The sequence below is a fragment of the Klebsiella sp. LY genome (genome assembly GCF_004010915.1).
Taxonomy (GTDB): Bacteria; Pseudomonadota; Gammaproteobacteria; order Enterobacterales; family Enterobacteriaceae; genus Klebsiella; species Klebsiella quasipneumoniae.
This window is the reverse complement of record NZ_CP022444.1, coordinates 1641046-1698716: the sequence shown is the minus strand read 5'-3', so window position 1 is coordinate 1698716 and position 57671 is coordinate 1641046. Positions and strand designations below refer to the sequence as shown.

Here is a 57671-nt window from a genome sequence, read left to right as displayed (position 1 = left end):
ATCGCGATCTGACCTTTGCCGAGCTGCATCGGCTGGTGGATATGCCGAAAGCGACCGCCTATCGCGTGGTGCAGACGCTGGAATATATGGGCTTTCTCGAGCGTAACGCCCGCACCAATACCTTTTCGCTGGGTATGAACGTACTGCGTCTGGGCTTTGAATATATCGCCTCACTGGATGTCGCTCAGGTGGGTCAGCCGGTCATCGAGCAACTGCGCGATATCAGCCAGTGCAGCAGCCATCTGGCGATCCGCGACGGCCGCGACATTATCTACATCGCCCGCGTCAGCGCTGCCGGTTCGCGCATCAACCAGGTCAGCGTCGGAACGCGGCTACCGGTGCACTGCACCTCGCTTGGTCGCATGCTGCTGACCGATGTTTCCCGCAGCGAGTTTGAACAATTGTTCCCGGATGAACGGCTGCCGGGCAATACGCCGGGCCAGTTGCATGACCGCGAAGCGCTGTGGCAGATGGTGCAGCAGGATAAAGCTCGCGGCTACGTGATTGGCGAATCGTTCTACCGCCACGGCATCTCATCGATTGTCTATCCGGTCTTTGACCGCAGCGGCCGGGTGGCGGCGGTCGTCAGCATTCTGGTGCCGTCGGACGAGATCCCGCAAAGCGATCGCGAGCGGTTGCAGAACGACGTCAGTATGGCGGCGGACAAAATTTCCGGCTTCCTCGGATATTTGTCACAGGCAAGTTAAATCAACAACTTAACAGCAGGCGCTTGATTGCGTCGGGCATGTTTTACGCCCAAATTCGGGCGACTGAACGGTAAAGAGGCGACGAATAATGAGTATTACCGGAATTGAAAAGCTGGAATTTGGCGTAGACGACCTGAACCACAGCGCTAAATTCATGCGCGATTTTGGCCTGACCGGCGACGCCAGCGGCCGCGCGTTTACCACCCTCAGCGGCGCGCGGGTCGAACTTAACCCAACCGATGCCGCTGACTTACCGCCAGCTTTTGAGGCGGGCAACACCCTGCGTCGCATGACCTGGGGCGTGGCGGATCGGGCGGCGCTGGATGCGCTGCGCCCGAAGCTGGAACGTCAGCCCGGTTTCCGTGAAATCGATGGCGCGCTGGAGTGTCGTGACCCTAACGGTATGACGCTGCGGGTGCAGGTTAGCCAGCAAACAGCGGTGGAACTGAACGTCGAGCCGATTAACCAGTGGGGCGATGTGCGTCGCATCGACACTCCGAGCCCGGTATACGACCGCGCGCAGCCCATTAATGTCGGCCACGTCGTATTCTTTGTTGAAGAGCTGGCGGCGGTGGAAAGTTTCTATCGCGAAGTGCTGGGCTTCCAGGTGTCAGACCGTTACATCAATCGCGCGGTGTTCCTGCGCTGCGGCGTGCGCGGTGGCCACCATAACCTCTTCTTATTGCAATTGCCGAACCGAAAACGGGGGCTTAACCACGTCGCGTTTACCGTGCGGGATATACATGAAGTGATCGGCGGCGGCATTGCGATGAATAAAAACGCCTGGAGCACTTTTATCGGTCCAGGTCGCCATCCGGTCTCCTCAGCCTACTTCTGGTATGTCAACAGCCCGACCGGCGGCGCTTTTGAATACTACACCAACGATGACTATCTGACGGAAAACTGGCAGCCGCGCGAGCTGGAGCATTCACTCGTGTCCTTTACCGAATGGGCGGTGGAAGGCGGTATCGATCACGATACCCGTCGCCAGCAGAAAAAACCGGAGGCGGTATGACGGCGCGGATTGTCATTATCGGCGGCGGCCAGGCTGGCGGCTGGGCGGCGAAAACGCTGCGTGATGAAGGGTTTAGCGGCGAGATTTGCGTGGTTGCCGAAGAGCAATGGGATTTTTACGAGCGCCCGCCGTTGTCGAAGGCGGCGTTGCTGGAGGCCGAACCGGCGCTGCCGCGGTTATTTAGCGCCGAGGCGCAGCAGGCGCTGAACCTACGCTGGTATCGCCCGCTGCGTGCGGATTCGATCGATCGGCAAAATAAAACCCTGGCGCTGAGCAACGGTGAAACGCTGGCATATGACCAACTGTTGATCGCCACCGGCGGCCGGGCGCGACTGCCGTCCGAGGGCTGGGCGCAGCATCCGCAGGTTTATACCCTGCGCCACTGGCAGGACGCGCAGCGTCTGAAGCAGCGGCTGGCATCGGCAACGCGGCTGGCGATCGTTGGCGGCGGCTGGATTGGCCTCGAAATCGCCGCCTCGGCGCGCAAAAGCGACGTGGCCGTAACCCTTTACGAGCAGCAGCCGGCGCTGTGCATGCGCTCGGTCAGTATGGAGGTCTCGCAGGCGCTGGCGCAACTACATCGCCAGCAGGGCGTTGAGATTCGCGGCGGCTGCGGCGCGCTGGAGCTGGAAGATGATAACGGCCTGCCGACTCTGCACTGCGACGGCCAGCGGGAAACCTTCGATGCGGTAGTGGTGGGGATCGGCGTCGATCTGAATCTCGAACTGGCGCGCGATGCCGGGCTCACTGTCGATCGCGGGATTGTCGTTAATGCCCAGGGGCGCAGTAACGATCCGGCGATTTTCGCCGCTGGCGATGTCGCTCAGCACCATCAGTACGGCCTGTGCATTCAGTCGTGGGCCTTTGCGCAAAATCAGGCCATCGCAACGGCGAAAGCGATGCTCGATCCGCAGGCCAGCGGCTACGACGAGGCGCCCTGGCTGTGGTCGGATCAATACGATCGCAATATCCAGATCCTCGGGATCCCGCAGACGGGCAGCCGCACCATTGTGCGTGACGAGCCGCAGGGCGCGATCTACTTCTCCCTGAATGCCGATGGACGCTTAACTCAGCTGGTGGCCTTCAATAATGCACGTATCGTGAAGCTGGCGAAGCGCTGGATGGCGGCGGGAAGGGATCTCTCTAACGTCCCGCTCGCTGACCCGACTTTCTCGCTGATGTCATTGCGATAAGTAACGCGAACCCTTAAGGGGGAGAAATGACCACATTAGAGACCAACGCCGCGCCTGCAGAGGCGAGCGGCGAGGGCGTCCGCACGCCTGAAAAAGCAGTTCGTTGGGCCATTCCGCTGTCCCTGCTGGCCTGCGTGCTGCTGGCTTTTTTCGACAAAATCAGTATCGCCGCGCTGTTTTCCGATAGTCACTTCCAGCAGGCGATGGGCATCGATTTCGACACCACCCGGCTGGGCATTCTGATGAGCGCCTTTTTGCTGAGTTACGGCTTCTCGTCAGTGTTATTAAGCGGCCTTGGCGACCGGATTGCGCCGCTGCGTCTGCTGACTGGAATGATGGTGGTGTGGTGCATCCTGATGGTGATCATGGGTTTCACCCACAACTACGCGCTGATGGTGATGCTACGCGTCCTGTTGGGCATCGCCGAAGGGCCGCTGTTCCCGCTGGCGTTTGCCGTGGTGCGCCACACCTTCCCGCAGCGGCTACAGGCCCGCGCCACCATGCTGTGGCTGCTCGGCACGCCGGTTGGCGCAGCGTTGGGATTCCCGCTGTCAATTTGGCTACTTAATACTTTCGGCTGGCAGAGCACATTTTTCGTGATGGCGATGCTGACGGTACCGGTGCTGATTTTTGTGCGCATCGGGCTGCGCGGCGTGCAACTGGAGGCGAGAGCGAGCAGCGATAAAACCTCGCAGGAAGCGCGCCGCAGCGCGCGTCGCGAGCTCTATGTGAGTCCGCATTTTTGGATGATCTGCATCTTCAACATCGCCTTTCTCGCCTATCTGTGGGGGATCAACGGCTGGCTGCCGGGCTACCTGATTAAAGGTAAAGGCATTCATCTGGAACACGCCGGCTGGCTGTCGTCGATGCCGTTTATCGCCATGTTGCTAGGCGAAATTATCGGCGCCTGGCTGTCCGACCGCGTCGATAGGCGCGCCGCCGCCTGCTTTATTTCCCTGGCAGGCGCGGGTATTGGCCTGGCGGCAGTGATGCATTTCACCACGCCGCTGCCGGTAATCGCGGCGATGAGCTTTAGCACCTTTATGTGGGGCACTGGCGCGCCGAACATTTTCGCCCTACTGGCTAAAGCGACCCATCCACGGGTCAGCGCCACGGCGGGGGGGATTTTCAACGGGCTGGGAAACTTTGCCGGGGCGCTATCGCCGGCGGTGATGGGCGCGCTTATCGCCTTCACCCATAGCATGGATTCCGGGCTGATTTTTCTGGCAGTGATGGCGGCGGTGGGCTGCGCCCTGTTACTGCCGCTGCTGAGACGTTACTGAGGATAAAACGATGACTGATTCAACCGTAACTGCAAAACAGAGTTTGAAACCTGACCATTTGACGATGGAAGAGTGGGTGGAGTCGCGTATCGCGCGCTTCGAAGGCCGTAAATACGACTGGAATGCGCTGAAATTCCAGGCCGATTTCGACCCCAAATATCGCCGCGCGCAGATGCGCTACATCGGTACCGGCGCCACCGGCGTCGCCAGCGATACCAACACCGTTCCGGCGGAGCACTTCACCTTTTCCACCATGGTGTTGCCGTCCAAATGTGAAGGCCCGCTGCATCTGCATGATGACGTAGAAGAGGTGTTCTTCATGCTCAAAGGGCAGATCACCCTGATGATTCAGGATGGCGACAACTATACCGAAACGGTACTGCGCGAACGCGATCTGATCTCGGTGCCGCCCGGAATCTATCGCGGTTTGTTTAACCACGGCGAAGAGGAGGCGCTGATGTGCGTGATGCTGGGCACGCCGAAACCGCATGTTCCGACTTATCCGGAAGATCATCCGTTGTCAAAAGTGAAGCGTAACTAAGGAGCGATGATGACGGGTTTTCGTGAACAAGGATGCGGGGTACCGCTGACGCTGCTGCACGGCATCAGTTCCGGCGCAGCCTCCTGGCATAAACAGATGGCGCTGCCCGGCTACCGCGTCCTGGCCTGGGATATGCCCGGTTATGGCGAAAGCCCGATGCTTGCGGCGGCGCCGGCGGATGCTGGCGATTACGCTGACGCGCTGGCGCTGATGCTGGACCGTGCCGGGGTAGAACAAACCGTACTGGTCGGCCATTCGCTGGGCGCGTTGGTGGCGGCTGCCTTCGCCGCGAAATATCCGCAGCGGGTGCTTTATCTGGTGCTGGCCGACGTCGCGCAGGGCTACGGTCAGGCGGAGGTCGCACAGCGGGAAAACGTCTGGCTAGGGCGTCAGCAGCAGATAGCGCAAGGCGGCGAGGCGATGGCCCAGGGGCGAGCGGCAAAACTTCTGCGCCCTGGCGCGCGCGAAGCTGATGTGGCGACGGTGGCGGCGGGGATGCGCAGGCTACGCCGCGACGGTTATCTCGCCGCGGCCTGGATGCTGGCTCATGACGACATTCACCGTTGGCTCGCCGACTATCGCGGTCGTCTCTCCGTGTGGTGTGGCGAGCAGGATGCCATTACCCAACCGGAGTTAGTGCAGGGAGTGGCGCTGCGTTACGGCGCTCCTTACATCGCTATCCCGCAGGCTGGGCATGCCAGCTATCTCGATAACGAAATCTTTTTTAATCAACAGCTTTTACGCATAGGGGAAGAGGTGCGCGATGAATGCACAAATTGAAGGACGCGTCGCGGTCGTCACCGGCGGTTCGTCAGGAATCGGCTTTGAAACGCTGCGCCTGTTGCTGGGCGAAGGGGCGAAGGTCGCCTTTTGCGGCCGCAACCCGGATCGTCTGGCCAGCGCCTATGCAGCACTGCAAAACGAATATCCAGAAGGCGAGGTGTTCTCCTGGCGCTGTGACGTACTGAACGAAGCGGAAGTTGAGGCGTTCGCCGCCGCGGTCGCCGCGCGTTTCGGCGGCGTCGATATGCTGATTAATAACGCCGGCCAGGGCTATGTCGCCCACTTCGCCGATACGCCACGCGAGGCCTGGCTGCACGAAGCCGAACTGAAACTGTTCGGCGTGATTAACCCGGTAAAGGCCTTTCAGTCGCTGCTTGAGGCGTCGGATATCGCCTCGATTACCTGTGTGAACTCGCTGCTGGCGTTACAGCCGGAAGAGCACATGATCGCCACCTCTGCCGCCCGCGCCGCGCTGCTCAATATGACGCTGACTCTTTCGAAAGAGCTGGTGGATAAAGGCATTCGAGTGAATTCCATTCTGCTGGGGATGGTGGAGTCCGGGCAGTGGCAGCGCCGTTTTGAGAGCCGAAGCGATAAGAGCCAGAGTTGGCAGCAGTGGACCGCCGATATCGCCCGTAAGCGGGGGATCCCGATGGCGCGTCTCGGTAAGCCGCAGGAGCCAGCGCAAGCGCTGCTATTCCTCGCTTCGCCGCTGGCCTCCTTTACCACCGGCGCGGCGCTGGACGTTTCCGGCGGTTTCTGTCGCCATCTGTAAGGAAAGATGATGAAAAAGGTCATGTTAATTGGCTATGGCGCGATGGCCCAGGCGGTGATTGAACGCCTGCCGCCGCAGGTGAGGGTGGAGTGGATCGTGGCGCGCGAATCGCATCACGCAGCGATCTGCCTGCAGTTTGGTCAAACGGTGACGCCGCTTACCGATCCGCTGCAATGCGGTGGGACGCCGGATCTGGTGCTGGAATGCGCCAGTCAGCAGGCGGTCGCGCAGTACGGCGAAGCGGTGCTGGCGCGCGGCTGGCATCTGGCGGTGATCTCGACCGGTGCGTTGGCGGACAGCGAACTGGAACAGCGTTTACGCCAGGCGGGTGGCAAGCTGACGCTGCTGGCTGGCGCGGTGGCCGGAATAGATGGCCTGGCGGCGGCGAAAGAGGGGGGGCTTGAACGAGTGACCTATCGGTCGCGTAAAAGCCCGGCCAGTTGGCGCGGTAGCTATGCTGAACAGCTTATCGACCTCAGCGCGGTCAATGAAGCGCAGATTTTCTTTGAGGGCAGCGCCCGCGAGGCGGCCCGGTTATTCCCTGCGAATGCCAACGTGGCGGCAACCATCGCGCTGGGCGGTATCGGCCTTGACGCGACCCGGGTACAGCTGATGGTCGATCCGGCTACGCAACGCAACACCCATACGCTACACGCCGAAGGATTGTTCGGCGAGTTTCACCTGGAGCTGAGCGGCCTGCCGCTCGCCAGCAATCCGAAAACATCGACCCTCGCGGCACTGAGCGCGGTACGCGCCTGCCGTGAACTGGCATAACGCAGAGAGGCTGAGATGGACGAATTAGACATTTTTATCGGCGGCCAGTGGCGTCGCGGCGGCGGCAATTTGATGCACAGCCAGTTTCCGGCGGATGGCGCTATTAACGCGGCGCTGCATGCGGCAAGCCTCGATGATCTGCAGGAGGCGATCGACTGTGCCGACCGCGCCTGGCGGGAGCCAACGTGGCGGGCGATGCTGCCGCATCAGCGGGCGAAGATCCTGCATAAGGTCGCGGAACTGATAGAGGTGCAACTTGATGAGTTAAGCCAAAAGCAGAGCCGCGATAACGGTAAGCCGCTGGCGGAGGCGCGGGGACTGGTGATGAGCGCGGCGGGGACGGCGCGCTATTTTGCCGCCGCCTGTGAACTGCTGGAGGGCGAGCTGCCGACGCCGCGGCAGGCGGATCTATTGACCCTGAGCCGCTATGAGCCGCTGGGCGTGGTGGCGGCGATCACCCCGTGGAACTCGCCGATCGCCAGCGAAATGCAGAAGGTGGCCCCGGCGATCGCCGCCGGAAATGCGGTGATCCTCAAACCGGCGGAAGCCACGCCGCTGATGGCGCTGGAGCTGGCGAAGATCTTTGAGCAGGCCGGTTTACCCGCCGGACTGCTGAGCGTGCTGCCGGGTAAAGGATCGATTATCGGCGATGCGCTGGCCCGCCATCCTAAGGTGCGCAAAATTTCCTTTACCGGCGGCACCACCACCGGACGTCACCTGGCGCATGTGGCGGCGGAAAAACTGATCCCGGCGTCGCTGGAGCTGGGCGGCAAATCACCGACCATCGTGCTGGAAGATGCCGATATCGAACAGGCGGCGCGGGGCATCTGCTACGGCATTTTCAGCTCCGGCGGCCAGGCCTGTATTGCCGGCTCGCGGCTGTTTGTTCATGACAAAGTGTACCCGCAATTAATGGCCCGCCTGCTGGAGTTAACCCAAGGGCTGCGGGTTGGTCACCCGTTCAACGCTGGCACCCACGTCGGGCCGCTGATCAACGATAAACACCGCCAGAGCGTGCAGGAGTACGTCGAGCTGGCGAAACGCGAAGGCGGCAGGGTGCTATGCGGCGGCGAGATCCCGGCGGATCCGGCACTGGCGGCAGGCAGCTATTTCCTGCCGACCATCATTGAAGGGCTGAACAATCAGGCCCGCGTTTGCCAGGAAGAGATCTTCGGGCCGGTACTGGTGGCGATGCGTTTTCGCGATGAAGCGGCGTTAATCCGTGAGGCCAATGATTCGGTCTTTGGGCTGGCGGCGGGGATCTGGACGCGCGATACCGGCCGCGCGCTGCGTCTGAGCGAGCAGCTGGAAGCCGGTACGGTGTGGATCAACACCTACAAAGTTTTCTCCATTTCGACCCCGTTTGGGGGCTTTAAAGAGAGCGGTCTGGGCCGCGAAAAAGGGATCCAGGGGCTGAAGGCCTGGATGCAGCAAAAGAGCATTTATCTGGCGACGGGTAATAGCGTCAACCACTGGTGCGACTGAGAAAGGGTGAGCAATGAGCGAAATGATAACCGTCGGCGATGCCATCGCCAGAACGCTGGAGCAGTATCACGTTGAAGCCATTTATGGCGTCATTTCTATCCATAACCTGCCGATCGCCGATGCCGTCGGCCAGCGGGAAAAAATCCGCTTTGTTCCGGCGCGAGGTGAAGCGGGCTCGGTGACCATGGCTGACGCCCACGGCCGTTTTTCAGGGCTCGGCGTGGCGCTGACCAGTACCGGCGCGGGGGCGGGTAATGCGGTCGGCGCGCTGGTTGAGGCGATGAACGCCGGTACGCCGCTGCTGCACCTGACCGGACAGGTCGAAAAAGCCTGGCTGGACGCCGACACCGGTTTTATTCACGAAACCCGCGATCAGTTGACCTTTCTGAAAGCCAGTTCGAAGCGCGCTTACCGCATTAGCAACGCCAACCAGGCGGTGGCTATCCTGCATAAGGCGATTCAGGAGGCGCAGACGCCGCCGTGCGGCCCGGTCTCGGTGGAGATCCCAATCGACATTCAGAGCGCCAAAATACCGCTTTCACTGCTGACCGCGCCGCTGAAACGCGCTCCGGCGGTTGAGCCGGAACCGGCGATGGTCGATGCGCTGTGGGCGCAGCTTAAGCAGGCGAAGCGGCCCTTGCTGTGGCTTGGCGGCGGCGCGTTAGAGAGCGGCGAGGCGGCGAAGACGCTGGCGGATGCCGGGGTGACGGTGATCTCCAGCACCCACGGCCGCGGCATTCTGGCAGACAGCCATCGCGCCAGCCTGCGCGCGTTTCATAATTCTCCCTCGGTTGAAGCGCTGATTTCACAATGTGATTTCACACTTGTGGCCGGTTCCCGGCTGCGCAGCAACGAAACGCGCTCATGGACGCTGGCGCTGCCCACGCCGAGGGTGCAGATTGATATCGACCCGGCGGCGGCCAGCCGTAACTACCTGATGGACAACACGCTGGTGGCGGACTGCCGCGCTTTATTAGACGCGCTGGCGAAGCGGGTACAGGGCCGGATGTGGGGCGATGCGCATTGGGATAGCCAACTTAAAGAGGCGGTAGAGGCGGCGGAGCAGGGGCTGCGCGACCAGTGCGGCGCTTACGCTAAATTGAATGACGCGATTGCGCAGGCGCTGCCCGATGACGGCATTCTGGTGCGCGATATTACCGTTTCCGGCAGCCTGTGGGGCAGCCGTCTGTTCCGCGCTCACGGTCCGCTGATGAATATCCATTCTCTGGCCGGAGCCATCGGTATGGGGCTGCCGATGGCGGTGGGCACCGCGATTGCCAATCCGCAACGGAAAGTGGTCGGCCTGGTCGGCGACGGCGGCCTGAGCCTCAACCTTGGCGAAGTGGCGACCCTGGCGCAGGAGAAGGCCAACGTGACGCTGTTGATTATGAACGATGGCGGCTACGGCGTGATGCGCGGTATTCAGGATAAGTACTTTGGCGGTCGCCAGTATTACAACGAGCTGCACACGCCAGACTTTACCCTGCTGGCGCAGGCGATGGGTCTGCAGGCGTGGAGCGTGGATCGGGCTGAGGATTTTCAGGCGGTGATGACCGAGGCGCTGGCGATGCCGGGGCCATCGGTGGTGGAAGTGAAGATGGGCCAGATTGGCGCGCTGCGCTTTGCCGGCCCGCCGCAGAAGACGCTGTATTAATGATAACCCAGTGACCCCAACCCTCTCCCTTCCGGGGAGAGGGTACCGTACGGCACAGGGGGTTAATCAAGGCGCCGGACGGTTGCTCCTGCGCGCCGGGAGAGGGCCGACCCGCAGGAGAGGGTTCATGACGTGCCTAAAACACGTTAAACGGATATTCGACGTAGAACCGCACTTCATTGCCGCTGACGTTATAGTCGCTGGCGTTGCTGGAAACCCGCAGTACCGAATACCGGAGTCTGAATTTCAAATCTTTCGCCGCCCCGTTTTGCACCTGGTATTGAACCTGATTGAACCATTCGTGTTCTTTGCCGTTGCTGGTCTCTGACGTTTTAATGTTATCCCCGCGCACGTAGGCGGTGGTCCAGGTCAGCCCCGGTAGCCCCAGCCCGGCAAAATCCAGTCCGTACGATGCCTGCCAGGAACGTTCATCTTCCCCGTTAAAATCAGACCAGTAGGAGTTGGCCAGCCAGATGGTGTTCCCGCCATCGCCGACGCCGCCCTGGTTCTGGTAGCCGCCATAGTGGTAGCCGGTGCTGCCGCTGCTTTGCTGGTAAGCGACTTTAAAGGTGTGAATATCCCAGATATAGCTGGCGGCCAGACTCCAGATGTTGTTACTGCGTCCGGTGTCATTGGCATCGGCATATTCTTGATCCAGACGTGAGTGATAGCCGTTGAAATCGAGAATCAGCTGCTGGCTGGCGGCGAACGGCTGCTTAAAGTTGAGGCCAAGATACTGTTTGTTCAGCACATCTTCGACATGCGACGCGTACAGCGCGCCGCTGAGCTGGTCGTTGAACCGGTAGCTTGCCCCGCCGAAGGTGAGGCTTTTCAGACCGCTGTTGTGGCTGTCGTCACTTTTACGCTGCTGATCGGTCAGGTAGCCGGCGTTAATGTCCAGACCGTCGATTTCGCGTGAGGTCAGCATGGTGCCGGTATAGCTCTCGTAGAGCAGGCGCGAGTCGTCGGCGTAGACGATGGGCAGCATTGGGCGCTGGCTGCCGTAGCTGAGCACGGTATTCGAAAAGCGCATTTTGCCGGTGGCGCCGAATTTCGCGAGGTCGGATTTTGCCCGGCCGTCGTCATCCTGGGCGAAAAAGTCGATGCCGCCCGCGCCGCTACGGCCGCGGCCGCCGTCGAGACGCACGGCGTACTGGGCGATGCCGTCCACGCCGAAGCCGACCGGCCCCTGGGTAAAGCCGGATGCGAAGGTGGCGATAATTCCCTGGCCCCATTCGGCTTTATCCGGCAGCCCATCGCGATAATCGCGTTTGATATAAGCGTTACGTAAAAAGAGATCCAGATGACTGTCGTCAATAAAGCCCTGGCTGGTCGATTGTTGGCTGGCGAAAGCCGGTGCGGCGGCAATAATGCCAAGTGCGATGAATGGTAATTCTTTTTTCACTGAGGGCACTTCTCTGTCTGTCGATATATTCAAGGGAATCACTGCAATCGCGATATTCTCCTGAAATAATGTCGAAAGCAATCATTGTGTGAGCAATGGTATCGGCAGGAAACAAGCGGTGTGGCGCGCGCTGGCTGCGTTTGGCGAAGAGGGGTGGACTATTTAATATTTGGTCGAACCCGGTTCTGAAAGGCGGATTGCGTACGCCGTTTTTCATTTGCCAAATAATATATTGCTGAGTAACAGCATATAAAATAATTGGCTGCGACGAGGTGCAATCATAATTAACGGTTTGTGCGCTTAAATTATCAATTGATGCGGCTAAATATTTTTACTGGTAGATAAAAAAGGGAGGCAGACATGCCTCCCGCTGGCGGTTATTTAATCCCGTCGGCCTTCATGCGATCGCGAATATGCTGCGCGCGGGCTTCCGATGCCGGGTGATCGTCAAACATGGAGCTCTGACGGCCGGCTTCCAGCTTGGCCAGTTTTTCGAAGCTGGTGGCCAGTCCCGACGGATTGATGCCGCGCTTACGCAGCAGATCGTAAGAGTAGTCGTCCGCTTCCGATTCCTGGCGCTGGGAGAACTGCGAGTTCACCAGTTTTTCACCCAGATCGCCGAGCTGCGACTGGGACAGGCTGCCGACGATGCCGCCGGCGGAGGCCGCCGCCGCGCGCACGGCGTTGGTGCCCAGGGCAACCTGCATCCCTTTCTTCACGTGGCCCAGCGCGACGTGGCCCATTTCGTGGCCGATCACCGCCTCGACTTCATTATCGTTCATCAGATCCATCAGCCCGCTGTAGACGCGGATGCAGCCGTTGGCCATGGCGAAGGCGTTGACATCCTTGGTCTCATAGACCTTGTAGTTCACGGGCTGACCATTGATGTTATCGCCCAGCGCAGCCGCGATTTTGTTCAGCCGCTGGCTGTATTCACTGCTGGCCGGGGCGATTTTCGCTTTGGCGTCCATCTCTTTACAGGCCTGGTCGCTTAAGGTTTTCACCTGCGCGTCGCTGAGGGAGTATGCCTGGAAGGCTTCGGCCCCTGAGCTGAGCAGACCGTTGGAGTCCATGTTCTGACATCCGGTGAGGGTTGCTGCGATCCCAAGAGCAAGTACGGTTGAGCGAATTTTCATTTTTTTATCTTCCACAATCTTATGGTTGTTTATCCGACAATACGGCGACGGCAGGGAACCGTATTCTGCGTAAATTATAAAGAGTATCGCAGGATACGGGCGAGCGGATTCCGGCGTAGCACAACCTGTTCCAGAGATTTCTTAAAGGGCAAAAGGATGCTCCATGTACATGACTTGTCGCTTGGGTTACATTGTTCACACTTTTTTCCGGCGTAGCCCAAAACGCGCTCTCGTCAAGTCGTTAAGGGCATGGCCTTCAACAGTCCGAACTGGAGTCAAAATGTCCTCACGTAAAGAGCTTGCTAACGCTATTCGTGCGCTGAGCATGGACGCTGTACAGAAAGCCAAATCCGGCCACCCGGGTGCCCCGATGGGTATGGCTGACATTGCCGAAGTGCTGTGGCGTGATTTCCTGAACCATAACCCGAACAATCCGGCCTGGGCTGACCGTGACCGTTTTGTACTGTCCAATGGCCATGGTTCGATGCTGATTTACAGCCTGCTGCACCTCACTGGCTACGATCTGCCGATTGAAGAGCTGAAAAACTTCCGCCAGCTGCACTCTAAAACGCCGGGCCACCCGGAAGTCGGCTACACCGCGGGCGTGGAAACCACTACCGGTCCGCTGGGCCAGGGTATCGCTAACGCGGTCGGGATGGCTATCGCCGAGAAAACTCTGGCGGCGCAGTTCAACCGTCCGGGGCACGACATCGTCGACCACTACACCTACGCTTTCATGGGCGATGGCTGCATGATGGAAGGCATTTCTCACGAAGTGTGCTCCCTGGCTGGTACCCTGAAGCTGGGCAAACTGGTGGCCTTCTATGATGACAACGGCATCTCCATCGACGGCCACGTTGAAGGCTGGTTCACCGACGATACCGCCAAACGCTTTGAAGCCTACGGCTGGCACGTGGTGCGCGGCGTTGACGGTCACGACGCTGACGCCATCAAACGCGCGGTAGAAGAAGCACGCGCGGTTACCGACAAACCGTCCCTGCTGATGTGCAAAACCATCATCGGTTTCGGTTCGCCGAACAAAGCCGGTACCCACGACTCCCACGGCGCGCCGCTGGGCGACGCCGAAATCGCCCTGACCCGCGAAGCGCTGGGCTGGAAACACGCGCCGTTTGACATCCCGTCTGACATCTATGCGCAGTGGGATGCCAAAGAAGCTGGCCAGGCGAAAGAAGCGGCCTGGAATGAGAAGTTCGCTGCCTACGCCAAAGCTTTCCCGCAGGAAGCCGCCGAATTCACCCGTCGTATGAAAGGCGAGATGCCGTCTGACTTCGACGCGAAAGCCAACGAGTTCATCGCGAAGCTGCAGGCCAACCCGGCGAAAATCGCCAGCCGTAAAGCCTCTCAGAACGCCATCGAAGCGTTCGGTCCGCTGCTGCCGGAATTCCTCGGCGGCTCCGCTGACCTGGCGCCGTCCAACCTGACCCTGTGGTCTGGTTCTAAGCCGATCAACGAAGATACTGCCGGTAACTACATTCACTACGGCGTGCGTGAGTTCGGTATGACCGCTATCGCCAACGGTATCGCGCTGCACGGCGGTTTCCTGCCGTACACCTCCACCTTCCTGATGTTCGTGGAATATGCGCGTAACGCGGTACGTATGGCGGCGCTGATGAAGCAGCGTCAGGTGATGGTCTACACCCATGACTCCATCGGTCTGGGCGAAGATGGCCCGACTCACCAGCCGGTAGAGCAGGTGGCTTCCCTGCGTGTGACCCCGAACATGTCCACCTGGCGTCCGTGTGACCAGGTGGAATCCGCGATTGCGTGGAAATATGGCGTTGAGCGTCAGGACGGCCCGACCGCGCTGATCCTGTCCCGTCAGAACCTGGCGCAGCAGGAGCGTACCGCAGAGCAGCTGGCGAACGTGGCCCGCGGCGGTTACGTGCTGAAAGATTGCGCCGGCCAGCCGGAGCTGATCTTCATCGCCACCGGTTCTGAAGTTGAGCTGGCGGTTGCCGCGTGGGACAAACTGACCGCCGAAGGCGTGAAGGCGCGCGTGGTCTCCATGCCGTCCACCGACGCGTTCGACAAGCAGGATGCGGCTTATCGTGAATCCGTACTGCCGAAAGCCGTGACCGCGCGCGTTGCCGTGGAAGCGGGTATCGCTGACTACTGGTTCAAATATGTTGGCCTGAACGGCGCTATCGTTGGCATGACCACCTTCGGTGAGTCTGCGCCGGCTGAGCAGCTGTTCGAAGAGTTCGGCTTCACCGTCGACAATGTGGTCGCTAAAGCGAAAGCGCTGCTGTAATCGCTGGTACGGTGCGGGCTAATGCCTTCACCCCAACCCTCTCCCACAGGAGAGGGGGCAAGCACCAAAAACGGTAACCCCTGGGTTACCGTTTTTGCTTTTACCTCGTCACCCGGCTTTTTTGTATCTGCTATTCCTGAACCATGTAATACGGTTGTAAATTATTCCAGCAAAAATGTGATGTGAGTCATATAGCTGGTTTATTGCGCTGGACAAACATTCCTTTTATTCCTCGTTTGGCTTATTCTAGCTGAAGCGTTTCAGTCGTTTAAATGTTCGACAATTAATCAATCAGTCGCAGTTTGCAGCTGGTAAGGTTTCCCTCAGAGCGTAGCTGGATTACTCTGTCAGCCACCTCATCACAGGGACAGCCTTGCAGGAGATCTATGACCATTCGCATCGCGATTAATGGCTTCGGTCGTATTGGACGCAATGTGGTACGTGCTCTATATGAATCCGGGCGCCGTGCGGAAATCACCGTGGTGGCAATCAATGAGCTGGCGGATGCTGCGGGCATCGCGCATTTGTTGAAATATGACACCAGCCATGGCCGTTTCGCCTGGGATGTTCGTCAGGAGCGCGAGCAGCTGTTTGTTGGCGATGATGCCATCCGTCTGCTGCACGAGCCGACCATTGCGGCGCTGCCCTGGCGCGAGCTGGCGGTAGACGTGGTGCTCGACTGCACCGGCGTTTACGGAAGCCGTGAGCACGGTGAGGCGCACCTGCAGGCTGGGGCGAAGAAAGTGCTCTTCTCCCATCCCGGCGGCAACGACCTCGACGTGACGGTGGTGTACGGCGTCAATCAGGATGAACTCCGCGCCGAGCACCGTATTGTCTCCAACGCCTCCTGCACCACCAACTGCATTATTCCGATCATTAAACTGTTAGATGATGCCTATGGCATCGAGTCCGGCACCGTCACCACCATTCACTCGGCGATGCATGACCAGCAGGTGATTGACGCCTATCATCCGGATCTCCGGCGTACCCGCGCGGCCAGCCAGTCGATCATTCCGGTGGATACCAAACTGGCGGCAGGGATAACCCGTATTTTCCCGCAGTTTAACGACCGTTTTGAAGCGATTGCCGTGCGGGTGCCGACGATAAACGTGACGGCAATTGACCTGAGCGTGACGGTTAAAAAACCGGTAAAAGCATGTGAAGTCAACCAGTTGCTGCAAAAAGCAGCACAAGGTGCATTTCATGGTATAGTTGACTATACGGAATTACCGTTGGTCTCGACAGATTTTAACCACGATCCGCACAGTGCTATTGTTGATGGCACGCAAACCCGGGTCAGTGGCGCGCATCTGATCAAAACGCTGGTCTGGTGCGATAACGAATGGGGCTTTGCTAACCGAATGCTCGACACGACGTTAGCGATGGCGGCTATTGGTTTCAGGTTCGACGCGTAAACGTCGACAAAACTTTATGAATCAACGAGAGGATTCACCATGTCTGTAATTAAGATGACCGATCTGGATCTGGCTGGTAAACGCGTTTTTATCCGTGCGGATCTGAACGTACCAGTTAAAGACGGGAAAGTAACCAGCGACGCGCGTATCCGTGCATCTCTGCCGACCATCGAACTGGCGCTGAAGCAGGGCGCGAAAGTGATGGTAACCTCCCACCTGGGTCGTCCGACCGAAGGCGAGTACAACGAAGAATTCTCTCTGCTGCCGGTTGTTAATTACCTGAAAGACAAACTGTCCAGCCCGGTACGTCTGGTTAAAGACTACCTGGACGGCGTTGAAGTGGCTGCCGGCGAGCTGGTGGTGCTGGAAAACGTTCGCTTTAACAAAGGCGAGAAAAAAGACGACGAAGCGCTGTCTAAAAAATACGCCGCGCTGTGCGACGTGTTCGTGATGGACGCCTTCGGTACCGCGCACCGCGCGCAGGCTTCCACCCACGGTATCGGCAAATTTGCTGACGTGGCGTGCGCAGGCCCGCTGCTGGCTGCTGAACTGGACGCGCTGGGTAAAGCGCTGAAAGAGCCGGCTCGTCCGATGGTCGCTATCGTCGGTGGTTCTAAAGTATCCACTAAGCTGACCGTGCTGGATTCCCTGTCTAAAATCGCTGACCAGCTGATCGTCGGCGGCGGTATCGCTAACACCTTCGTTGCCGCCCAGGGCCACAACGTCGGCAAATCCCTGTACGAAGCGGACCTGGTTGATGAAGCCAAGCGCCTGCTGAGCACCTGCGATATCCCGGTTCCGACTGACGTTCGCGTCGCGACCGAGTTCTCCGAAACCGCAACGGCGACTCTGAAATCTGTTAACGACATCAAAGATGATGAGCAGATTCTGGACCTTGGCGACGTTTCCGCACAGAAACTGGCTGAAATTCTGAAGAACGCCAAAACCATTCTGTGGAACGGCCCGGTTGGCGTATTCGAATTCCCGAACTTCCGTAAAGGGACTGAAATCGTGGCTAACGCTATCGCGGACAGCGAAGGTTTCTCCATCGCCGGCGGCGGTGACACTCTGGCAGCGATCGACCTGTTCGGCATCGCTGACAAAATTTCCTACATCTCCACTGGCGGCGGCGCGTTCCTTGAATTCGTCGAAGGCAAAGTCCTGCCGGCAGTAGCGATGCTCGAAGAGCGCGCTAAGCAGTAATTCAGTTCAGGCGGGGAAACCCGCCTGTTTTTCAGCGCGCTTAAGGGCTCGCGAACCTTCTTCAACGGTCGAAGATACAGATACAGGACTAAGTAACATGTCTAAAATTTTTGATTTCGTAAAACCGGGCGTCATCACTGGCGACGACGTTCAGAAAGTGTTCCAGGTAGCGAAAGAAAACAACTTTGCACTGCCGGCGGTAAACTGCGTAGGGACTGACTCCATCAACGCCGTTCTGGAAGCTGCTGCGAAAGTACGCTCTCCGGTTATCGTTCAGTTCTCTAACGGCGGCGCAGCGTTCATCGCAGGTAAAGGCGTGAAAACTGACGTTCCTCAGGGTGCTGCTATCCTCGGCGCTATCTCTGGCGCGCACCACGTGCACCAGATGGCTGAGCACTACGGCGTGCCGGTTATCCTGCACACTGACCACTGCGCGAAGAAACTGCTGCCGTGGATCGACGGCCTGCTGGACGCGGGTGAAAAACACTTCGCCGCTACCGGCAAACCGCTGTTCTCTTCTCACATGATCGACCTGTCTGAAGAGTCCCTGCACGAAAACATCGAAATCTGCTCTAAATACCTGGCGCGCATGGCCAAAATGGACATGACCCTGGAAATCGAACTGGGTTGCACCGGTGGCGAAGAAGACGGCGTGGACAACAGCCACATGGACGCTTCCGCCCTGTACACCCAGCCGGAAGACGTGGATTACGCTTACACCGAGCTGAGCAAAATCAGCCCGCGCTTCACCATCGCCGCTTCCTTCGGTAACGTACACGGCGTGTACAAACCGGGTAACGTCGTTCTGACCCCGACTATCCTGCGCGATTCTCAGGAATATGTTTCCAAGAAACACAACCTGCCGCACAACAGCCTGAACTTCGTCTTCCACGGCGGTTCCGGTTCTTCCGCTCAGGAAATCAAAGACTCCGTCAGCTACGGCGTAGTGAAAATGAACATCGATACCGACACCCAGTGGGCAACCTGGGACGGTATCCTGCAGTACTACAAAGCGAACGAAGCTTACCTGCAGGGCCAGCTGGGCAACCCGAAAGGCGAAGACCAGCCGAACAAGAAATACTACGACCCGCGCGTATGGCTGCGTGCTGCACAGACTTCCATGGTGACTCGTCTGGAGCAGGCATTTAAAGAGCTGAACGCGATCGACGTTCTGTAAGAAAAATCTGTTTCTTACCCCGAAGCCCGCAGCAATGCGGGCTTTTTTATTATCTTAACAACAGGATAGCTCAGCAGAAAACTGTGATCCATTTGGCAAAACGTGCACTTATTGTTTACCCTATAACCTGACTGCCCTGTCGCAGGCTGAGTTATTTACTTCCCCCTGGGGGATTCATAAGGAATGTTAAATGGAAGATTTGAACGTTGTCGATAGCATCAACCACGCCGGGACGTGGCTGGCACGCAACCAGGAGCTGCTGCTGAGCTATGCCGTCAACATCGTCGCGGCTATCGCTATCCTGATCGTCGGGATGATCGTGGCGCGCGTCGTCTCTAATACCGTCAACCGCCTGATGCTGGCGCGTAAAATTGACGCCACCGTTGCCGATTTCCTCTCCGCGCTGGTGCGCTATGCGGTTATCGCCTTTACGCTGATTGCCGCCCTGGGACGCGTGGGCGTGCAGACCGCCTCGGTCATTGCGGTGCTGGGCGCCGCGGGTTTAGCCGTCGGTCTGGCGCTGCAGGGATCACTGTCTAACCTCGCGGCTGGCGTACTGCTGGTGATGTTCCGCCCTTTCCGCGCCGGCGAGTATGTCGACCTTGGTGGTGTAGCGGGTACGGTGCTTAACGTACAGATTTTCTCCACTACCCTGCGTACCGCCGACGGTAAAGTGGTGGTGGTGCCGAACGGCAAAATCATCGCCGGCAACATCATTAACTTCTCCCGTGAACCGGCGCGCCGCAATGAGTTTATTATCGGCGTCTCTTACGATGCCGATATCGACAAGGTGAAGCAGCTCCTGACCTCGATTATCGAATCTGACGATCGTATTCTGCGCGATCGGGAAATGACGGTTCGCCTGAACGAACTCGGCGCCTCGTCGGTGAACTTCGTGGTGCGCGTCTGGAGCAAAAGCAGCGATCTGCAAAACGTCTACTGGGATATCCTCGAGCGCATCAAGCGTGAATTTGACGCCAACGGCATCAGCTTCCCTTATCCGCAGATGGATGTTCATGTGGTGCGTCTGCCGGAAAAAGCCGAGTAAACCGCCACTCAGTGACTCAGGCCGGCGATGCCGGCCTTTTTTAATGGCTCATTATTAGCTTTGCTTATTAATGATTAATACTTTCAATTTCCGCTAATAATTTATTCGCGTTATAGTCAGCGCCACTCTCGAACACAGCGGAAAAATCCTCATGTTTACCTATTACTTTCAGGGTCTTGCCCTGGGAGCGGCAATGATTTTGCCGCTTGGCCCCCAAAATGCTTTCGTGATGAACCAGGGGATCCGTCGTCAGTATCACCTGATGATTGCCTTGCTGTGCGCCGTCAGCGACTTGCTGCTGATCTGCGCCGGCATTTTTGGCGGCAGCGCGCTGCTGATGCAGTCCCCCTGGCTACTGGCGCTCGTGACCTGGGGCGGCGTGGCCTTTTTACTGTGGTACGGCTTTGGCGCATTGAAAACAGCGTTCAGCCAGAATCTTGAGCTCGCCAGCGCCGAGGTGATGCAGCAGGGGCGCTGGAAAATCATTATCACTATGCTGGCGGTCACCTGGCTGAATCCGCACGTTTATCTGGATACCTTTGTGGTGTTGGGCAGCCTGGGAGGCCAGCTGGCGATGGAGCCGAAGCGCTGGTTTGCGCTGGGAACCATTAGCGCCTCTTTCCTGTGGTTCTTTGGTCTGGCACTGTTGGCCGCCTGGCTGGCGCCGCGGCTGCGTACCGCCAGAGCCCAGCGGATCATCAACATTGTGGTCGGCGCCGTCATGTGGTTTATTGCGTTTCAGCTGGCAAAAGAGGGCGTCGGCCATATCCAGGCGTTGCTCAACTAAGCGTTGTCCGATGGACTTTCCCGCTGTACGCGCTAAGCTTGCTGGCATGCGTCCCGTAAGGGCGATTTAAGTAACATGGAGAAACGACAGTGAAGTTAAAAGTCTTAGCCCTGGCGGCAACACTCGGATTTAGCACGATGGCGGCACAGGCCAGCGAATTGCCGGACGGTCCGCATATTGTGACTTCAGGCACAGCAAGCGTTGCTGCGGTTCCGGATATCGCCACCCTGGCGATCGAAGTGAACGTGGCGGCAAAAGATGCCGCATCGGCAAAAAAACAGGCTGACGATCGCGTTGCGCAATACCTCTCTTTCCTCGAAAAGAGCGGCATTGCGAAAAAAGACATCAACTCGGCGAATCTGCGCACCCAACCTGATTACGACTATCAGAACGGGAAAAGCATTCTCAAAGGCTATCGCGCGGTGCGCACTGTCGAAGTGACCTTGCGCCAGCTGGATAAACTCAACGGTCTGCTGGACGGCGCCCTGAAAGCCGGTCTGAACGAAATTCGCTCCGTCTCGCTGGGCGTTGCGCAACCGGACGCCTACAAAGATAAAGCGCGTAAAGCGGCGATCGACGACGCCGTGCATCAGGCGCAGGAGCTGGCCGCAGGTTTCCACAGCAAGCTGGGTCCGGTGTACAGCGTGCGCTACCACGTCTCTAATTATCAGCCGAGCCCGATGGTTCGCATGATGAAGGCCGCTGACGCTGCGCCGGTTTCCGCCCAGGAAACCTACGAGCAGGCCACCATCCAGTTTGACGACCAGGTCGACGTCGTGTTTGAACTGCAGCCGGCGCAGGCCGCGGCCCCGGCCACGCCGGCGAAACCGGCTGAAGCGCCGAAACCGGCCCAGTAAGCGATAGAAACAAAAAAGCCACTTCAGCGAAGTGGCTTTTTTTATGCCCGCGGCTTAATCCTGACGCAGCACCTTGTGGCCGTAGTCGATGAGCGCATCGGTCACCCGGCGCATCATGCGGCTTTCCGGGGCAAAGCGGTGCCAGTAAAGCATACGGCGCTGAAACAGGCCGGGAGTGAGGTCGATAAGCTCGCCGCTGTTGAGCTCTTTTTCGATCTGCAGATGGGGGATCATGCAGCAGGTGGTGCCCTGGCGCGCCAGCTGGACGAAGGCTTCCGACGAGTTGACGATATGGCAGGGGACGCTACCCGGCGGCAGGTCGAAGTTTTGCTGCAGAAATGCCTGATGCATATCATCCAGATGATCGAAAGCGACGACCGGCGCTTTCAGCAGCGCCGAGCGCGTTACGCCGTTGGGGAAATAGCGTTGCGCAAACTCTTTTGAGGCGACAAACAGGTAATCGAGCGCGCCGAGCTGATCCACCAGGCAGCTTGGCAGCGCCTGCGGCTGGATACTTACCGCGCCGACCACTTCGCCACGGCGCAGGCGTTCCTGGGTGCGGGTTTCATCTTCCACCTGCAGGTTGAGACGAATAGGGGAGTCCGACAGCACATTAGCCAGCGCCGGCAGCAGCCAGGTCGCCAGACTGTCGGCGTTCACCGCCAGCGACAGCAGCAGCGGCGTGGAGCCAGTCTGCTCGTCCCCCAGCCACTCTTCCTCCAGCAGTTCAACCTGGCGCAACAGTGCCAGCAATTTTTGCCCTTGCTCGGTTGGGCGCGGCGGCACGGTACGTACCAGCAGCGGCTGGCCGAACATATTTTCCAGTTGCTTAATACGCTGTGAGACGGCGGACTGGGTAATACATAGCTTCTGCGCGGCGCGCTCAAATCCTCGTTCTCTAATCACCGCGTCCAGCGCTTGTAGTGTCCTGTAGTCCGGTCGTTTCATTATTCTGGCGTGCCCCCATAACTAATCGTTATCTCGCACTATGACATAAATTTTTATTTGATACAGACGAAATTGGTCTGCTCTGTTGTGTGATCTGCATCGCAGGGACATTTCCACTGTCGATGTTCTATAATGCGCCACAGGCATTCACATCTCGGACCATAATTATGACGCAGGATGAACTGAAAAAAGCGGTAGGTTGGGCGGCGCTGCAATACGTACAGCCAGGGACCATTGTGGGCGTAGGCACCGGCTCGACGGCGGCCCATTTTATTGACGCGCTGGGCACCATGAAGGGGCAAATCGAAGGGGCGGTTTCCAGCTCCGATGCCTCCACCGAGAAGCTGAAAAGCCTCGGGATCACCGTCTTCGATCTCAACAGCGTCGATCGCCTGGGGATCTACGTTGACGGCGCGGATGAGATCAACGGCCACATGCAGATGATCAAAGGCGGCGGCGCGGCGCTGACCCGTGAGAAGATCATCGCCTCGGTAGCGGATAAATTTATCTGCATCGCCGATGCCTCCAAGCAGGTCGATATTCTGGGTAAATTCCCGCTGCCGGTTGAGGTCATTCCGATGGCGCGCAGCGCCGTGGCGCGCCAGCTGGTCAAGTTGGGCGGCCGTCCGGAATACCGTCAGGGCGTGGTGACCGATAACGGCAACGTGATCCTTGACGTGCACGGCCTGGAAATTCTCGATGCTATCGCGCTGGAAAACGCGATTAACGGCATTCCTGGCGTCGTGACCGTGGGGCTGTTCGCCAACCGCGGCGCCGACGTGGCGCTGATCGGCACCGCTGACGGTGTGAAAACCATCGTAAAATAGTCTGTCCGCAGGGAGCCAACCGGCTCCCTCGCAAATATTTTTTCACCTGGCGCAATTTAGTGACTTCTGTCACATTTGTGCAACCATTCTGATTAACGCGCTACCGTTCATTATCTTTCTGGTGTTTTGTCCTGCCATTTCCTTCTGAATGACATTTCTTCAGGACAGCGACGCAAACGTTCATATTGCCGCGATAGTTTTTTTTGATATGTTGCTGAGACGAACTTTCGTTCAGCACGACATCAGTTAAGACAAAACAGGACGGGGAAATGGCTAAGGTATCACTGGAAAAAGACAAGATTAAATTTCTGCTGGTTGAAGGTGTGCATCAAAAGGCAATCGATAGCCTTCGCGCGGCAGGTTACACCAACATTGAATTTCATAAAGGCGCGCTGGATTCCGAACAGCTGAAAGCGTCGATCCGTGATGCCCATTTCATCGGCCTGCGTTCCCGTACCCACCTGACTGAAGAGATTTTCGCCGCGGCGGAAAAACTGGTTGCCGTCGGCTGCTTCTGCATCGGTACCAACCAGGTCGATCTGGACGCCGCCGCGAAACGCGGTATTCCGGTGTTTAACGCGCCATTCTCCAATACCCGTTCGGTGGCCGAGCTGGTGATCGGTGAGCTGCTGCTGCTGCTGCGCGGCGTGCCGGAAGCCAACGCCAAGGCGCATCGCGGCGTATGGAATAAGCTGGCGGTGGGGAGCTTTGAAGCGCGCGGCAAGAAACTGGGGATTATCGGTTACGGCCACATCGGCACCCAGCTCGGCATTCTGGCGGAATCGCTGGGGATGCATGTCTTCTTCTATGATATTGAAAACAAACTGCCGCTGGGCAACGCCACTCAGGTACAGCATCTCTCCGACCTGCTGAACATGAGTGATGTGGTCAGCCTGCACGTGCCGGAAAACGCCTCCACCAAAAATATGATGGGCGCGGAAGAGCTGGCGCTGATGAAGCCGGGCGCGCTGCTGATCAACGCTTCCCGCGGTACCGTGGTGGATATTCCGGCGCTATGCGATGCGCTGGCGAGTAAGCATCTGGCCGGGGCGGCGATCGACGTCTTCCCGACCGAACCCGCGACCAACAGCGACCCCTTCACTTCGCCGCTGTGCGAGTTTGATAACGTGATCCTGACGCCGCATATCGGTGGCTCCACTCAGGAAGCGCAGGAGAACATCGGTCTGGAAGTGGCCGGCAAGCTGGCGAAGTACTCTGACAATGGGTCTACCCTGTCGGCGGTCAACTTCCCGGAAGTTTCTCTGCCGCTGCACGGTGGACGCCGTCTGCTGCACATCCATGAGAACCGGCCGGGCATCCTGACCGCCATCAACCAGATCTTCGCCGCGCAGAGCATCAATATTGCCGCCCAGTATCTGCAAACGTCGCCGCAGATGGGTTACGTGGTTATTGATATCGAAGCGGAAGAAGATGTTGCCCAGCAGGCGCTGCAGGCGATGAAAGCGATCCCGGGGACTATCCGCGCCCGTCTGCTGTTCTAACCATTTTTGCCTCTCGGGCAGGTCGCGTGCCTGCCCGTTTTTTTGTTAACACCTTCCAGGCTGAAATTCTTCTCCTCACGTACCTACCAACACCAGGTTTTGCCCGGGGTGATCACCGCCGGCAGCGGGATATCCCACTCTTCGCTCGGCAGGGCGTCCACCTGCTGGCAGTCGTGCGCGTAGCCCACCGGCTGCAGGCGATACTGTTGCCAGTTTTGCAGCGTCCGGTCGTAAAAACCGCCACCCATCCCCAGCCGTTGTCCGCCGGCATCGAAGGCCACCAGCGGGGTGACCAGCACATCGAGATCAGCGAGCGGCAGCACGTCGCGCACGTCGAGCTTCGGTTCGCGGATCTTCAGGCGATTCACTATCAGTTCGCTCTGCGGATGGTAATGTAAAAACAACAGGTTACCGGGGCTAAACGGATGCAGCACCGGGAGATACACCCGCTTGCCGGCCCGCCAGAGCTGGTCAATCAGCGGTTGGGTGTCCAGCTCGCCGTCAAAGGAGAGAAACAGCGCCACGGTGTGGGCGAGAACCACCGGCGGCCAGGCCATCATTCGCTCTGCGGCCTGCAGGGCAAACTGCCGCTGTTGCTCAGGGCTGAGCGCGCGTCGACGCTCGCGGATCTGCTGGCGAATATGCTGGCGGGAAAGCAGGGTATCGGGCTGTAGGGTCATGCAGGTCTCATGGCGAGCAGGCGAAACAATAGAAAGCAGTGTAATACAGTGCGGCGTCAGCCGAAAACAGGTGTGGGGGAATAATGCGAAGTGAGGAAGGGAATCTCCGAGATGCCGCCGCAGGCTGTAACCCTTGAACCCTTGGTTCAAGGTGAATGTGTCGTCACGGTTTTAAGGCTTCTCGGACGGGCCGAGCATGCTCACCAACCGTGGAGCGCCACATTCTTGTGGTATGAAATATCGGCTCAGGGGACTGGCCCGCTTGCAAACATCTCAGAGAAATTTTGTTCCTGGAGTTACTCTAACACAGTTAACTGCAAAGTGTTATTCAAACTTCGACCCTGGTCTTTCGCTTATGCGACCTTGCTCAAGCAATGCTTGCTCGATGGTCTGCTGAAGCATGCGAATGCGCTGCTCCATGCTGGAAGCGTAGTCGCGGGTCTTCGCTTTTTCCTGAGTCAACTCATAGCTGATGTTCAACGCGGCGATGAAGACCAGCTGCTCAGTATTTGTGACTCTAGTGCGTTCTTTTAAATCTTGCAACCGCTGATTAAGGTCTTCAGCTGCCTGATTCAGGGCATCCCTTTGTTCAGGCGGGCAATTCACTCGCAGTGAACGGCCGAAAATTTGGAGATCTACGGGTTGTGCAGACATGCCACCTTCCTGCTGATTGACTGCGCTGCCTTCACACCCTGACCCGGGTCTGCGAAGGGGCGACACTATAGCTACCCTGGTGCGAAGATACAAGCCCTATTCTGGTTCACCAGGGTCCAAAGTGGTAGCATACCATGAATATTCCTCCCAACGATGACGAATGCGCATGTCTATACAGAACGAAATGCCTGGTTACAACGATGTAGACCAGTTACTGAACCAACAAGGGGTAGGGCTTACCCCGGCCGAGATGCACGGTTTGATCAGCGGATTGCTGTGCGGCGGCAACACGGACAGCAGCTGGCAGCCGCTGGTGCACGACCTGACCAACGAAGGTCTCGCCTTCGGCCATGAGCTGGCCCAGGCGCTGCGTAACATGCATTCCGCCATCAGCGACTCACTGGATGACGACGGCTTCCTCTTTCAACTGTATCTGCCGGAAGGCGATGCGCTGAGCGTCTTTGATCGCGCCGACGCTCTCGCCGGCTGGGTCAACCACTTCCTTCTTGGCCTTGGCGTGAGCCAGCCGAAGCTGGATAAAGTGAAAGACGAAACCGGGGAAGCGATTGACGATCTGCGTAATATTGCCCAGCTGGGCTACGATGAAGACGAAGATCAGGAAGAGCTGGAGATGTCTCTGGAGGAGATTATCGAGTATGTCCGCGTTGCCGCACTGCTGTGCCACGACACCTTTGCGCGTCAGCAGCCAACCGCACCGGAAGTCCGCAAACCGACATTACACTAACTAAAATTCGTTCAGGGGGCGTCATGACTCAGCAGGAATTTCTCTCGCGTCGCCAGGCGCTGTTGGCGCAGATGCAGCCAGGCAGCGCGGCGCTGATTTTCGCCGCACCGGAAGCGGTACGCAGTGCAGATTCGGAATATCCCTACCGGCAGAACAGCGATTTTTGGTACTTCACCGGCTTCAACGAACCGGAAGCGCTGCTGGTGTTGATTAAAAGCGATGAAACCCACAACCATAGCGTGCTGTTCAACCGGGTTCGCGATCTGACCGCTGAGATCTGGTTCGGTCGCCGTCTGGGCCAGGAGGCCGCGCCGGCGAAGCTTGGCGTTGACCGGGCGCTGGCGTTCAGCGAAATCAACCAGCAGCTGTATCAGCTGCTCAACGGTCTGGACGCTATCTATTTCGCCCAGGGCGAATATGCCTATGCCGATGAGATTGTGTTCAACGCCCTCGAAAAACTACGCAAAGGCTCGCGCCAGAACCTGCAGGCGCCGAACTCGGTCATCGACTGGCGGCCCATTGTGCATGAGATGCGCCTGTTCAAATCGGCGGAAGAGCTGGCCGTGATGCGCCGCGCCGGTGAAATTAGCGCTCTGGCCCATACCCGGGCGATGGAAAAATGCCGCCCAGGCATGTTCGAGTATCAGCTGGAAGGCGAAATTCTTCATGAATTCAATCGCCACGGCGCGCGTTTCCCTTCCTATAACACCATCGTTGGCGGCGGCGAAAACGGCTGCATTCTGCACTACACCGAAAATGAATCTGAACTGCGCGACGGCGATCTGGTGTTGATTGACGCCGGCTGCGAGTATCGCGGCTACGCCGGCGACATTACCCGCACCTTCCCGGTGAACGGCAAATTCAGCCAGCCGCAGCGCGAAATCTACGATATCGTGCTGGAATCGCTGGAGACCGCGCTGGAACTCTACCGCCCGGGCACCTCAATCTGCCAGGTGAATCAGGAAGTGGTGCGCATCATGATCACCGGCCTGGTGCGGCTCGGGATCCTCAAAGGCGAGGTTGACGAGCTGATCGCCAACAACGCCCACCGCCCGTACTTTATGCACGGTCTGAGCCACTGGCTGGGGCTGGATGTGCACGATGTCGGTAATTACGACACCGACCGTTCGCGCGTCCTGGAACCGGGAATGGTGCTGACCGTCGAGCCGGGGCTGTATATCGCCGCCGACGCCGACGTACCGGCGCAGTATCGCGGCATCGGCATTCGTATTGAAGATGACATCGTGATTACTGAAGACGGCAACGAAAATCTCACCGCCGGCGTGGTGAAGAAGGCGGATGAGATCGAGGCGCTGATGGCGGCGGCGCGCCAGTCATGAGCGTGCTGATTGTCGGCGGCGGGATGACCGGCGCGACGCTCGCCCTGGCCATCTCCCGTATGACCGGCGGCGCGCTGCCGGTCCATCTGATTGAGGCGCAGGATCCCCAGTCGGCTCGCCATCCCGGCTTCGACGACCGGGCGATCGCCCTGGCCGCCGGCACCTGCCAGCAACTGGCGCGCATCGGCGTCTGGCAACGTCTCGCCGAGCGGGCGACGCCTATCCAGCGGGTACACGTCAGCGACCGCGGCCATGCTGGTTTTGTGAATCTGGCGGCGGCGGATTATAGCCTGTCGGCGCTGGGTCAGGTGGTTGAACTCCACGATGTCGGCCAGCGACTGTTTAGCCTGCTGCGCGAGGCACCGGGCGTGACGCTACATTGCCCGGCGAAAGTGGAAGCGGTCAGTCGCAGCCAGGAGAGCGTCAGCCTTACCCTTGAGGGGGGCGAAACGATCAGCGGTAAGCTGCTGGTGGCGGCGGACGGTTCGCGTTCGTCGCTGGGCGCCCGCTGCGGCATCAGCTGGCAACAGCAGCCCTATGAGCAACTGGCGATTATCGCCAACGTGAGCACCGCGCTGCCCCACGAAGGCCGCGCGTTCGAACGTTTTACCGAGCATGGCCCGCTGGCGATGCTGCCGATGTCGCAAGGGCGCTGCTCGCTGGTGTGGTGTCATCCGCAGTCGCGCCGCGATGAGGTGCTGAGCTGGTCTGACGAACGTTTTTGTCAGGAGCTGCAGCAGGCGTTCGGCTGGCGGCTGGGGCGCATTACTCACGCCGGGAAGCGCAGCGTCTATCCGCTGGCTCTCACCACCGCCAGCCGCGCGGTGTCGCACCGCCTGGCGCTGGTCGGCAACGCGGCGCAGACGCTGCACCCGATTGCCGGGCAGGGCTTTAATCTCGGCCTGCGCGATGTGATGAGCCTGGCGGAGCTGCTCGCTGACGCCCATCTCAGCGGCGAAGATGTCGGCCATTATCCGCTGCTGTGTCGCTATCAGGCGCGCAGGGCAGGGGATAAAGCCGCCACCATCGGCGTGACCGATGGGCTGGTGCATCTGTTTGCCAACCGTTGGACGCCGCTGGTGGCGGGGCGCAATGTCGGTCTGATGGCCATGGAATTATTTACCCCGGCGCGCGATGCGCTGGCGCAGCGTACCCTCGGTTGGGTTCCCCGTTAAGGAGTAGAACGTGCAAAGTGTTGATGTTGCCATTGTTGGCGGTGGAATGGTGGGGCTGGCGGTAGCCTGCGGTTTACAGGGCAGCGGCCTGCGCGTCGCGGTGCTGGAGAAAGCGGAGCCGCAGCCGCTGGCCGCCGATGCGCCGCCGGCGCTGCGCGTGTCGGCAATTAACGCCGCCAGCGAAAAGCTACTGACCCGCATCGGCGTCTGGTCAGAGATCGTCGCCCAGCGCGCCAGCTGCTATCACGGAATGGAAGTGTGGGACAAAGACAGCTTCGGCCGCATTAGCTTTGATGACCAGAGCATGGGCTTCAGCCATCTGGGCCACATTATTGAAAACGCTGTGGTGCATTATGCGCTGTGGCAGAAGGCGCAGCGCTGCGCCGACGTCACCCTGCTGGCGCCTGCGCAACTGCAGCAGGTGGCGTGGGGCGAGAATGAAGCCTTTCTCAGCCTGCAGGACGGCAGCATGCTCACCGCGCGGCTGGTGATCGGCGCCGATGGTGCCAATTCATGGCTGCGCAATAAAGCCGATATTCCGCTGACTTTCTGGGATTACCATCATCATGCGCTGGTGGCGACCATCCGTACCGCTGAGCCGCATCAGGCGGTGGCCCGCCAGGCGTTCCATGGCGACGGGATCCTCGCCTTCCTGCCGCTCTGCGATCCGCATCTGTGCTCGATCGTCTGGTCGCTGTCGCCGGCGGAGGCGCAGCGGATGCAGGAGGCTGATGAAGCCACCTTTAATCAGGCGTTGAATATCGCCTTCGATAATGGCCTTGGCCTCTGCCAGCTGGAAAGCGCACGTGAAGTCTTCCCGCTGACCGGCCGCTATGCCCGCCAGTTCGCCGCCCACCGCCTGGCGCTGGTCGGCGATGCCGCGCATACCATCCACCCGCTGGCCGGGCAGGGCGTCAATCTCGGCTTTATGGATGCCGCCGAGCTTATTGACGAACTGAAGCGCCTGCACGCCCAGGGCAAGGATATCGGCCAGCATCTTTATCTGCGCCGCTACGAGCGTAGCCGCAAGCACAGCGCCGCGCTGATGCTGGCGGGCATGCAGGGCTTCCGCGACATGTTTTCCGGTAGCCATCCGGCGAAGAAATTCATCCGCGACATGGGGCTGAAACTGGCCGATACGCTGCCGGGCGTGAAACCGCAGCTGATTCGCCAGGCGATGGGCCTCAACGATCTGCCTGCCTGGTTACGTTAACCGCGTCACACTTCTTTCACCCGGCCTGCGCGCCGGGTTTTCCCCCTCATTTGAAATATTCTAATTTCACCTCTTTTTTCGCATTAGATTTATTAATGCGTCCTTTTTTTTGTTAAAGAAATTAGGACGATAAAATCGCACAAAACACCATCATTCCCTAATCAGTGCCGCCTTAATGTTAATTTTATGTGGCATAAATCGCTTTTTTCCAGTCAATAACTCTGTAGGCTTTTCGGCGGATTTTAGTCATAAGCTAATGTGATGCTCTGAATGAGCTTATGGTTTAGTGCCGGGTTCGGTGGTAAGTTCAGGCAAAAGAGAACGTTTGCGTCGGCGTTCGTCAGCGATGCCGACACCCGATTTCGTGGCGAAAAATCGCCGACAATCTTGTGGCTGGTTCCGTTTTTATTCGATGAGGAAAAGATGGCTCAACAGACTCCGTTGTATGAACAACACACGCTGTGCGGCGCGCGCATGGTGGATTTCCATGGCTGGATGATGCCGCTGCATTACGGATCCCAGATTGATGAGCACCATGCGGTGCGCGGCGACGCAGGCATGTTCGATGTGTCGCATATGACCATCGTTGATTTCCATGGCAGCCGGACCAGAGAGTTCTTGCGCTATTTGCTGGCCAACGACGTGGCGAAGCTCACCACCCCAGGCAAAGCGCTCTACACCGGCATGCTGACCGCCTCCGCCGGCGTCATCGACGACCTGATTGTCTATTTCCTCTCTGAAGATTATTTCCGCCTCGTTGTTAACTCCGCCACCCGCGAAAAAGACCTCGCCTGGATTTCCGAACAAGCTGAACCCTACGGCCTCGAAATCATCGTCCGCGACGATCTGTCGCTGATCGCGGTCCAGGGTCCGCAGGCGAAAGCGAAGGCGGCGACGCTTTTTACCGACGCGCAGCGTCAGGCCGTGGAAGGTATGAAGCCGTTCTTCGGCGTGCAGGCCGGCGAGCTGTTTATCGCCACCACAGGCTATACCGGCGAAGCGGGCTATGAAATCGCCATGCCGAACGAGCAGGCGGCGGATTTCTGGCGCGGTCTGCTGGACGCTGGCGTTAAGCCATGCGGTCTCGGCGCGCGCGATACCCTGCGCCTGGAGGCCGGAATGAACCTGTATGGCCAGGAGATGGACGAAGGCGTCTCTCCGCTGGCGGCGAATATGGGCTGGACTATCGCCTGGGAACCGGCGGATCGTAACTTTATCGGTCGCGAAGCGCTGGAGATGCAGCGTGAAAAGGGCACCGAACAGCTGGTTGGCCTGGTGATGACTGAGAAAGGCGTCCTGCGCGGCGGCCTGCCGGTGCGCTTTACCGATAGCGACGGTAACCAAAAAGAAGGCATTATCACCAGCGGCACCTTCTCGCCGACGCTGGGCTACAGCATCGCGCTGGCTCGCGTGCCGGCCGGGATTGGCGACACCGCGGTGGTGCAAATTCGTAACCGTGAAATGCCGGTAAAAGTGACTAAACCTGGTTTTGTACGCAATGGCAAAGCCATTGTGTGATTTCCCTTTTTTGGAGATGAATTGATGAGCAACGTACCAGCAGAACTGAAATACAGCAAAGAACACGAATGGCTGCGTAAAGAAGCGGACGGCACCTATACCGTCGGGATCACCGAGCATGCGCAGGAGCTGCTGGGCGATATGGTATTCGTTGATCTGCCGGAAGTGGGCGCCACCGTCGAAGCGGGCGCCGATTGCGCGGTTGCCGAATCCGTGAAAGCGGCTTCCGATATTTATGCCCCGATTAGCGGTGAAATCGTTGCCGTTAACGAAGAGCTGAACGACTCGCCGGAACTGGTCAACAGCGACCCGTACACCGACGGCTGGATCTTCAAGATCAAAGCCAGCGACGAAGCGCAGGTTGCCGCGCTGCTGGATGCCGCCGCGTATGAAGCTCTGTTAGAAGACGAATAAATACGCGTCATCCTTCACGCTGCAGGGGCGTTGGCTTCCTGCCGCGCGAATGATTTTGCGTATTCCGGCCCGGTAAGCATCAGCGCTTGCCGGGCAAACCAGTCAGACAATCACGATTCACCGCACGTTTCAGGAACCATCGCTCATGACTCAGACTTTAAGTCAGCTTGAAAACCGCGACGCCTTTATTGAACGTCACATTGGCCCGGACGCTCAGCAGCAGCAAGAGATGCTGAAGACCGTCGGCGCGGATTCGCTTAACGCCCTGATCGGCCAGATTGTGCCGCAGGATATCCAGCTGGCGACCCCACCGCAGGTGGGCGACGCGACAACCGAATTCGCCGCGCTGGCAGAGCTGAAGGCGATCGCCGGTCGCAACAAGCGCTTCAAGTCTTACATCGGCATGGGCTACACCGCCGTGCAGCTGCCGCCGGTTATTCAGCGCAACATGCTGGAAAATCCGGGCTGGTATACCGCCTATACCCCTTACCAGCCGGAAGTCTCCCAGGGCCGCCTGGAATCGCTGCTCAACTTCCAGCAGGTCACTCTCGATCTCACCGGGCTGGATATCGCTTCCGCTTCGCTGCTCGATGAAGCGACCGCCGCCGCCGAAGCGATGGCGATGGCCAAACGCGTCAGCAAACTGAAAAACGCCAACCGCTTCTTCGTTGCCGCCGATGTCCATCCGCAAACCCTGGACGTGGTGCGCACCCGTGCGGAAACCTTCGGCTTCGACGTGATCGTCGATGACGCCGACAAAGTGCTCGATCACCAGGATGTCTTCGGTGTGCTGCTGCAGCAGGTGGGCACCACCGGCGAAATCCACGATTACAGCAAACTAATCGCCGAGCTGAAAGCGCGCAAAGTGATAGTCAGCGTCGCCGCCGACTTTATGGCGCTGGTGCTGCTGACGGCGCCGGGCAAGCAGGGCGCGGATATCGTCTTCGGCTCCGCCCAACGCTTCGGCGTGCCGATGGGCTACGGCGGCCCACACGCGGCCTTCTTCGCAGCGAAAGATGAATTCAAACGCTCCATGCCGGGCCGGATTATCGGCGTATCGAAAGATGCGGCGGGTAACACCGCGCTGCGCATGGCGATGCAGACTCGCGAACAGCACATCCGCCGCGAGAAAGCGAACTCCAACATTTGTACCTCGCAGGTGCTGCTGGCCAACATCGCCAGCTTGTACGCGGTTTTCCACGGCCCGGCGGGTCTGAAACGTATCGCAGGCCGCATTCATCGCCTGACCGACATTCTGGCCGACGGCCTGCAGAAGAAAGGGCTGAAGCTGCGCCATGCGCACTACTTCGACACCCTGTGCGTGGAAGTGGCGGATAAAGCCGCGGTGCTGGCGCGTGCCGAAGCCCTGCAGATTAACCTGCGCAGCGATATTCACGGCGCGGTGGGCATTACGCTCGACGAAGCAACCACCCGCGAAGACGTGCTCAACCTGTTCCGCGCCATCGTCGGCGACGATCATGGTCTGGACATTGATACCCTGGATAAAGACGTGGCGCTGGACAGCCGTTCCATCCCGGCGGCGATGCTGCGCGACGATGCGATCCTCACCCATCCGGTGTTCAACCGCTACCACAGCGAGACCGAGATGATGCGCTACATGCACGCCCTGGAGCGTAAAGATCTGGCGCTGAACCAGGCGATGATCCCGCTGGGTTCCTGCACCATGAAGCTGAACGCCGCGGCGGAGATGATCCCGATCACCTGGCCGGAATTCGCTGAGCTGCACCCGTTCTGCCCGGTCGAGCAGGCGGAAGGGTATCACCAGATGATCGCCCAGCTCTCCGACTGGCTGGTGAAACTGACCGGCTATGACGCCGTCTGCATGCAGCCGAACTCCGGCGCGCAGGGCGAATATGCTGGCCTGCTGGCGATTCGCCACTATCACGAGAGCCGCAACGAAGGCCATCGCGATATCTGCCTGATCCCAAGCTCCGCGCACGGCACCAACCCGGCTTCCGCGCAGATGGCGGGTATGCAGGTGGTGGTGGTTGCGTGCGACAAAAACGGCAATATCGATCTCGCTGACCTGCGTGAAAAAGCAGAGCAGGCGGGGGCGAATCTCTCCTGCATCATGGTCACCTATCCGTCGACCCACGGCGTATATGAAGAGACCATTCGCGAAGTGTGCGAGATCGTGCACCAGTTCGGCGGCCAGGTTTACCTTGACGGCGCTAACATGAACGCCCAGGTCGGGATCACCTCTCCGGGCTATATCGGCGCCGACGTTTCGCACCTCAACCTGCATAAAACGTTCTGCATTCCGCACGGCGGCGGCGGCCCGGGTATGGGCCCAATCGGCGTGAAAGCGCACCTGGCGCCGTTCGTGCCGGGTCACAGCGTGGTGCAGATTGAAGGGATGTTGACCCATCAGGGCGCGGTTTCCGCCGCGCCGTTCGGCAGCGCGTCCATCCTGCCGATCAGCTGGATGTATATTCGCATGATGGGCGCGGAAGGGCTGAAGCAGGCGAGCCAGAACGCGATCCTTAACGCCAACTACATCGCTACCCGTCTGAAAGACGCCTACCCGGTGCTCTACACCGGTCGCGATGGTCGCGTGGCGCACGAATGTATTCTCGATATTCGTCCGCTGAAAGAAGAGACCGGCATTAGCGAACTGGATATCGCCAAGCGTCTGATCGACTTTGGCTTCCATGCGCCAACCATGTCCTTCCCGGTAGCGGGTACGCTGATGGTTGAGCCGACGGAATCGGAAAGCAAAGTGGAGCTGGACCGCTTTATCGACGCGATGCTGGCGATCCGCGCTGAAATCGACCGCGTCAAAGCCGGTGAATGGCCGCTGGAAGACAACCCGCTGGTGAACGCACCGCACACCCAGGGCGAGCTGGTGGGCGAGTGGAACCATCCGTACAGCCGCGAGCTGGCGGTATTCCCGGCTGGGTTGCACAACAAGTACTGGCCGACGGTGAAACGTCTGGATGATGTCTACGGCGACCGCAACCTGTTCTGCTCCTGCGTACCGATGAGCGAATACCAGTAAGTTTGCGTTTTAGCTAAACTTTTAAAGGCGCTGCGGCGCCTTTATTTTTTTGGAGGGAAGGTATGGGAATAGCTCTTATTAGCGGCTCGAGCCGCGGCATAGGCCGGGCGACGGCGCTGCTGCTGGCGCAGGAAGGGTATACCGTGGCGGTCAATTACCATCACAACATTAACGCCGCCACCGAGGTGGTGAATACCATTGTGTCGTCTGGCGGCAAAGCCACGGCGCTGCGGGCGGACATCAGCGATGAAGCGCAGGTGATGGCGATGTTTGAGGCGATTGACCGCATGGGCGAGCCGCTGACGGCGCTGGTCAACAACGCCGGGATCCTCTTTACCCAGTGTACGGTGGAGAGCCTGAGCGCCGAGCGCATTAACCGCGTGCTGGCGACCAACGTCACCGGCTATTTCCTCTGCTGCCGCGAGGCGGTCAAGCGCATGGCGCATCGGCATGGCGGTAAGGGCGGGGCGATAGTTAACGTGTCGTCGGCGGCGTCGCGCCTTGGCGCGCCGGGGGAGTACATTGACTATGCCGCGTCGAAAGGGGCGGTAGATACCCTGACCACCGGGCTGGCGCTGGAGGTGGCGGCGCAGGGGATCCGGGTCAACGGCGTCCGTCCGGGGCTGATTTATACCGAAATGCACGCCTCCGGCGGTGAACCGGGGCGCGTGGATCGAGTGAAAGGTTCGCTACCGATGCGGCGCGGCGGCCAGCCGGAAGAGGTCGCTCAGGCCATTGCCTGGCTGCTGAGCGACAAAGCGTCGTATGTAACGGGTAGCTTCCTTGAACTGGCGGGCGGGAAATAACCCGTAGATGTCTATTGCCCGGCGGCGCTGCGCTTGCCGGCCCTACGGGGTCAAAGCCGAATGGTAGGCCGGGTGGCGGATACGCCTTACCCGGCATAAAAACCGCTAAAGCCCGACGGTCTACCAGGGGGCCGGCCACAGCCTCAGTACCCGTAGCCCGGCTAAGCGCAGCGCGAGCCGGGTAACCCGGCGGCCTACCAGGAGGCCAGCCACAGCCGCAGGCGCATTCCCCAACTGCTGGTCCAGCCGGTGGTAACCGACTTTACCTCGCCTTGAGAAATCACCACCAGCGTTGGCGTCACCCGAATATCCCACTGCCGCGCCAGCTGGCCGCTCGGGTCATTTACCGTCGGCAGCGTCAGTTTCTTTCTGGCAAGCCACGTCTCCAGCGCGGCGTTATCGCCGGAGCGCAGGGCCACCGTCAGCACATTGCCGCCGTCGGCGGCAAGCGATGCCACCGACGGCGTGGTGTAGCGACAAACTCCGCACCAGGTGGCCCAAACGTACAGCAGCAGCGGCTTTTGCTGGCTCATGGCGTTCAGATCCACCGTCCTGCCGTCGAGGGCGTGCAGCGATGTGGCGCTGACGTTTTGCGGCAGCGCGGGCTGGCGAAAATAATCCACCGCCAGGCTCACCGCCGCGCCAATCAGCAGCCACACCGCCAGCTCGCGCAGCCAGCGCCTGATTTTACTGGCCACGGGCTTTCGCCAGCTGCTCTTTCACCAGCCCCTCCAGCTCATCAGCAGGGATCGCGCCGGCCACCATCTGATCGCCGATGATGGTCGCCGGGGTGCCCTGAATATTCAGCACCTGCGACAAAATCAGGTTCATCTTCAGCGAATCCATGGTCTTGTCATCGATATTTACACTATCGGTGGCGGTTTTCTTCTGCGCCGCGGCGATGCTGGCGTCATCGTGATAGCCTTTTTTCGCCATCAGCCGCTGATGCAGCGCCCAGAACTTATCGGGCTGCTGGCGCCAGGTCGATAGCGCCGCTTTGGCGGCATTGACCGAACTTTGCCCCTTGAACGGCAGCAGCTTAACGATCAGCTGAATGTCCGGGTTATCGTGGACGATTTTTTCCAGCAGCGGATCAAACTGTTTGCAGTAAGGGCAGTTGTAATCGGTAAACGAGACGATCGTCAGTTTTGGCGCTTTCGCGCCGGTGCGCGGGCTGTTCGGATCGTTAAACAGCAGCTGCGCCAGCTGGTCATTAGCGTTTGCTTGTGGTTCTTCCGCCGGGGCGGCGAAGCTGAAGGCGGATATGCACAGCAGCAATAAGGCGGTGATAGCTCTCATGTTATTTTCCTTGGGCGACGGACAGGGTGGCGAGAAGGTGTTCGCGATCTAACAGCGCAGGCAGGATCTCTCCCTGCGGCAATCCCGGTCCGTAAATCTGGTTAAACGGCACCGCAGCGCTGCCGCGAGTGGTTAAAAACTGACTAATCGTGGCGGAGGGTCGGCTCCAGTCGCCGCGCAGGGCGACCACGTCCGGCGCTAACAGCGCCTGCTGGACGTCATCGCGCAGCAGCACGTTGTATTTATTGGCTTTACAGGTCACGCACCAGTCGGCGGTGACATCAATAAACACCCGCTTATGTTCCGCCAGGGCGCTGGCGATAGCCTGCTCGCTGAGCGGCTGCCAGTTAACCCGGTCGCGGCGCGGGCCCTCGCCGTCAGATCGGGAGACTAAGGCGACGGCGCCCGCCACCACGATGGCCAGGGCGCCCGCGCGCAGCGCCGTCCGCCAGCGGTAGCGCCAGGCGGTGGCCAGCAGCAGGGCGATGGCCAGAATTACCAGCAGGGTAAGCACCGGCGTACGGCCGATGTGGATCGTCAGCAGGCTGACCAGCCATAGCGCTGAACCAAGCATCATTAGCCCCAGCAGTACGCGCAGATGATTCATCCAGCGGCCGGGACGTGGCAGTCGTTGCGCCAGCCCCGGCCAGGCAACGATCAGCAGCCACGGCAGGCTCATGCCGATCCCCATGGCGAAGAAAATGCCCCACAGCAGCGGCAGAGGCGCCACCAGCGCCACCGACACGGCGGTGCCAAGGAACGGCGCGGTGCAGGGGGTCGCCAGCAGGGTGGCGAAGGTGCCCTGCCAGAAATGGCCCATTAAGCCGTTGCCGCCGCGGGTGGCGAGGAAGGTACTGGCGCTGGAGGAGAGGCGGATTTCGAACAGCCCCAGCAGACTGGCGCTGAACAGGATCATCACCAGCGCCATGGCGCCGATAAACCACGGGCTCTGGAACTGGATCCCCCAGCCGAGCGCCTGATTACCCAGGCGTAGCGCGGTCATCATCAGCGCCAGCGCCAGGAACGAGACGACGATCCCGCACGCCGAGGCGAGGAACTGTCGGCGTACCGCGCCGCGTTCGCGATGTTCGGTTTGCACCAGCGAGCCGAGCTTCATGGCCAGCACTGGCAGCACGCAAGGCATCACATTGAGGATAAGCCCCCCGGCCAACGCCATCAGCAGCACCCAGCCTAACGTCAGCTCCGCCGCGGCGCTGCCGGCGCTGATGGCGATCTGGCTTTCCTGCGCCTGGCCGCTATCCGCCAGCACCAGCGACAAGGTTTTACCGCGCAGATCCGGTGCCGCTTCGCCCCAGCTATCGGTGACCGGTATGGTGGCGGTCAGCGTATCGCCGCGGCTGGTAAAGCTCGGCTTGCCGAAATCGACATCCTCCATGCTGTCGATAAACAGCGCTGGCTGCTGCCAGCCGGCATCGCGGCGAGCGGTCACCGTCAGTTTGCCGCTGACGTAGCTGGCGGTCAGCTGCGAAGTCAGACCATCGCCCAGCGGCAGCGTGCCCATCGCGCGGGTGAAATCGTAGCCAAAACCCTCCCCTGGCGGGGCCGTCATATCCAGCGAAAAGGGATAGTCAGTAAGAATGCAGACATTGCTGCAGGAGGATAACGTCAGTACGCCGCTGAGCGTCGGTGGTATCTTCCCGCGCAGCGTCATCGGGAAGCTGACGTCACCGTGATAGCCCTGAGTGGAAATGCCCGCGACGTCGAAGCGCTGCGGCGTCGGCCAGCGCCAGTCAACCTCCAGCGGCGTGTGCCAGGCGATAGCCGGCGCGATGCCGCCTTCCCCCGGCGAGCGCCAGTAGGTTTTCCAGCCCTTTTCCAGCGCCACGTCTAAAAGCAGGCGGGTATCGCCATTGCTCTCGGTTTGCGCCCGCAGGCGGACGCTGGCGTGTTGATTGTCGGCGGCGCGTAGCCAGCCGCTGTCGGCGGCCTGACTGACGGGCAGCCATAGCCAAAGCAGGCAGACCAGTAGTCGCCTGAATAACATAGACATAAATTTGCTCCATAAATGATGAATTAACCTGAACTGTCAGGAAAATCAGTCACTCACGGAAGACGCATAATCGCAGATGCACCCGCAATCGGGGCGGGGAGATAACGCGGGGAGGCCACTGGCGCTCGATACGCGGCGGGATCGCCGCCAGCACCGCCAGCAGCAGGGTGATAGCCAACAGCGCCCCTTCAAACAGCATCGGCGGGACGGCCATCAGCGACTTGGCGCTGAGTTCGCACGGCGTGACCGGCGCGTCGGCTTTATCCTGGGTTTGCTGTAGTGACGGGCTGTCGGCGGTGAGGTTCATGACCAGCGCGTGCATCCCGGCCATTCGCTGGGCGGTGCAGACCAGCACCACCAGACAGGCCAGGAGGACAAAAAGAATGGCTTTGCGTTGTCGCTTAATCATGAGCGCCTCAAATATTCACGAGGCCTATCTTATCGGGCGAACGCGTTTTGGCAATGGTAAAGCTGTAAAGAAGTGTCTGGCAGATAAGCGATTTGCCCTCTCCCGGCCGGGAGAGGGCGGTCAATTACAGATTCTCGCCGTTGCTGGCGATGACTTCTTTGTACCAGTTAAAGCTCTTCTTGCGCGAGCGGGACATGTCGCCGGTGCCGTCGTCGTGTTTGTTGACGTAGATGAAGCCGTAGCGTTTGCTGTACTGCCCGGTAGTGAAGGAGACGCAGTCGATGCAGCCCCATGGGGTATAGCCCATCAGATCGACGCCGTCATAAGTGACCGCTTTGATCATCTCTTCGATGTGGGCGCGCAGATAGTCGATGCGGTAGTCATCGTTGATGCTGCCGTCGGCTTCGACTTTATCGTAGGCGCCAAAGCCGTTCTCGACGATAAACAGCGGCTTCTGGTAGCGCTCATACAGTTCACACAGGGAATAGCGCAGACCGACCGGGTCAATCTGCCAGCCCCAGTCGGAGGCTTTGACGTGCGGGTTCGGCACGCTGCCTTCGAAGCCGGAAATGGCGTCGCCGGTGCCGCCTTCGGCTTTCACCGCGTTGGTCATGTAGTAGCTGAAGCCGAGGTAAGCGCAAGTGCCTTCGCGCAGGATCTGCGCATCGCCATCTTCCATCTTGATGTTGAAGCCGCGGCGCTCCCACTCATTCAGCACATAGCTCGGGTAGTAACCGCGCAGTTGGACGTCGGTAAAGACGTAGCGCTCGCGCATCGACTCCTGGGCAAACATGACATCTTCCGGTTTGCAGGAGTAAGGGTAGAGGGCGACCATCGCCAGCATGCAGCCGACCTGCATGTCCGGGTTGATGCGCCGCGCCGCTTTCACCGCCAGCGCGCTGGCGACGAACTGATGGTGCAGCACCTGGTACATGGTCTCTTCCGGATTGTCATGCTCGGTATAGACCACCCCGGAGCAGCAGTAGCCGAACAGCGGCGCGCGCCAGTTGCGCTGGTTGTTGATCTCGTTGAAGGTCATCCAGTATTTCACTTTGTGCTTATAGCGCTCGAAAACCACTTCGGCAAAGCGCACAAAGAAATCGACCACTTTGCGGTTGGTCCAGCCGCCGTACTGCTGCACCAGGTGCAGGGGCATCTCGAAGTGGGAGAGGGTGATCACCGGCTCGATGTTGTACTTCAGCAGCTCGTCGAACATGTCGTCGTAGAACTTCAGTCCCTCTTCATTCGGCTGGGTTTCGTCACCCTGCGGGAAGATGCGGGTCCAGGCGATGGAGGTGCGGAAGCATTTGAAGCCCATCTCGGCGAACAGTTTGATGTCTTCTTTGTAGCGGCCGTAGAAATCGACCGCTTGGTGGTTGGGGTAATATTTGCCGGCTTCCACCTGGTGGGTGATTTCACGCGGCACGCCGTGCGCCCCGCCGGTCAGCACGTCGCAGATGCTGGGGCCTTTGCCGCCCTGATCCCAGCCGCCTTCAACCTGATGCGCGGCAACCGCGCCGCCCCATAAAAAATCTTTCGGAAGGGTTAATTTTTTCATCCTGGCTAATCTCTCTAATAACTATTGCGCTCGAGTCTAGCAAAGTGAAATTGAATGTCACGATATAACAAATTCCGCCAAAGGTAATATGTTACATCAAAAAAACAGGCTGTTATTTTTAGCTGATTTTGCGCGCTAATTTACGCCCGAGCGATTCGAGAATATAGATCACTGGAATTTGCGTGGTAATATCGTAGACGCCGCCAATGCGGGTCTGCGGGACGTGCCAGGAGAGATTGAAATCGGCCAGTTTGGCCAGCCGCGAATGCTCGTGACTGGTAATCGACATCACCTTGCAATGATGCAGGCTGAACTGGCTGGCGAAACGCAGGATCTCTTCTGTTTCGCCGGAGACGGAAAGCACGATCGCCAGCGCGTTGCGGGCCATATCGTTGGTCACCGGAAAATAGGGGTCGTCAATATGGTTGCTAAATTTCCCGACGTTGGAGAAGAAACGGGCGCCGTATTTCGCCAGCGCGCCCGAGGTGCCCGCGCCGACAAAAATAATACGTTCTGAGGCGAGAATAATATCGACGGCCTGGTCTAGTAACCCATCGAACTCGTCATTATTAACGCTTTTAAAAAAGCTCATGATTTCACTGGCGCCGATATTTGCCTGTTGAGGCTCGTTCTGCTCAAGATATAATTTAAAACGTACGCGAAATTCAGAGTAGCCCTCGCACTGCAGTTTGCGGCAGAAGCGCAACACGGTGGTGGTGGAGACGCCGGCGGCTTCGGCCAGTTCGCGGATGGTCATGTACATCACTTTGTCGCGATTCTTTATGACGTAGTGGTAGACCATCATCTCAAGATTATTGAGACTGGCGACAGCGGCGTGGGAGAACATACTCACAGGGCGAACTCACAATTCATAATGACCAGGACGGAATTATATCATGCAGGCCAATGACATTACCTTTTTTCAGCGTTTTCAGAACGACATCCTCGCCGGGCGCAAAACCATTACTATTCGCGATGCGGCGGAGTCGCACTTTAAGGTCGGCGATGTGCTGCGCGTTGGGCGCTATGAAGACGACGGCTATTTTTGCACCATCGCCGTGACCGCGACCTCGACAGTGACCCTCGATACGCTGACTGAACAGCATGCTCAACAGGAGAATATGACCCTGGGGCAGCTGCGGCAGGTCATCAGCGACATCTATCCTGGCGAGAGCCAGTTTTATGTCATTGAATTCAAAACGCTTTAAGGTAAGCAGGAACAGCTGTGAGTTGAAATAAAAATTTAACCTTTTGATTTTAATGTATTTACAAATATACATCTTTTTATTTTAGCTAACAGGTGTTCACTGGAATCATTCTCAGTTACCCTAAGTGAGCAATGAAAGCGTTCTTGTTTTCAGGAGTCCAATATGGTGCGCAAACCATTAATCACTCAGGGATATTCTCTGGCAGAGGAAGTTGCCAACAGCATCAGCCACGGGATCGGGCTGGTGTTCGGTATCGTCGGGCTCGTGCTATTGCTGGTGCAGGCGGTGGACACCAACGCCAGCGCGACGGCGATCACCAGCTACAGCCTGTACGGCGGCAGCATGATTATGCTGTTCCTCGCCTCCACGCTCTATCACGCGATCCCGCATCAGCGGGCGAAACAGTGGCTGAAGAAATTCGACCACTGCGCTATCTACTTGTTAATCGCCGGGACCTATACGCCGTTTTTGCTGGTGGGGCTGAACTCGCCGCTGGCGAAGGGGCTGATGATCGTCATCTGGAGCCTGGCGCTGCTGGGGATCCTGTTTAAGCTGACCATCGCGCACCGCTTTAAAATTCTGTCGCTGGTGACCTATCTGACCATGGGCTGGCTGTCGCTTATTGTGGTCTATCAGCTGGCGGTGAAGCTGGCGGTGGGGGGCGTAACGCTGCTGGCGGTTGGCGGGGTGGTGTACTCACTGGGGGTCATCTTCTACGTCTGCAAACGTATTCCCTATAACCACGCTATCTGGCACGGCTTCGTGCTCGGCGGCAGCGTGTGTCACTTCCTGGCGATCTATCTTTACATCGGCCAGTCCTGATAAACATCCCACGGTGGCGCTGCGCTTACCGTGGCTACGATACTCTGCGGCCGGGTAGCCCGGCTAAGGCGCAAGCGCCGCAAGCCGGGAACTTTTCCTTAATCTTCTTCCAGCGAATACGGCAATGGTTTGATGCTCAGACTGCCGGCATCGTCGCGCACGCGGAACACGCTGTCCGGTTCCATGTCATTATTCATCACTACCTGGACCATCAGGCTTCCGTCATCCAACTGTACGGCTGCCAGCACCGTACCGGTGCGGCGCCAGTTGTCGCCCATCTTCAGCTCCAGGTCTTCCCCGGCTTCCGGCACCCGGCTGGCGGTACCTGACAGCGTCCACAGCGCGCGCTTATTGGCGCCGCGGAATTTCGCCCGCGCCACCATCTCCTGACCGGTGTAGCAGCCTTTTTTGAAGCTGATGCCGCCCAGCGCCTGCAGGTTGGTGGCCTGCGGAATGAACTGCCCGCTGTTGGCGCTGTCGATAACCGGCAGACCGGCTTCAATATTCAGCGCCAGCCACTGCTGGCTGTTGTTGAGCTGCGCTTCGCCGCGCAACGCGTCGGTGACGCGGTTGGCGGTGTCGACATCGGTCACCAGCAGGAAGCGCTCGCCCGGGTGCTCAAACCACAGCAGGCTGGTGGCGCCTTCGCTGACCACCGGAGTGGCGGCGTCGGGCAGAGCGGCGAACAGCGGCGCCAGCGCGGCGCGCGCCTGGAAGCCGGCCACCCCCAGCAGAACCAGATCGTCGTTGGCGGCGATGGTGACTTTGGAGAAGACGGCATATTTTTTCAGCTCGGTCAGCTGCGCGTCGCGCAGGCTGCGGCGTTCAATCCACGCGAAGCCGCCGTCGCGACGGAATACGCGCAGGTTGCTCCACATCTTGCCTTTGGCGTCACAGTGGGCGGCAAGCAGATGCTGAGCATCGGTGAGACTGCTCACATCGGCGGTAATCTGCCCCTGCAGGTATTTTTCGCTGTCTGGCCCGCTAATCGTCGCCAGCGCCCAGTCATCCAGGGTCATCAGCGTTAACGGCAGACGAGCGGAAGAGGAAGGCTGACGCGGAGGAAAAGGTGTAAAAGCCATAGTCATATCCTGAATCGCTTAACGCAGTGTGTGTGACCAATGGTAAAAGAGCTATAGTGCATTGCAAGTGCTTTCAACAGGCCATTTGTGCGCTGACGTTTGGTGAAGGCCCGGCGTGGGAAAACAATAAGCCCATCATTATTTTATGGTTTTTATGGAAGGATGCTCGCATTCAGCGATATTCCTGTAAAGTTACGGCAGAAAACGGGTTAAACTAACCAATATTTTGCTGCTGGAAGGTCAACATGGACATTAACAATAAAGCTCGTATCCACTGGGCATGCCGCCGCGGGATGCGCGAACTCGACATCTCCATCATGCCGTTCTTTGAGTATGAGTACGATACCCTCAGCGACGCTGACAAACAGCTGTTCATTCGCCTGCTGGAAAATGACGATCCGGATCTATTCAACTGGCTGATGAACCATGGCAAACCGGCCGATGCGGAGCTGCAGCGGATGGTAACCTTAATTCAGACACGGAATCGGGAACGTGGTCCTGTGGCAATCTGATCTCCGTATCTCCTGGCGCGCGCAGTGGTTTTCTCTGCTGCTCCACGGCGTTGTGGCGGCGCTGGTGCTGCTGGTTCCCTGGCCGTTAAGCTACACCCCGATCTGGCTGCTGCTGCTGTCGCTGGTGGTCTTTGACTGTGTGCGCAGCCAGCGACGGATCCATGCCCGTCGCGGGGAGATAAAACTGCTCACCGATTCCCGGCTGCGCTGGCAAAACGCCGACTGGGAGATCCTCGGGACGCCATGGGTTATCAATAGCGGTATGCTGCTGCGTTTGCGCCATGTCGATACCCGGCGCGGACAGCATCTTTGGCTGGCGGCGGACAGCATGGACGCCGGAGAGTGGCGCGATCTGCGCCGGCTGGTGCTGCAAAAACCGGCGCAGGAGTAAGCCGCGTCAGGAAAAGTGTTCGGCCATTTCGCCGAGGATCTGCTCGCACCAGCTCTGGATGCGCTCGTCGCTCAGGTCGTACTGGTTGGTTTCATCCAGCGCCAGGCCAACGAACAGTTGGCCATCCGCGATCACCGGTTTCGGGCTGGTGAACTCATAGCCTTCAGTTGGCCAGTAGCCGACAAACTTCACGCCTTTGGTCGCCAGCTTGTCATGCAGCATGCCCAGCGCGTCAAGGAACCATTCGCCGTAGCCCAACTGATCGCCCATGCCGTAGAGCGCGACGATTTTGCCCTCCAGGTCCAGGGTGTCCAGCTGGTCCCAGACCGCTTCCCAGTCTTCCTGAATTTCGCCGAAATCCCAGGTCGGGATGCCGAGGATCAGTACGTCGTACTGGCTCATCAGCGCGGGGGAGTCATCTTTCAGATTGTGCAGCGTCACCAGCTCGGGGCCGATGATATCGCGGATTTTCTCCGCGGCCATTTCGGTATAGCAGGTACTGGAGCCGTAAAACAGACCTATATTCATCGCGTAAACATCTCGATTCTTGCCGTGAATGGCGGGCAGTGTACCAGAAAGGCGTCCTCTTAAGGCATAATGAGAGCGTTTAACGAACAAAGAGGCCGATGTGAAACAGGATCTGGCACTAATCGAACAGTTTCTCGATGCCCTTTGGCTGGAGCGCAACCTGGCGGAGAATACGCTCAGCGCCTATCGTCGTGATTTGACGATGCTCGTGGAGTGGCTGCACCATCGCGGTCTGTCGCTGGCAAGCGTCGGCAGCGACGACCTGCAGGCGCTGCTGGCCGAGCGGCAGTCCGGCGGCTATAAAGCCACCAGCACCGCGCGCCTGCTGAGCGCTGTGCGTCGCTTCTTCCAGCATCTGTACCGGGAAAAAATTCGCCCGGACGACCCCAGCGCGCTGCTGGCCTCGCCAAAGCTGCCGCAGCGGCTGCCGAAGGATCTCAGTGAGGCGCAGGTTGAGCGTCTGCTGCAGGCCCCGCTGGTGGAGCAGCCGCTGGAATTGCGCGATAAAGCGATGCTGGAGGTGCTGTATGCCACCGGCCTGCGCGTTTCGGAGCTGGTGGGGCTGACGATGAGCGACATCAGCCTGCGACAGGGCGTGCTGCGGGTGGTGGGGAAAGGCAACAAAGAGCGGCTGGTGCCGCTGGGGGAAGAGGCGGTACTGTGGGTGGAAAATTACCTCGAGTATGGTCGCCCCTGGCTGCTGAACGGCGTGGCGTCGGATGTCTTATTTCCCAGTCAGCGCGCCCAGCAGATGACGCGCCAGACCTTCTGGCACCGGATTAAACACTATGCCGTGCTGGCGGGGATCGACAGCGAAAAGCTCTCCCCGCACGTGTTGCGCCATGCGTTCGCCACGCATTTGCTCAATCATGGCGCCGACCTGCGTGTGGTGCAGATGCTGTTAGGACACAGCGATCTCTCCACCACGCAGATTTACACCCACGTGGCGACCGAGCGTCTGCGACAACTTCATCAACAGCACCACCCGCGGGCGTGAGTGCTGAATAAAAGGACTGAGTATGAAAAAAGGTTTATTGATGTTCACCCTGCTGGCGGCTTCCCTTTCCGGGGCGGCGCATGCCGATAGCGCGGCAATTAAACAGTCGCTGGCGAAGCTGGGTGTACAGAGCACCGATATTCAACCGTCGCCGGTTTCCGGGATGAGCACGGTGCTGACCGACAGCGGCGTGCTGTATGTCACCGACGATGGCAAGCACATCATCCAGGGGCCGATGTACGACGTGAGCGGCGCGCAGCCGGTCAACGTCACTAACCAGCTGCTGCTGGGGAAGCTGAACGCGCTGAGCAACGAAATGATTGTCTACAAAGCGCCGAAGGAGCAGCACGTCATTACCGTCTTCACCGACATCACCTGCGGTTATTGCCACAAGCTGCATGAGCAAATGAGCGACTACAACGCGCTGGGGATCACCGTGCGCTACCTGGCCTTCCCGCGCCAGGGGCTGCAGAGCCAGGCGGAGCAGGACATGAAGGCCATCTGGTGCGCGAAAGATCGCAACAAAGCGCTGGATGACGCCATGAACGGCAAGGGCGTGCAGCCGGCGAGCTGCAGCGTGGATATCGCCAAACATTACACCCTCGGCGTGCAGATGGGCGTCAACGGCACCCCGGCGATGGTCCTCAGCAACGGCATGGTGCTGCCGGGCTATCAGGGGCCGAAAGAGCTGAAGGCGTTCCTCGACGAGCATAAAAAACAGACAAGCGGTAACTGATTCGCGTGAAACAACAGATACAACTACGCCGCCGCGAGGCGGTTGACGGCGTCGATTTACCCGCCGATCTGCCGCCGCTGCTGCAGCGGCTGTATGCCAGCCGCGGGGTGCGCAGCGCCCAGGAGCTGGAGCGCAGCGTCAAAGGCATGCTCCCCTGGACACAGCTCACCGGCGTTGAAAAAGCGGTCGGGATGCTGCACGACGCATTCCAGAAAGGGCTGCACATTGTCGTGGTCGGCGATTTTGACGCCGACGGCGCCACCAGCACCGCGCTCAGCGTGCTGGCCCTGCGCGCGCTGGGCTACGGCAACGTCTCCTACCTGGTGCCGAACCGTTTTGAAGACGGCTACGGCTTAAGCCCGGAAGTGGTCGATCAGGCTCACGCCCGCGGCGCGCAGATGATCATGACCGTCGACAATGGGATCTCGTCCCATGCCGGCGTCGATCATGCCCATGCCTTGGGGATCCCGGTGCTGGTGACCGATCACCACCTGCCGGGGGAGACGCTGCCGGCGGCGGAGGCCATCGTTAACCCTAACCTGCGCGATTGCGACTTCCCATCGAAATCGCTGGCCGGGGTGGGGGTGGCGTTCTATCTGATGCTGGCGCTGCGCACCTTTCTGCGTGATAACGGCTGGTTCAACGCCCGCGGCATCGCCGCGCCGAACCTTGCCGAGCTGCTGGATTTGGTGGCGCTTGGCACCGTTGCCGACGTCGTGCCGCTGGATGCTAACAACCGTATTCTCACCTGGCAGGGGTTAAGCCGCATTCGCGCCGGCAAGTGCCGGCCCGGCATTAAGGCGCTGCTGGAGATTGCCAACCGCGATCCGCAAAAGCTGGCGGCCAGCGACCTCGGTTTCGCCCTCGGGCCGCGCCTGAACGCGGCGGGACGGCTGGACGACATGTCGGTCGGCGTCGCGCTGCTGCTGTGCGATAACATCGGCGAAGCGCGCGTGTTAGCCAACGAGCTTGACGCGCTCAACCAGACGCGCAAAGAGATCGAGCAGGGGATGCAGGCGGAAGCGTTAACCCTGTGTCAACAGCTGGAACGCAGTAGCGACACCCTGCCCGGCGGGCTGGCGATGTACCATCCGCAGTGGCACCAGGGGGTGGTCGGCATCCTCGCCTCGCGAATTAAGGAACGTTTCCACCGGCCGGTGATCGCCTTTGCGCCCACCGGCGACGGCACGCTGAAAGGCTCCGGCCGCTCCATTCAGGGGCTGCATATGCGCGATGCGCTGGAGCGCCTTGATACGCTCTATCCGGGGCTGATCCTGAAGTTCGGCGGCCACGCGATGGCGGCAGGATTATCGCTGGAAGAGGCGCGCTTTGAGGAGTTTCAGCAGCGCTTCGGCGAGCTGGTGACCGAGTGGCTGGATCCCGCGCTGTTGCAGGGCGAGGTGGTCTCCGACGGCCCGCTGACGGCGGCGGAGATGAGCATGGAAGTAGCGCAGATGCTGCGCGACGCCGGGCCGTGGGGACAGATGTTCCCGGAACCACTCTTTGACGGCCGTTTCCGTCTGCTGCAGCAGCGGCTAGTGGGCGAGCGTCACCTGAAGGTGATGGTCGAGCCAGTTGACGGCGGCCCCCTGCTGGACGGTATCGCCTTCAACGTGGATACTTCCATCTGGCCCGACAACGGCGTGCGCGAAGTCCAGTTAGCCTACAAGCTCGACATCAATGAGTTCCGCGGCAACCGCAGCCTGCAGCTGATCATCGATCACCTCTGGCCAAATTGACAACAGTGTATGAATAAGGGCGCGAATCCGGTAGAATTCCGCTCTTATCACCGCATTTTGACAAATCCATTAAAAGAAACCGACCATGTTTGAAATAAATCCGGTAAAAAACCGCATTCAGGACCTCACGGAGCGCTCCGACGTTCTTAGGGGGTATCTTTGACTACGATGCCAAGAAAGAGCGTCTCGAAGAAGTAAACGCCGAGCTGGAACAGCCGGACGTCTGGAACGAACCTGAACGCGCTCAGGCGCTGGGTAAAGAGCGTTCTTCCCTGGAAGCCATCGTAGATACCCTGGATCAGATGTCCCAGGGGCTGGAAGACGTTGCCGGCCTGCTGGATCTGGCCGTGGAAGCGGACGACGAAGAGACCTTCAACGAAGCCGTCGCCGAGCTGGATACGCTGGAAGAGAAGCTGGCGCAGCTTGAGTTCCGCCGCATGTTCTCCGGCGAATACGACAGCGCCGATTGCTACCTTGATATTCAGGCCGGTTCCGGCGGCACCGAAGCCCAGGACTGGGCCAGCATGCTGATGCGCATGTACCTGCGCTGGGCGGAAGCGCGCGGCTTTAAGACCGAAATCATCGAAGAATCCGAAGGTGAAGTCGCAGGGATTAAATCCGTGACCATCAAGATCATTGGTGATTACGCCTACGGCTGGCTGCGTACCGAAACCGGCGTTCATCGTCTGGTGCGTAAGAGCCCGTTCGATTCCGGCGGCCGCCGTCATACCTCCTTCAGCTCCGCGTTCGTTTACCCGGAAGTCGAAGACGATATCGATATCGAAATTAACCCGGCCGACCTGCGCATTGACGTATACCGCGCCTCCGGCGCCGGTGGGCAGCACGTTAACCGTACAGAATCCGCGGTGCGTATTACCCACATCCCGACCGGGTTGGTAACGCAGTGCCAGAACGACCGTTCGCAGCACAAAAACAAAGACCAGGCCATGAAGCAGATGAAAGCGAAGCTTTATGAGCTGGAGATGCAGAAGAAAAATGCCGAGAAGCAGGCGATGGAAGACAACAAGTCCGATATTGGCTGGGGCAGCCAGATCCGCTCTTACGTGTTGGATGACTCGCGTATTAAAGATCTGCGTACCGGGGTGGAAACCCGCAACACTCAGGCGGTGCTCGACGGCAGCCTGGACCAATTTATCGAAGCAAGTTTGAAAGCAGGGTTATGAGGAACCAACATGTCTGAACAACAAGCACAGGGCGCTGACGCGGCAATTGACCTTAATAATGAACTGAAAACCCGTCGCGAGAAGCTGGCTGCGCTGCGTGAGCAGGGCGTCGCTTTCCCGAACGATTTCCGTCGTGACCATACCTCTGACCAACTGCACGCTGACTTCGATGGCAAAGAAAACGAAGAGCTGGAAGCGCTGAACATTGAAGTGGCCGTGGCTGGCCGCATGATGACCCGTCGTATCATGGGTAAAGCGTCCTTCGTCACCCTGCAGGACGTTGGCGGCCGCATCCAGCTGTACGTGGCGCGTGACGATCTGGCGGAAGGCGTTTACAACGACCAGTTCAAAAAATGGGACCTCGGCGACATCATTGCCGCCCGCGGTAAGCTGTTCAAGACCAAAACCGGTGAGTTGTCTATCCACTGCACCGAGCTGCGTCTGCTGACCAAAGCCCTGCGCCCGTTACCGGACAAGTTCCATGGCCTGCAGGATCAGGAAGCGCGCTATCGTCAGCGTTACCTCGACCTGATCTCCAACGATGAATCGCGCAAGACCTTCAAAGTGCGTTCGCAGATCCTGGCGGGCATCCGTCAGTTCATGGTTGGCCGCGGCTTTATGGAAGTGGAAACCCCGATGATGCAGGTGATCCCGGGCGGCGCTTCCGCGCGTCCGTTCATCACCCATCATAACGCGCTGGATCTGGACATGTACCTGCGTATCGCGCCGGAACTGTACCTCAAGCGTCTGGTGGTGGGCGGCTTCGAACGCGTCTTCGAGATCAACCGTAACTTCCGTAACGAAGGGATCTCCGTTCGTCATAACCCAGAGTTCACCATGATGGAACTCTACATGGCTTATGCGGATTACAAAGATCTGATTGAGCTGACCGAATCCCTGTTCCGCACCCTGGCGCAGGACATCCTCGGCAACACTGAAGTGCCTTACGGCGACCAGGTGTTCGACTTCGGCAAGCCGTTTGAAAAACTGACCATGCGCGAAGCGATCAAGAAATACCGTCCGGAAACCGAGATGGCGGATCTGGATAACTTCGATTCCGCGAAAGCGATCGCTGAGTCTATCGGCATCAAAGTGGAGAAGAGCTGGGGTCTGGGCCGTATCGTGACCGAGATCTTCGAAGAAGTGGCGGAAGCGCACCTGATCCAGCCAACCTTCATCACCGAATACCCGGCGGAAGTTTCTCCGCTGGCGCGCCGTAACGACGTCAACCCGGAAATCACCGACCGCTTTGAATTCTTCATTGGCGGCCGTGAGATCGGTAACGGCTTTAGCGAGCTGAACGACGCCGAAGACCAGGCGCAGCGCTTCCAGGATCAGGTTGATGCGAAAGCCGCAGGCGACGACGAAGCAATGTTCTACGATGAAGACTACGTGACCGCGCTGGAGCACGGCCTGCCGCCGACCGCCGGTCTGGGTATTGGTATCGACCGCATGGTGATGCTGTTCACTAACAGCCACACCATCCGCGACGTGATCCTCTTCCCGGCAATGCGTCCGCAGAAATAATCGCGTCTTGTGCATTGCAAAAAACCCGGCTTGCCGGGTTTTTTTATGTCTGACGTGAGGTCTGAAGGCTGGCGTAACCCGACTCAGCGCAGGCCGGGGGCTCCCGGATGGCGGCGTAAACGCCTTATCCGGGCTACGCAACAGCGCAGAACCGTAGGCCTGTGCAAGCGTAGCGCCGCCAGGCAACGATGACCGTTATGGCGCCGCTTTTTACGCCGGGTGGTGGCGGCAGCGAGACGAGTCAGCTTACCCGCGCAGACGCGCAACAAAGTCGGTCAGCGCCTGGCGGGCGTCCCGATTTTCCGCTTCCAGCACCATCCACGGGCTAAACGCCCAGGGCGTGGCGGCCAGCGCGCTTAACATCGTTGCCAGGTCAACCCACTGATAATCCATGACTTCATCGTCATTAGGCTGCACTTCGCTCACCACGCGCGCGGCATACACCGGGCATACTTCGTTCTCAACGATACCGTTTGGGGCGACCGCCCGGTAGCGGAAGGCCGGGTGAACCGGCGCGATATCGGCGATCTCCACGCCGAGTTCGAAGCGGCAGCGGCGCGTGACGGCCTGCTCGAAGGTCTCGCCCTGCTGGGGGTGTCCGCAGACCGAGTTGGTCCATACCCCGGGCCAGGCTTTTTTGCCCAACGAACGACGAGTGACCAGCAACTGACCCTGCTGGTTAAACAGCCAGCAGGAAAACGCGAGATGTAAAGGGGTATCAAGCGTATGGGCGGCATACTTCTCCAGCATACCGGCAGGCTGATCCTGCTCATCCAGTAAAATGACGTGTTCCCCGGCCATGACGACTCCTGAAAATAAATAAAGACCCGGCACAAACCCGCCGGGTCATGTACTCAGGCCACTAGGTTAGCCCATAAATGGCAGAAAGGCATTACCAAAACAAGCCCTGGAGGCGGCTCTGTGAGCGGCCACCCGCATGTTGGGGAAGACCACCATGACGTGCGGCACCAACAGCAATCACTGTTCGTCACGGGCCGTATTCGATGGCTGGGGGGATTGGTTTCGCCATCAGGGATGACGCCCTGCGCCGCGGACTGGTATGATATTCGCCCTGATTGCGAGGTAAGTGGTTGTGTTAAGTGCAGGATGCCTGATGATGAAACGCGTTTATATGACACTGATGCTGGTGGTAAGCCTGGCGCTGGCTGGCTGCTCCAGCACCTCCGATTCCGGTACGACCTACACCGTTAAACGCGGCGATACCCTGTATGGCATCTCCCGCACCACCGGCACCAGCGTTCGCGATCTGGCCCGCCTGAATAACATCTCCCCGCCTTACACCATTGAGGTGGGGCAGAAGCTGAAGCTTAACGGCAGCAGTTCAACGAAGACAACGAAGAAAAAATCTTCCTCTACGCGCACCGCGGCGGTCACGCCTTCGTCCGCAGTACCTCAGTCCTCCTGGCCGCCGGTGGGACAGCGCTGCTGGCGCTGGCCGACCAGCGGCAAAGTGGTCCTGCCTTATTCCACCGCCGATGGCGGCAATAAAGGCATTGATATCGCCGGAACCCGCGGTCAGCCGGTGTATGCCGCCGGGGCGGGCAAGGTGGTCTACGTCGGCAATCAGCTGCGCGGCTATGGCAATCTGATCATGATTAAGCACAGCGAGGATTACATCACCGCCTATGCCCACAACGATAAGCTAATGGTGAATAATGGCCAGAGCGTGAAGGCCGGCCAGCAAATTGCCACCATGGGCAGTACGGATGCCGACTCAGTGCGGCTGCATTTCCAGATCCGCTACCGGGCGACGGCCATCGATCCGCTGCGTTACCTGCCGCCGCAGGGAAGTAAACCTAAGTGCTAAAAGGTTATTTTATCGCCAGTCAGCATCCGGCAGGCTTGTCACAGGGTGCGTAAGGGCTATAATGCTTCTCGCACCTCTTCGCGGGCGTAGTTCAATGGTAGAACGAGAGCTTCCCAAGCTCTATACGAGGGTTCGATTCCCTTCGCCCGCTCCAATTTCAAGTCTCCTGAAGTCTACCCAACTCAATTTTCCCTTGAAAAATAAGCGGTTATAGCTTTCTGTTAGTCTATTGAACTCCGACGGAGGACTCCACTTTGGTTGCCGGATCGGCGTTTTGCGCTGCTGGCGCTGGAGTCGTAGCGTTTAGTGATATTTTCGCACTTATCCTGTTTCCGCAGGATGAGTGATTTTACGCAACCGGCTCGCGCTGACGACGACCGATACCGCAGAGGCCGCGGCGGCGCTCCACAGCGCAACATGAATTGCCCTTTCATCTGCTGCCAGCAGAACGCCTACAGCGGCGGCTCCCAGGCACTGCCCGAAAGTGCGCATAATGGATAAAACACCGGACGCATAACTCGCGTGCTCACGAATAACGTTTGAGAGCATTTCCCGGTTATTGGGACTCTGAAAGCAGCCAAACCCTATTCCGCACACCAGACTTCGCAGGCAGATATCCCACATTGAAGGGCTGGCGGGTAACGTCGCCAGCAGGATCAAACCGACGACAAATATCACCAGCCCCAGAGTGGATATCGCCGGGGCTGATATCGTGTCCGCCCAACGGCCTGCATGCGGCGCAATCACCACGATCCCTAATGGCCACGGCGTAAACAGCAGGGCAGACACTACCGGACTGTAGCCGTATTCGCTCTGAAACAGGAAGGGTAGCGCAATAAAGGTGATCCCCTGGCTGACAAAAGCAATCATCGACGTGAAGGCCGCGAGGGTAAAACGTTCATTTTTAAACATGGTCGGCGGCAGTAAGGGATGACCCGTGCGGCGGATTTGCCAGATAAAAGCCATGCCGCTCAGCGCAGCGAGAGCCATCCAGCAAAGGCTGCCGAATTGATAAGTGGCGTTCTGTAGGCTGTTCGCCGCCATGATCGTTGAACCCAACAGCAGCGCCGACAATATGGCGCCCAGGGTGTCGAAGGGCGCCTGCATACGGATCGCATCCCGCGGCAGCGCTCTGACCGCCAGCAGTAAGGCTAGGGTGCCGGGAAGAACGTTTATCGCAAACAGCCATTGCCAGCTCAGGGTGTGAAGGATCGTACCACCCAATACCGGGCCGATAGCGGAGCTGGAGGCAATGAGCAGGGCATGGTACCCCAGAATGCGGCCAAGTAATCGTCCGGGAAATACGGACCTGAGTATTGCGGGGGCAATACTCAGCGTTGCCGCGCCGCCGATCCCCTGAAGCACGCGCATACCGATAAGCACTTCGGGCTTATTCGCCAGCGCGCAACCCAGTGATGTCAGGGTAAAGGTCGTCAGGCCCGCCAGAAATACAGGGCGATAACCCAGACGGGCCGCAAGCGCCGCGAATATCGCCAGCGTCATCGCAGCCGCCAGCAGATACCCGTTGGCGAACCAGACGGCAATACCGGCAGGTACCTGCATCTCCTGAGCCATTGAGGGCAGGGCAATGTTGATCATGGTGCCATCAAACACGCCCATTAAGGTGGTGGTCATGATTGCGGCCATCACCCGTGCGCGCGCCGGGCCAGGCAGTCCTTCGTCGCCGGGTTGGCTGGAAAAGAGCGTCATCATTTGTCCTCTGAGAAGAGTGTATGGATGACAAAACTATAAAGATGGCTTTTACCAGGCGGAAGGCGCACTATTTTCACTTTATTGTTGCATCAAACGCCTTATCTTAATGTGCTGGGAGAAAGGGTAATGTCTGATCCCGATTTTAATTTGCTGGTAGCTCTCGACATATTGCTGAGTGAAGCGAGTGTCGCAGGTGCGGCACGTCGTCTGAACCTCAGCACCTCGGCCATGAGCCGAACATTAAGCAGATTACGCGATGTCACAGGAGACCCGATTCTGGTGCGCGCCGGGCGTAACATGGTACTGACCCCGTGGGCCGAAGCGACCCGGGATCGCGCCAGGCGTGCAGTGCACGAGGCCAGGGCAGTATTGCAGCCCTCAACGGAAACGTTCTGCGCGCGAAGTCTGGCGCGTCTTTTTACCATCAGGGCAAACGATGGTTTTGTGGTGGCGTTTGGGCCTGCGCTCATCGCAGCGGTTGCCGACGCCGCGCCTGACGTCTGTATACGCTTCGCGCCTAAGCCGGAAAAAACGTCGCGCTATCTTCGGGAAGGGCTGGTTGATCTGGAGATTGGCGTTCAGAGTAATATGGGGCCAGAAATACGGCTGCAACGACTGTTTGAGGATCGGTTTGTTGGCGTCGTGCGTAAAGGGCACCCGTTGGCTAAGCAGGCAGAAATAGGCGTGAGTGATTATGTCGCCTGGGGCCATGTGGTAGCGTCACCCGAGGGCGCGTTGCACGGATCCGTTGACGATGCGCTGGCCGAACTGGGGACAAAACGTAAAATTGCGAGCGTCGTACCGGGATTTCCGACAGCACTGTCCGTGGCGCTGGAATCGGATCTTATCGCCATGATACCCGCACTCTATTTACTCAATCAGCAGGTAACGGACCAGGTACACGTTTTCGAGCTGCCGTTCAAAAGCCGTCGTATTACGGTATCGCAGATGTGGCACCCAAGGATGGAACGCGACCCCGGTCACCGCTGGCTGAGAAAGCAAATTCTTGCGATATGCGGTGGGGGGAGGTCAGTCATGACCTGACCAAATAGACATGTCCGCGCTACAGTCTCGCCACAGCGATCGCTGCTTTCAAAGGATGAGACTCATGACGGCATACGGAACGGAAATTTTCTCAATGAGCGATCTGAACAGACTCACGATCGAAGTCTCCATACTTCGATAGACCGTTTATGTTCATTCCGTGAGACCTAATCGAAAACCCTCGTGGTACCTTTAAATTAACAATTAACGACGAATAAAGGACAGCTTCCCTGTCCTTTATTCTTTTTTATTCAGTTTTGCTCTCGCGCGATCGCAATACCTCACCGACCACAGGAGCAGCGGTAAACGCATTTGGCCATCCCGCGTAGAACGCCGCCTGGGCAACCACTTCTCCGGCCTCTTCAGCCGAAAGCCCATTATCCATGGCTCTGTTTAGGTGGTAGCCAATCTGCGCGCTCTGTCCGGCGGCGATTAACGCGCTGACCGTCACCAGGCTTCTGTCGCGGGGCGTTAGCGCGGGCCGTTGCCAGAGGTCGAGAAACAGCGGGTCGGCGGTAAATTTAACCAGGCCAGGTGAAATGGGGCCGACATTTTTTTCGACGGTGTCTGCACGCTGTTTCTCTACCTGTTCATTGAGGGGCAGCAGCGTCGGCGAGGCGGCGGGGAGGGACTCTGCCGTCACGCCCCTGGCTTCAAAGATGGCTTTAGCGACGCTGACGGCTGACATCGCATTGGGCCAGCCAGCGTAGAAGGCGAGGTGAGTAATGATCT

General features: G+C 58.8%; 54 protein-coding genes, 1 tRNA gene and 1 other RNA gene (2 of these 56 only partly in view). 39 read left to right on the top strand and 17 right to left on the bottom strand.

Translation table 11 applies throughout. The annotated features are described in order from the left end of the window. From CE636_RS11085 to CE636_RS11040, 10 genes are all read left to right on the top strand, one after another. A protein-coding gene (locus CE636_RS11085) for an IclR family transcriptional regulator (RefSeq protein ID WP_004205158.1) crosses the window boundary here: on the top strand, positions 1–707 show its 3' portion. It extends 82 nt beyond the left edge of the window; 707 of the gene's 789 nt are visible here — the last part of the coding sequence; its start codon lies off the left edge, out of view; it ends in the stop codon at positions 705–707. A gap of 88 nt (positions 708–795) precedes the next feature. Further along, on the top strand, positions 796–1722 hold the full coding sequence (locus tag CE636_RS11080) for a VOC family protein (RefSeq protein WP_015369749.1): 927 nt from the start codon (positions 796–798) through the stop codon (positions 1720–1722). Next, positions 1719–2915, top strand: coding sequence for an NAD(P)/FAD-dependent oxidoreductase (locus CE636_RS11075; RefSeq protein ID WP_017899773.1), 1197 nt, complete (start codon positions 1719–1721; stop codon positions 2913–2915). The genes CE636_RS11080 and CE636_RS11075 overlap by 4 nt, the downstream gene beginning before the upstream one ends. A gap of 26 nt (positions 2916–2941) precedes the next feature. Next, positions 2942–4198, top strand: coding sequence for an MFS transporter (locus CE636_RS11070; protein WP_017899774.1), 1257 nt, complete (start codon positions 2942–2944; stop codon positions 4196–4198). Between the two features lie 10 nt (positions 4199–4208). Next, complete coding sequence (locus CE636_RS11065) at positions 4209–4739, top strand: cupin domain-containing protein (protein WP_025999198.1); 531 nt, start codon at positions 4209–4211, stop codon at positions 4737–4739. Positions 4740–4748: 9 nt separating this feature from the next. Then, complete coding sequence (locus CE636_RS11060; protein ID WP_017899776.1) at positions 4749–5519, top strand: alpha/beta fold hydrolase; 771 nt, start codon at positions 4749–4751, stop codon at positions 5517–5519. Continuing rightward, the gene (locus tag CE636_RS11055) at positions 5503–6297 is read left to right on the top strand and encodes an SDR family oxidoreductase (protein ID WP_017899777.1); all 795 of its coding nucleotides are present in this window, start codon (positions 5503–5505) and stop codon (positions 6295–6297) included. Before CE636_RS11060 ends, CE636_RS11055 begins: the two co-directional genes overlap by 17 nt. Positions 6298–6306: 9 nt before the next feature. Further along, on the top strand, positions 6307–7071 hold the full coding sequence (locus CE636_RS11050) for an aspartate dehydrogenase (RefSeq protein WP_017899778.1): 765 nt from the start codon (positions 6307–6309) through the stop codon (positions 7069–7071). Between the two features lie 15 nt (positions 7072–7086). Further along, complete coding sequence (locus CE636_RS11045; protein ID WP_017899779.1) at positions 7087–8556, top strand: aldehyde dehydrogenase; 1470 nt, start codon at positions 7087–7089, stop codon at positions 8554–8556. Positions 8557–8569: 13 nt separating this feature from the next. Beyond that, positions 8570–10210, top strand: a complete 1641-nt coding sequence (locus CE636_RS11040; protein WP_017899780.1) for a thiamine pyrophosphate-binding protein — start codon at positions 8570–8572, stop codon at positions 10208–10210. A 136-nt stretch (positions 10211–10346) separates the two neighbouring features. Here the strand turns inward: CE636_RS11040 and CE636_RS11035 are convergent, their stop codons facing one another. Together CE636_RS11035 and CE636_RS11030 are read right to left on the bottom strand one after the other, a co-directional pair. Beyond that, on the bottom strand, positions 10347–11615 hold the full coding sequence (locus CE636_RS11035) for an OprD family outer membrane porin (RefSeq protein WP_004205146.1): 1269 nt from the start codon (positions 11613–11615) through the stop codon (positions 10347–10349). Between the two features lie 377 nt (positions 11616–11992). Then, on the bottom strand, positions 11993–12751 hold the full coding sequence (locus CE636_RS11030) for a M48 family metallopeptidase (protein ID WP_017899781.1): 759 nt from the start codon (positions 12749–12751) through the stop codon (positions 11993–11995). A gap of 280 nt (positions 12752–13031) precedes the next feature. Between CE636_RS11030 and tkt the strand changes: the two genes are divergently transcribed. From tkt to CE636_RS10995, 7 genes are all read left to right on the top strand, one after another. Continuing rightward, positions 13032–15023, top strand: a complete 1992-nt coding sequence (gene tkt / locus CE636_RS11025; RefSeq protein WP_017899782.1) for a transketolase — start codon at positions 13032–13034, stop codon at positions 15021–15023. 386 nt (positions 15024–15409) lie between these two features. Next, the gene (gene epd / locus CE636_RS11020; RefSeq protein WP_017899783.1) at positions 15410–16438 is read left to right on the top strand and encodes an erythrose-4-phosphate dehydrogenase; all 1029 of its coding nucleotides are present in this window, start codon (positions 15410–15412) and stop codon (positions 16436–16438) included. 39 nt (positions 16439–16477) lie between these two features. Next, entirely contained in the window at positions 16478–17641 is a 1164-nt protein-coding gene (gene pgk, locus CE636_RS11015; RefSeq protein WP_017899784.1) for a phosphoglycerate kinase, read from the top strand. A 97-nt stretch (positions 17642–17738) separates the two neighbouring features. Continuing rightward, the gene (gene fbaA, locus CE636_RS11010) at positions 17739–18818 is read left to right on the top strand and encodes a class II fructose-bisphosphate aldolase (protein WP_004205292.1); all 1080 of its coding nucleotides are present in this window, start codon (positions 17739–17741) and stop codon (positions 18816–18818) included. A 190-nt stretch (positions 18819–19008) separates the two neighbouring features. Continuing rightward, positions 19009–19866, top strand: a complete 858-nt coding sequence (locus CE636_RS11005) for a small-conductance mechanosensitive channel MscS (RefSeq protein ID WP_017899785.1) — start codon at positions 19009–19011, stop codon at positions 19864–19866. A 151-nt stretch (positions 19867–20017) separates the two neighbouring features. Next, on the top strand, positions 20018–20653 hold the full coding sequence (gene argO / locus CE636_RS11000) for an arginine exporter ArgO (RefSeq protein WP_004205294.1): 636 nt from the start codon (positions 20018–20020) through the stop codon (positions 20651–20653). A gap of 89 nt (positions 20654–20742) precedes the next feature. Continuing rightward, the gene (locus CE636_RS10995; protein WP_004205295.1) at positions 20743–21510 is read left to right on the top strand and encodes an oxidative stress defense protein; all 768 of its coding nucleotides are present in this window, start codon (positions 20743–20745) and stop codon (positions 21508–21510) included. 54 nt (positions 21511–21564) lie between these two features. Here the strand turns inward: CE636_RS10995 and argP are convergent, their stop codons facing one another. Further along, positions 21565–22458, bottom strand: a complete 894-nt coding sequence (argP, locus tag CE636_RS10990) for a DNA-binding transcriptional regulator ArgP (RefSeq protein ID WP_002916497.1) — start codon at positions 22456–22458, stop codon at positions 21565–21567. A 167-nt stretch (positions 22459–22625) separates the two neighbouring features. On the opposite strand from argP, the gene rpiA reads away from it, so the two are divergent. Further along, positions 22626–23285: a ribose-5-phosphate isomerase RpiA gene (gene rpiA, locus CE636_RS10985; protein WP_002916495.1), complete on the top strand. Its 660-nt coding sequence runs from the start codon at positions 22626–22628 to the stop codon at positions 23283–23285. A gap of 269 nt (positions 23286–23554) precedes the next feature. After that, the gene (gene serA / locus CE636_RS10980; RefSeq protein ID WP_017899786.1) at positions 23555–24787 is read left to right on the top strand and encodes a phosphoglycerate dehydrogenase; all 1233 of its coding nucleotides are present in this window, start codon (positions 23555–23557) and stop codon (positions 24785–24787) included. A gap of 83 nt (positions 24788–24870) precedes the next feature. Here the strand turns inward: serA and CE636_RS10975 are convergent, their stop codons facing one another. The 3 genes from CE636_RS10975 to zapA form a co-directional block, all read right to left on the bottom strand. Then, positions 24871–25467, bottom strand: coding sequence for a 5-formyltetrahydrofolate cyclo-ligase (locus CE636_RS10975; RefSeq protein ID WP_017899787.1), 597 nt, complete (start codon positions 25465–25467; stop codon positions 24871–24873). A gap of 99 nt (positions 25468–25566) precedes the next feature. Beyond that, positions 25567–25750: non-coding RNA, 6S RNA (ssrS, locus tag CE636_RS10970), on the bottom strand. Positions 25751–25791: 41 nt separating this feature from the next. Continuing rightward, complete coding sequence (gene zapA, locus CE636_RS10965) at positions 25792–26121, bottom strand: cell division protein ZapA (RefSeq protein WP_004205298.1); 330 nt, start codon at positions 26119–26121, stop codon at positions 25792–25794. A 166-nt stretch (positions 26122–26287) separates the two neighbouring features. On the opposite strand from zapA, the gene CE636_RS10960 reads away from it, so the two are divergent. From CE636_RS10960 to CE636_RS10925, 8 genes are all read left to right on the top strand, one after another. Then, entirely contained in the window at positions 26288–26866 is a 579-nt protein-coding gene (locus tag CE636_RS10960) for a YecA family protein (RefSeq protein WP_025999199.1), read from the top strand. Between the two features lie 23 nt (positions 26867–26889). Continuing rightward, positions 26890–28206, top strand: a complete 1317-nt coding sequence (gene pepP / locus CE636_RS10955; protein WP_017899789.1) for a Xaa-Pro aminopeptidase — start codon at positions 26890–26892, stop codon at positions 28204–28206. Further along, positions 28203–29381 carry a 2-octaprenyl-6-methoxyphenyl hydroxylase gene (ubiH, locus tag CE636_RS10950; protein ID WP_017899790.1) on the top strand — a complete coding sequence of 393 codons (1179 nt, stop codon included), beginning with the start codon at positions 28203–28205 and terminating at the stop codon, positions 29379–29381. Before pepP ends, ubiH begins: the two co-directional genes overlap by 4 nt. Positions 29382–29391: 10 nt before the next feature. Continuing rightward, positions 29392–30594, top strand: a complete 1203-nt coding sequence (gene ubiI, locus CE636_RS10945; protein WP_017899791.1) for an FAD-dependent 2-octaprenylphenol hydroxylase — start codon at positions 29392–29394, stop codon at positions 30592–30594. Positions 30595–31017: 423 nt separating this feature from the next. Further along, entirely contained in the window at positions 31018–32112 is a 1095-nt protein-coding gene (gcvT, locus tag CE636_RS10940; RefSeq protein WP_004205303.1) for a glycine cleavage system aminomethyltransferase GcvT, read from the top strand. A gap of 24 nt (positions 32113–32136) precedes the next feature. Continuing rightward, on the top strand, positions 32137–32526 hold the full coding sequence (gene gcvH, locus CE636_RS10935; RefSeq protein WP_002916479.1) for a glycine cleavage system protein GcvH: 390 nt from the start codon (positions 32137–32139) through the stop codon (positions 32524–32526). Between the two features lie 145 nt (positions 32527–32671). After that, positions 32672–35545, top strand: coding sequence for an aminomethyl-transferring glycine dehydrogenase (gene gcvP, locus CE636_RS10930; protein ID WP_017899792.1), 2874 nt, complete (start codon positions 32672–32674; stop codon positions 35543–35545). A gap of 62 nt (positions 35546–35607) precedes the next feature. Then, positions 35608–36351 (top strand): SDR family oxidoreductase, encoded by a 744-nt coding sequence (locus CE636_RS10925; RefSeq protein WP_017899793.1) that lies wholly within the window; start codon positions 35608–35610, stop codon positions 36349–36351. A 194-nt stretch (positions 36352–36545) separates the two neighbouring features. On the opposite strand, the gene CE636_RS10920 is transcribed toward CE636_RS10925, so the two are convergent. The 6 genes from CE636_RS10920 to CE636_RS10895 form a co-directional block, all read right to left on the bottom strand. After that, complete coding sequence (locus CE636_RS10920) at positions 36546–37049, bottom strand: protein disulfide oxidoreductase (protein ID WP_017899794.1); 504 nt, start codon at positions 37047–37049, stop codon at positions 36546–36548. Further along, positions 37039–37650, bottom strand: a complete 612-nt coding sequence (locus tag CE636_RS10915; protein ID WP_017899795.1) for a DsbA family protein — start codon at positions 37648–37650, stop codon at positions 37039–37041. Before CE636_RS10915 ends, CE636_RS10920 begins: the two co-directional genes overlap by 11 nt. Position 37651: 1 nt before the next feature. Continuing rightward, positions 37652–39661 (bottom strand): protein-disulfide reductase DsbD family protein, encoded by a 2010-nt coding sequence (locus CE636_RS10910; RefSeq protein WP_017899796.1) that lies wholly within the window; start codon positions 39659–39661, stop codon positions 37652–37654. Positions 39662–39710: 49 nt separating this feature from the next. Continuing rightward, positions 39711–40070: a hypothetical protein gene (locus CE636_RS10905; protein ID WP_017899797.1), complete on the bottom strand. Its 360-nt coding sequence runs from the start codon at positions 40068–40070 to the stop codon at positions 39711–39713. Between the two features lie 124 nt (positions 40071–40194). Further along, positions 40195–41628, bottom strand: coding sequence for a 6-phospho-beta-glucosidase BglA (gene bglA / locus CE636_RS10900; protein ID WP_004205314.1), 1434 nt, complete (start codon positions 41626–41628; stop codon positions 40195–40197). Between the two features lie 118 nt (positions 41629–41746). Beyond that, entirely contained in the window at positions 41747–42475 is a 729-nt protein-coding gene (locus CE636_RS10895; RefSeq protein ID WP_004205316.1) for a MurR/RpiR family transcriptional regulator, read from the bottom strand. A gap of 49 nt (positions 42476–42524) precedes the next feature. On the opposite strand from CE636_RS10895, the gene yqfB reads away from it, so the two are divergent. Together yqfB and trhA are read left to right on the top strand one after the other, a co-directional pair. Continuing rightward, positions 42525–42836: a N(4)-acetylcytidine aminohydrolase gene (gene yqfB, locus CE636_RS10890; RefSeq protein WP_004205318.1), complete on the top strand. Its 312-nt coding sequence runs from the start codon at positions 42525–42527 to the stop codon at positions 42834–42836. Between the two features lie 162 nt (positions 42837–42998). Beyond that, complete coding sequence (gene trhA / locus CE636_RS10885; RefSeq protein WP_004205319.1) at positions 42999–43658, top strand: PAQR family membrane homeostasis protein TrhA; 660 nt, start codon at positions 42999–43001, stop codon at positions 43656–43658. Between the two features lie 98 nt (positions 43659–43756). On the opposite strand, the gene ygfZ is transcribed toward trhA, so the two are convergent. Then, entirely contained in the window at positions 43757–44740 is a 984-nt protein-coding gene (gene ygfZ, locus CE636_RS10880) for a tRNA-modifying protein YgfZ (RefSeq protein ID WP_017899798.1), read from the bottom strand. Positions 44741–44985: 245 nt separating this feature from the next. On the opposite strand from ygfZ, the gene sdhE reads away from it, so the two are divergent. Both sdhE and CE636_RS10870 read left to right on the top strand, forming a co-directional pair. Then, positions 44986–45252, top strand: a complete 267-nt coding sequence (gene sdhE / locus CE636_RS10875) for an FAD assembly factor SdhE (protein WP_002916312.1) — start codon at positions 44986–44988, stop codon at positions 45250–45252. Further along, positions 45233–45643: a protein YgfX gene (locus tag CE636_RS10870; RefSeq protein ID WP_004205323.1), complete on the top strand. Its 411-nt coding sequence runs from the start codon at positions 45233–45235 to the stop codon at positions 45641–45643. Before sdhE ends, CE636_RS10870 begins: the two co-directional genes overlap by 20 nt. Before the next feature lie 6 nt (positions 45644–45649). On the opposite strand, the gene fldB is transcribed toward CE636_RS10870, so the two are convergent. Beyond that, positions 45650–46171: a flavodoxin FldB gene (gene fldB, locus CE636_RS10865; protein WP_004205324.1), complete on the bottom strand. Its 522-nt coding sequence runs from the start codon at positions 46169–46171 to the stop codon at positions 45650–45652. 100 nt (positions 46172–46271) lie between these two features. Here fldB and xerD point away from each other — a divergent pair, with 100 nt between their 5' ends. The 5 genes from xerD to lysS all read left to right on the top strand — a co-directional run bounded on the left by xerD (position 46272) and on the right by lysS (position 52354). Continuing rightward, complete coding sequence (gene xerD / locus CE636_RS10860; RefSeq protein WP_004144729.1) at positions 46272–47168, top strand: site-specific tyrosine recombinase XerD; 897 nt, start codon at positions 46272–46274, stop codon at positions 47166–47168. A gap of 22 nt (positions 47169–47190) precedes the next feature. After that, on the top strand, positions 47191–47904 hold the full coding sequence (gene dsbC, locus CE636_RS10855; RefSeq protein WP_002916301.1) for a bifunctional protein-disulfide isomerase/oxidoreductase DsbC: 714 nt from the start codon (positions 47191–47193) through the stop codon (positions 47902–47904). Positions 47905–47909: 5 nt separating this feature from the next. After that, positions 47910–49643 (top strand): single-stranded-DNA-specific exonuclease RecJ, encoded by a 1734-nt coding sequence (gene recJ, locus CE636_RS10850; protein WP_017899799.1) that lies wholly within the window; start codon positions 47910–47912, stop codon positions 49641–49643. An 85-nt stretch (positions 49644–49728) separates the two neighbouring features. Further along, positions 49729–50827 (top strand): peptide chain release factor 2 gene (gene prfB, locus CE636_RS10845; protein WP_095858446.1). Its coding sequence is split into 2 segments (ribosomal slippage): positions 49729–49803 and positions 49805–50827, totalling 1098 coding nucleotides; the frame shifts between segments, so codons are not numbered across the junction. A 9-nt stretch (positions 50828–50836) separates the two neighbouring features. Next, on the top strand, positions 50837–52354 hold the full coding sequence (gene lysS / locus CE636_RS10840) for a lysine--tRNA ligase (protein ID WP_017899800.1): 1518 nt from the start codon (positions 50837–50839) through the stop codon (positions 52352–52354). A 246-nt stretch (positions 52355–52600) separates the two neighbouring features. On the opposite strand, the gene idi is transcribed toward lysS, so the two are convergent. Beyond that, entirely contained in the window at positions 52601–53155 is a 555-nt protein-coding gene (gene idi, locus CE636_RS10835) for an isopentenyl-diphosphate Delta-isomerase (RefSeq protein WP_004205328.1), read from the bottom strand. A gap of 313 nt (positions 53156–53468) precedes the next feature. Between idi and actS the strand changes: the two genes are divergently transcribed. Beyond that, the gene (gene actS / locus CE636_RS10830; protein ID WP_017899801.1) at positions 53469–54182 is read left to right on the top strand and encodes an amidase activator ActS; all 714 of its coding nucleotides are present in this window, start codon (positions 53469–53471) and stop codon (positions 54180–54182) included. 80 nt (positions 54183–54262) lie between these two features. Continuing rightward, positions 54263–54336 (top strand) — tRNA-Gly (locus CE636_RS10825). A 167-nt stretch (positions 54337–54503) separates the two neighbouring features. On the opposite strand, the gene CE636_RS10820 is transcribed toward CE636_RS10825, so the two are convergent. Continuing rightward, positions 54504–55892: an MFS transporter gene (locus tag CE636_RS10820; protein ID WP_017899802.1), complete on the bottom strand. Its 1389-nt coding sequence runs from the start codon at positions 55890–55892 to the stop codon at positions 54504–54506. Positions 55893–56021: 129 nt separating this feature from the next. Here CE636_RS10820 and CE636_RS10815 point away from each other — a divergent pair, with 129 nt between their 5' ends. Next, positions 56022–56939, top strand: coding sequence for a LysR family transcriptional regulator (locus CE636_RS10815; RefSeq protein ID WP_017899803.1), 918 nt, complete (start codon positions 56022–56024; stop codon positions 56937–56939). 247 nt (positions 56940–57186) lie between these two features. Here the strand turns inward: CE636_RS10815 and CE636_RS10810 are convergent, their stop codons facing one another. Next, positions 57187–57671: the 3' portion of a carboxymuconolactone decarboxylase family protein gene (locus CE636_RS10810; RefSeq protein ID WP_004205332.1), read on the bottom strand. The gene runs 319 nt beyond the window's last position; 485 of the gene's 804 nt are visible here — the last part of the coding sequence; its start codon lies beyond the right edge, outside the window; it ends in the stop codon at positions 57187–57189.

Bases quoted from the DNA above. Each gene is read 5' to 3' on its own strand.
- CE636_RS11060 (WP_017899776.1), top strand. From the start codon at position 4,749: ATGACGGGTTTTCGTGAACAAGGATGCGGGGTACCGCTGACGCTGCTG.
- CE636_RS11070 (WP_017899774.1), top strand. From the start codon at position 2,942: ATGACCACATTAGAGACCAACGCCGCGCCTGCAGAGGCGAGCGGCGAG.
- ubiH (WP_017899790.1), top strand. From the start codon at position 28,203: ATGAGCGTGCTGATTGTCGGCGGCGGGATGACCGGCGCGACGCTCGCC.
- gcvP (WP_017899792.1), top strand. From the start codon at position 32,672: ATGACTCAGACTTTAAGTCAGCTTGAAAACCGCGACGCCTTTATTGAA.
- CE636_RS10910 (WP_017899796.1), bottom strand. From the start codon at position 39,661: ATGTCTATGTTATTCAGGCGACTACTGGTCTGCCTGCTTTGGCTATGG.
- gcvH (WP_002916479.1), top strand. From the start codon at position 32,137: ATGAGCAACGTACCAGCAGAACTGAAATACAGCAAAGAACACGAATGG.
- CE636_RS11030 (WP_017899781.1), bottom strand. From the start codon at position 12,751: ATGAAAATTCGCTCAACCGTACTTGCTCTTGGGATCGCAGCAACCCTC.
- CE636_RS10975 (WP_017899787.1), bottom strand. From the start codon at position 25,467: ATGACCCTACAGCCCGATACCCTGCTTTCCCGCCAGCATATTCGCCAG.
- bglA (WP_004205314.1), bottom strand. From the start codon at position 41,628: ATGAAAAAATTAACCCTTCCGAAAGATTTTTTATGGGGCGGCGCGGTT.
- CE636_RS11005 (WP_017899785.1), top strand. From the start codon at position 19,009: ATGGAAGATTTGAACGTTGTCGATAGCATCAACCACGCCGGGACGTGG.
- serA (WP_017899786.1), top strand. From the start codon at position 23,555: ATGGCTAAGGTATCACTGGAAAAAGACAAGATTAAATTTCTGCTGGTT.
- zapA (WP_004205298.1), bottom strand. From the start codon at position 26,121: ATGTCTGCACAACCCGTAGATCTCCAAATTTTCGGCCGTTCACTGCGA.
- CE636_RS10925 (WP_017899793.1), top strand. From the start codon at position 35,608: ATGGGAATAGCTCTTATTAGCGGCTCGAGCCGCGGCATAGGCCGGGCG.
- trhA (WP_004205319.1), top strand. From the start codon at position 42,999: ATGGTGCGCAAACCATTAATCACTCAGGGATATTCTCTGGCAGAGGAA.
- CE636_RS10820 (WP_017899802.1), bottom strand. From the start codon at position 55,892: ATGACGCTCTTTTCCAGCCAACCCGGCGACGAAGGACTGCCTGGCCCG.
- fbaA (WP_004205292.1), top strand. From the start codon at position 17,739: ATGTCTAAAATTTTTGATTTCGTAAAACCGGGCGTCATCACTGGCGAC.
- CE636_RS11055 (WP_017899777.1), top strand. From the start codon at position 5,503: ATGAATGCACAAATTGAAGGACGCGTCGCGGTCGTCACCGGCGGTTCG.
- CE636_RS10960 (WP_025999199.1), top strand. From the start codon at position 26,288: ATGTCTATACAGAACGAAATGCCTGGTTACAACGATGTAGACCAGTTA.
- tkt (WP_017899782.1), top strand. From the start codon at position 13,032: ATGTCCTCACGTAAAGAGCTTGCTAACGCTATTCGTGCGCTGAGCATG.
- CE636_RS11075 (WP_017899773.1), top strand. From the start codon at position 1,719: ATGACGGCGCGGATTGTCATTATCGGCGGCGGCCAGGCTGGCGGCTGG.
- epd (WP_017899783.1), top strand. From the start codon at position 15,410: ATGACCATTCGCATCGCGATTAATGGCTTCGGTCGTATTGGACGCAAT.
- pgk (WP_017899784.1), top strand. From the start codon at position 16,478: ATGTCTGTAATTAAGATGACCGATCTGGATCTGGCTGGTAAACGCGTT.
- sdhE (WP_002916312.1), top strand. From the start codon at position 44,986: ATGGACATTAACAATAAAGCTCGTATCCACTGGGCATGCCGCCGCGGG.
- lysS (WP_017899800.1), top strand. From the start codon at position 50,837: ATGTCTGAACAACAAGCACAGGGCGCTGACGCGGCAATTGACCTTAAT.
- CE636_RS11065 (WP_025999198.1), top strand. From the start codon at position 4,209: ATGACTGATTCAACCGTAACTGCAAAACAGAGTTTGAAACCTGACCAT.
- gcvT (WP_004205303.1), top strand. From the start codon at position 31,018: ATGGCTCAACAGACTCCGTTGTATGAACAACACACGCTGTGCGGCGCG.
- CE636_RS11080 (WP_015369749.1), top strand. From the start codon at position 796: ATGAGTATTACCGGAATTGAAAAGCTGGAATTTGGCGTAGACGACCTG.
- argO (WP_004205294.1), top strand. From the start codon at position 20,018: ATGTTTACCTATTACTTTCAGGGTCTTGCCCTGGGAGCGGCAATGATT.
- CE636_RS10905 (WP_017899797.1), bottom strand. From the start codon at position 40,070: ATGATTAAGCGACAACGCAAAGCCATTCTTTTTGTCCTCCTGGCCTGT.
- CE636_RS11045 (WP_017899779.1), top strand. From the start codon at position 7,087: ATGGACGAATTAGACATTTTTATCGGCGGCCAGTGGCGTCGCGGCGGC.
- CE636_RS10895 (WP_004205316.1), bottom strand. From the start codon at position 42,475: ATGTTCTCCCACGCCGCTGTCGCCAGTCTCAATAATCTTGAGATGATG.
- CE636_RS10815 (WP_017899803.1), top strand. From the start codon at position 56,022: ATGTCTGATCCCGATTTTAATTTGCTGGTAGCTCTCGACATATTGCTG.
- rpiA (WP_002916495.1), top strand. From the start codon at position 22,626: ATGACGCAGGATGAACTGAAAAAAGCGGTAGGTTGGGCGGCGCTGCAA.
- pepP (WP_017899789.1), top strand. From the start codon at position 26,890: ATGACTCAGCAGGAATTTCTCTCGCGTCGCCAGGCGCTGTTGGCGCAG.
- CE636_RS11050 (WP_017899778.1), top strand. From the start codon at position 6,307: ATGAAAAAGGTCATGTTAATTGGCTATGGCGCGATGGCCCAGGCGGTG.
- idi (WP_004205328.1), bottom strand. From the start codon at position 53,155: ATGGCCGGGGAACACGTCATTTTACTGGATGAGCAGGATCAGCCTGCC.
- CE636_RS10915 (WP_017899795.1), bottom strand. From the start codon at position 37,650: ATGAGAGCTATCACCGCCTTATTGCTGCTGTGCATATCCGCCTTCAGC.
- actS (WP_017899801.1), top strand. From the start codon at position 53,469: ATGATGAAACGCGTTTATATGACACTGATGCTGGTGGTAAGCCTGGCG.
- argP (WP_002916497.1), bottom strand. From the start codon at position 22,458: ATGAAACGACCGGACTACAGGACACTACAAGCGCTGGACGCGGTGATT.
- fldB (WP_004205324.1), bottom strand. From the start codon at position 46,171: ATGAATATAGGTCTGTTTTACGGCTCCAGTACCTGCTATACCGAAATG.
- ygfZ (WP_017899798.1), bottom strand. From the start codon at position 44,740: ATGGCTTTTACACCTTTTCCTCCGCGTCAGCCTTCCTCTTCCGCTCGT.
- yqfB (WP_004205318.1), top strand. From the start codon at position 42,525: ATGCAGGCCAATGACATTACCTTTTTTCAGCGTTTTCAGAACGACATC.
- dsbC (WP_002916301.1), top strand. From the start codon at position 47,191: ATGAAAAAAGGTTTATTGATGTTCACCCTGCTGGCGGCTTCCCTTTCC.
- CE636_RS11040 (WP_017899780.1), top strand. From the start codon at position 8,570: ATGAGCGAAATGATAACCGTCGGCGATGCCATCGCCAGAACGCTGGAG.